Origin of the sequence: Pseudomonas brassicacearum (assembly GCF_003732175.1) — a bacterium.
Taxonomy (GTDB): Bacteria; Pseudomonadota; Gammaproteobacteria; order Pseudomonadales; family Pseudomonadaceae; genus Aquipseudomonas; species Aquipseudomonas brassicacearum_G.
In genome coordinates this window covers 285778-343084 of sequence record NZ_MOBI01000013.1, presented here as the reverse complement: position 1 = coordinate 343084, position 57307 = coordinate 285778, and the positions used below count along the sequence as shown (strand labels likewise).

Sequence of the window (57307 nt, the reverse complement as noted above, 5' to 3'; positions counted from 1 at the left end):
ATGCTCATCGGTTTGGGCCTGACAGTCGGCAACATCATCGGCGGCAAGCTGGCTGACAAAGGCATGGCGGCGACGCTGATTGGCGTGTTCATCAGCATGGCGGTGGTCTCCACCGTACTGACCTGGACCAGCGTCGCATTGATCCCGACCGAAATCACTCTGTTCCTCTGGGCCACCGCGTGCTTTGCCGCCGTCCCTGCCCTGCAAGTGAATGTAGTGACCTTCGGCAACGCGGCACCGAACCTGGTATCGACCCTGAACATCGGCGCTTTCAATGTCGGCAACGCACTCGGAGCCTGGGTTGGCGGCAGCGTCATCGCCCACGGTTTCGGCCTGACCAGCGTGCCCCTCGCGGCCGCTGCGCTGGCGATCCTCGCGCTACTGGTGACCCTGATTACTTTCCGTCAGAGCGGTAATCCCGAACTGGCTCCTGCTACCAACTGATACCTCACGAGGGTTGTATTAAATGACGACTATTTTCGATCCGATCAAGCTTGGCGACCTGCAACTGGCAAACCGCATCATCATGGCGCCACTGACCCGCTGCCGCGCCGACGAAGGCCGTGTACCCAACGCGCTGATGGCTGAATACTACGTGCAGCGCGCGTCCGCCGGCCTGATCCTCAGCGAGGCCACGTCGGTCACGCCGATGGGCGTCGGCTACCCGGACACCCCGGGCATCTGGTCCAACGACCAGGTGCGTGGCTGGAGCAACGTGACCAAAGCGGTCCACGGCGCCGGCGGCAAGATATTCCTGCAATTGTGGCATGTGGGCCGGGTTTCCCACCCGTCCTACCTGAACGGCGAAGCACCGGTTGCACCGAGCGCCATCCAGCCAAAAGGTCATGTCAGCCTGGTTCGCCCATTGGCCGACTACCCAACGCCACGCGCACTGGAAACGGCTGAAATCGCCGACATCATCGACGCTTACCGCGTCGGTGCGGAAAACGCCAAAGCTGCCGGTTTCGACGGCGTGGAAATCCACGGCGCCAACGGCTACCTGCTCGACCAATTCCTGCAAAGCAGCACCAACCAGCGCACCGACAATTACGGGGGCTCCCTGGAGAACCGTGCTCGCCTGTTGCTGGAAGTGACCGACGCCGCCATCGAAGTCTGGGGCGCAGGTCGCGTCGGTGTGCACCTGGCACCCCGCGCCGACTCCCACGACATGGGCGACGACAACCTGTCCGAAACCTTCACCTACGTCGCTCGCGAACTGGGTAAACGCGGCATCGCGTTTATTTGCTCCCGCGAGAAAGAAGCCGGCGACAGCCTCGGCCCACAACTGAAAGAAGCCTTCGGCGGCCCATACATTGCCAACGAACGTTTCACCAAGGACAGCGCCAACGCCTGGCTCTCCAGCGGCAAGGCCGATGCGGTCGCCTTCGGCGTGCCGTTCATTGCCAACCCCGACCTGCCAGCACGCCTGAAAGCCGATGCGCCATTGAACGAACCGCGTCCAGAACTGTTCTACGGCAAGGGTCCGGTCGGTTATATCGACTATCCAACGTTGTAAGTTCCATCCATAAAAAGCCCGGGTAGAAGTACCCGGGCTTTATGGGTAGACGTTCAACTAATGAAACAACATCTGCATTGCACCAACACTTACAGCGGGGTTACGTTGAACCACCAACAAAACCAACAAGTGACCCAGCATGGACGCACCACCACACAACAACCTCACGTTCACACTGACACTCAGCAACCTCACAGATTCGATATTCTGGCGGGACGACGTCGTCCTGATTGATACTCCGCCAGAATTCCCCTCCAAAATCATGCCACTCAGCACTCAACTAATTACTTTGAAAGGCAATCCACAGCTGCCGCAAAGCATTAATATCGACTACAACATTAGAAAAACCATTTTTAGCACTCAAGCCATTTACACCAATTACCGTCAAACCGTGCATATCAAAACAGCCTTTGAATACACTTATCGAAAACGCCTGAATCATCGGCCACCGAAAGTTGAGTTCTTTTGGGAACACCACGCGCTGTCCGTTGGGGAGGTACCGATCTACAGTCAGTCCTTTCTTGAAGCTAAAAGCGACAGCTTCCCCTACAACTACAATGTGCTCGCCGTCATCATGGAGCGCTGAACCGTGGTCCGACAAGACCCTGAAACCACTTACTTAATCGAAAGGAATCGACATGAACGACATCAAAGACACCAGCAACAACTACGAAGACCTGCTCTCGTTTTTCAACTACACCTCCATTGGAATGCTTTACAAGCTAACGCCGTTTCTATTCAGCGAGGAAAATCAGCAAGCACTGGATAAGTTGATTGGGATCGCCAAGATTGAATTAATCAGCCTGTTAGATCAAATTAATTCGGAGCACGCCCTGAACAAAAAAATCGAACAGTGGCAAAATCAAAACAAAAGTTCGAAAACCACTCGTGTGATAGTCAAACTCATCAACCACTCCCCTCACACGTTTAACATTGCACAGACCAGCTTGCCACTGGGCAAATCAGAGCGTGAGTCATTCCTGCTCCCCGCATACGGCAAGACAGCATTCAAATCCGATTTCGCCTATACATACGCCTATCCTTGGCCAAAAAATAAAATCATGTTCAATCAGTTCGTGGATTTTATCGATCAGAACGTCGGGGTACGTTTTGATCTCGGCATGATAATGAATACGTCCTTCGGCGTTCTGTCGCCAACACACACGGCAAGGGTAAAAAACACCGTCACCTCCATTGGCTCATCCAACATCAATTGCTCAACCCAAATCACGAGCATGGGAGAGAGTGAGCCTTTCAATTTCGAGGTGGAAATCAGGCTGGGCTGAAGCAATGCCCCTTCCGGATTGCTCTCACTTTTTCACATCTACGACACAAAATTCCTACAAAATACGTAGCTTGCTACCTGTCATCCCGAAGCGCGTCCGTATATAAAAGCACCCATTACGACAACGCGGGCGAAGAGTTGATCTTCGCCCGCGTCTATTGACAGAATCGGATCCAATTACGCATCTTGTTTCATTTGCGCAGGCTGGGGCTCAAGCGCAGCATGTCCAGACCCGTGTCGACCCAGCGCGCGGCTTCAGCGTGCAGCTGAAAGCTGTCGGGAGCGAGCAGCCACCCATACAGGATGCCGTCAACATAGGCATGAATGCTGATCGCTGCGCGGGCCGTGTCGAGATTTTCCGGCAACTGGCCTCGTTTCACCGCATTACGCAATGCCAGTTCGATACGCACATTGCACTCCAGACTGACGGTGCGGCGCTGCTGGCGCAGATCACACATTTCATCAGTGAATTCGCACTTGTGAAACAGAATCTCATTGATGCGTCGAGTCTTCGGGTCCAGGGCAACTTGATGAAACAAATGAATCAGCAGTTTGCGCATGCATCCCAGCGGATCCTCTTCTTCTTCACTTTCGCTCGCCCTGGCCATTTCATCCAGCGGTTCATGCAAGCTGTCGAGCATCGCCTGAACCAGATCTGCCTTGTTGCTGAAATGCCAGTAGATGGCTCCACGCGTAACACCGGCCAGGGTAGCGATGTCCGCCAGTGTCGTGCGCGCCACGCCCCTTTCGTAAAAGGCTTTTTCTGCCGCTTCGAGTATCTGGCTGCGGGTTTCTTGAGCTTCCTCTTTGGTGCGACGGACCATGGCAGTAAAACCTCAATCAGGAATGCTTCAGCGATGTCTGTACACCGTCTGAACAAATGTGGGGCGAGCGCTCTGAAGTCTCATCCCCAGCCTACAATTCTCACCTTGCATCGACTTTTGTAACCGGACGGGTACTGAGCCAGGCTATTTACAAACAACCATGAACGTAAGTATATTCCTTAGCAAGCTACTTATCCACCCAGCACAATTTTTTTACCTTTCCACATTTCTTGTGCGCATGTTGCGCGCCTGACCGAGGATCTTCATGCAATTCAAGCCAGCTGTTACCGCTCTGGTTACTGCCGTCGCCCTGGCATCGCTGCTCAGCGGATGTAAAAAGGAAGAGGCGGCCCCTGCCGCTCCAACCCCTCAGGTCGGCGTCGTAACCCTTCAACCTCAAGCCTTTACCCTGACATCCGAGCTGCCGGGCCGCACAACGGCCTACCGCATCGCGGAAGTTCGCCCACAGGTCAATGGCATCATTCTCAAGCGCCTGTTCAAGGAAGGCGGTGAAGTGAAGGAAGGCCAGCAGCTTTACCAGATCGATCCTTCGGTCTATCAGGCCACCCTGAACAGCGCACAAGCCAACCTGCAATCGACCAAGTCGATTTCCGATCGCTACAAGCAACTGGTCAACGAGCAAGCCGTAAGCCGTCAGGAATACGACACCGCGGTGGCCAACCGCTTGCAATCGGAAGCCGCCCTGAAAAGCGCAGAGATCAACGTGCGCTACACCAAGGTTTACGCACCGATTTCCGGTCGCATCGGCCGCTCTTCGGTCACCGAAGGCGCGCTGGTCAGCAGCGGTCAGGCCGATGCCATGGCCGTGATCCAGCAACTGGACCCGATCTACGTCGACGTTACCCAGTCCTCGGTCGAGCTGCTGGAACTGCGCCGCGAACTGGAAAGCGGTCGCCTGCAAAAGGCTGGCGAGAATGCCGCCATGGTCAAGCTGACCCTCGAAGACGGCAGCCAGTACAAGCAACAGGGCAAGCTCGAGTTCTCCGAAGTGTCGGTTGACCAGACCACCGGTTCCGTGACCTTGCGCGCAGTGTTCCCGAACCCTGATCACACCTTGTTGCCTGGCATGTTCGTTCACGCCCAACTGCAAGCCGGTGTGAATGCTGCCGCGATTCTCGCGCCGCAACAGGGCGTAACCCGCGACCTCAAGGGGACGCCAACCGCTCTGGTGGTCGGTCCGGATAACAAGGTCGAGCTGCGTCAGCTCAAGGCCAGCCGCACGGTCGGCAGCCAATGGCTGATTGAAGATGGCCTCAAGGCCGGCGATCGCCTGATCACCGAAGGACTGCAATTCGTCAGACCTGGTGTCGAAGTCAAGGCCACTGAAGCAACTAACGTTGGCGCAAAGAACCCAGCCCCCGCACAGGCAGCTAACACTGCCGCTGGCGGTAAAGGGGAGTAAACCATGTCGAAATTTTTTATCGACCGTCCGATTTTCGCCTGGGTAATTGCCCTGGTGATCATGTTGGTCGGGGCTTTATCGATCCTCAAGTTGCCGATCAACCAGTACCCGAGCATCGCCCCGCCGGCGATCGCCATCTCCGTCACCTACCCGGGTGCTTCTGCACAAACCGTGCAGGACACCGTGGTGCAGGTGATCGAGCAGCAGCTCAACGGTATCGATAACCTGCGTTATGTGTCCTCGGAAAGTAACTCCGACGGCAGCATGACCATTACCGCGACCTTCGAGCAGGGCACCAACTCCGATACCGCGCAGGTTCAGGTCCAGAACAAACTGAACCTGGCCACCCCGCTGCTGCCGCAAGAAGTGCAGCAACAGGGTATCCGCGTGACCAAGGCAGTGAAAAACTTCCTGATGGTCATCGGCGTGGTCTCGCGCGACGGCAGCATGACCAAGGACGACCTGTCCAACTACATCGTTTCCAACATGCAGGACCCGATCTCGCGGACTGCGGGTGTCGGTGACTTCCAGGTGTTTGGTGCCCAGTACGCCATGCGTATCTGGCTCGACCCGGCCAAGTTGAACAACTTCAACCTGACCCCGGTCGATGTCAAAACCGCCATCGCCGCGCAGAACGTCCAGGTTTCCTCCGGTCAACTCGGCGGCCTGCCCGCCCTGCCCGGCCAACAACTGAACGCCACAATCATCGGCAAGACCCGCTTGCAGACAGCCGAGCAGTTCAAGGAAATCCTGCTCCGGGTCAACAAGGACGGCTCGCAGGTTCGCCTGTCTGACGTTGCCGATGTCGGCCTCGGTGGCGAGAACTACAGCATCAGCGCCCAGTTCAACGGCAGCCCGGCTTCCGGTCTGGCAGTGAAACTGGCCAACGGCGCCAACGCCCTCGACACCGCCAAGGCCCTGCGCAAGACCATCGACAACCTCAAGCCGTTCTTCCCGGAAGGGATGGAAGTGGTGTTCCCGTACGACACCACTCCGGTGGTGACCGAGTCGATCAAGGGTGTAGTTGAAACCCTGGTCGAAGCGATCGTGCTGGTGTTCCTGGTGATGTTCCTGTTCCTGCAAAACTTCCGCGCCACGGTCATCACCACCATGACCGTACCGGTGGTTCTGCTCGGTACCTTCGGGATCCTCGCGGCGTTCGGCTTCAGCATCAACACCCTGACCATGTTCGGTATGGTGCTCGCCATCGGCTTGCTGGTGGACGATGCCATCGTCGTGGTGGAAAACGTCGAACGGGTGATGAGCGAAGAAGGACTCTCACCCAAGGAAGCCACCAAGAAATCCATGGGCCAGATCCAGGGTGCACTGGTCGGTATCGCACTGGTTCTGTCGGCGGTACTGCTGCCGATGGCGTTCTTCAGCGGTTCTACCGGGGTGATCTACAAACAGTTCTCGATCACTATCGTCTCGGCCATGGCCCTGTCGGTATTGGTTGCCCTGATCTTCACCCCGGCGCTCTGCGCCACCATGCTCAAGGCGATTCCGAAAGGCGAGCACGGCGTTCCGAAACGCGGCTTCTTCGGCTGGTTCAACCGTAACTTCGACCGTAGCGTAAGAAGCTACGAACGCGGCGTCGGCAACATGCTCAAGCACAAGGCGCCGTACCTGCTGGCCTACGTCATCATCGTGGTCGGCATGATCTGGCTGTTCACCCGCATTCCAACGGCGTTCCTGCCGGAAGAAGACCAGGGTGTACTCTTTGCCCAGGTCCAGACCCCGGCCGGCTCTACCTCCCAGCGCACCCAAGTGGTCGTGGACGAGATGCGTGAATTCCTGCTGCGTCCTGGCAAGGACGGCGGTGAAGGCGATGCAGTGAACTCGGTGTTTACCGTGACCGGCTTCAACTTCGCCGGCCGTGGCCAGAGTTCGGGCATGGCGTTCATCATGCTCCGGCCATGGGCCGAGCGGAACGCCGACAACAGCGTGTTCAAGGTTGCGGCCCGTGCCCAACAGCACTTCTTCACCTTCCGTGACGCGATGGTGTTCGCATTCGCGCCACCGGCGGTACTGGAGTTGGGTAACGCCACCGGTTTCGACGTGTTCCTGCAGGATCGCGCCGGCATCGGTCACGACAAGTTGATGGCTGCCCGTAACCAGTTCCTCGGTATGGCGGCGCAGAGCAAGGTGCTGTCGCAGGTCCGTCCGAACGGTCTGAACGACGAACCGCAATACCAGCTGGAAATCGACGATGAAAAGGCCAGTGCCTTGGGCATCACGATGACCGACATCAACAACACGCTGTCGATCGCGCTGGGCAGTAGCTACGTCAACGACTTCATCGACCGTGGTCGAGTGAAAAAGGTTTACGTACAAGGCCAGCCGGGTGCTCGCATGAGCCCTGAAGACCTGAAGAAATGGTACGTACGCAACAGCCAGGGCGCCATGGTTCCGTTTTCCGCGTTCGCCAAGGGCGAGTGGATCTACGGCTCGCCGAAGCTGGCGCGTTACAACGGCGTAGAAGCGATGGAAATCCTCGGGGCTCCAGCGCCTGGTTACAGTACCGGTGAAGCCATGGCCGAAGTCGAAGCCCTGGCCCAGAAACTGCCGGCAGGCGTGGGTATTTCCTGGACCGGTCTGTCGTATGAAGAACGTCTGTCCGGCTCGCAAGCTCCAGCGCTGTACGCTTTGTCGTTGCTGATGGTCTTCCTCTGTCTGGCGGCGCTGTACGAAAGCTGGTCGATTCCGATTGCGGTGATGTTGGTTGTACCGCTGGGGATCATCGGTGCCCTGCTTGCCACGAGCCTGCGCGGCCTGTCCAATGACGTGTATTTCCAGGTGGGTCTGTTGACAACCATCGGTCTGGCGGCGAAAAACGCCATTCTGATTGTCGAATTTGCCAAGGAACTGCATGAACAAGGGCGCAGCCTGACTGACGCAGCCATCGAAGCGTGCCGGATGCGTTTGCGACCGATCATCATGACCTCGCTGGCTTTCGTCCTCGGCGTGGTACCGCTGGCCATTTCCACCGGCGCAGGTTCGGGTAGCCAGCATGCGATCGGTACCGGGGTTATCGGCGGTATGCTGACGGCCACCGTACTGGCGATCTTCTGGGTCCCACTGTTCTTTGTCACTGTGTCGTCGATGGGTCAACGCAAGACCGCAGACCAGGACGACGCTATTGAAACTCCTAAAGAGGCTGGCCAATGAGCAAGTCGCTACTCTCCCTAGCCATCGCCGCGTTCGTGCTCGGTGGCTGCTCGCTGATACCGGATTATCAGCAGCCTGCCGCACCGATTGCATCGCAATACCCGCAGGGTCCGGCGTACTCGCCGGCCCAGGCCGCGAGCCAGGCTGCCGCCGAACAAGGCTGGAAGCAGTTTTTCCGTGACCCGGCGCTGCAACAGTTGATCCAGACCGCTCTGGAAAACAACCGCGACCTGCGTGTCGCGGCGCTGAACATCGACGCCTTTGCGGCCCAATACCGCATTTCGCGCGCCGACCTGTTCCCGGCCGTCTCGGCAACCGGCACCGGCAGCCGTCAACGAGTGCCGGCGCGAGCGTCGCAGACCGGTAAAGAGGGCATCAGCAGCAGCTACTCGGCCACCGTGGGCGTCAGCGCCTATGAGCTCGACCTGTTCGGTCGGGTTCGCAGCCTGAACGAACAAGCGCTGCAATCGTACTTCGCCACTGAAGAGGCACGCCGCAGCACCCAGATCAGCCTGGTGGCCAGCGTGGCCAACGCCTACCTGACCTGGCAGGCCGACAAGGAACAGCTGAAGCTGTCCCAGGACACCCTCAGGACCTTCGAAGAAAGCTACCGGCTCACCTCCCGTAGCAACGAAGTCGGCGTCGCTTCGGCGTTGGACCTGAGCCAGTCGCGTACGGCCGTGGAGACCGCCCGGGTCCAACAGGCGAAATTCACTCGCCTGGTCGCCCAGGACGAAAACAGCCTGACACTGCTGTTGGGTACCGGTGTACCGGCCAACCTGGCAACGGGCCAGCCGTTGTCCGATGACCTGCTCAGCGAAGTGCCGGCCGGTCTGCCGTCTGACCTGCTGCAACGTCGCCCGGACATCCTTGAAGCCGAACACAAGCTCAAGGCCGCCAACGCCAACATCGGCGCGGCACGGGCAGCGTTCTTCCCGAGCATCAGCCTGACCGCCAATGCCGGCACCCTGAGCCCGGATCTATCGGGTCTGTTCAAGGGTGGTTCGGGGACCTGGCTGTTCCAGCCCCAAATCAACCTGCCGATCTTCAATGCCGGTAGCCTGAGCGCCAGCCTGGATTACTCGAAAATCCAGAAGGACATCACGATCGCGCAGTACGAAAAGTCGATCCAGACCGCCTTCCAGGAAGTCTCCGACGGCCTCGCTGCACGCCTGACCTTCAACGAACAGTTGCAGGCCCAGCGTGATCTGGTGGCCGCCAACCAGAATTACTACCGCCTGGCCGAGCGTCGCTACCGCATTGGTATCGACAGCAACCTGACCTTCCTCGACGCCCAGCGTCAGTTGTTCACTGCGCAGCAATCGTTGATCACCGACCGCCTGTCGCAACTGATCAGCGAAGTGAATCTGTACAAGGCACTGGGTGGTGGCTGGAACGCGCAAACCGCGAAGAACGAGCCGGTGAAAGAAGAAGCACCGAAGCTGAAGATGTTCTGATAGCACCCGCAAAAACGAAGCCCACCATTTGGTGGGCTTTTTTTTGGGCTGTGTCCCGCGTAGGAGCCTGCGCTCGATTCACCGCCAGCACGGCCAGAGAAATCATCTGTTGAATCGCCAGCACGGTCTTTCGTTGATCGTTCCCATGCTCTGCGTGGGAATGCCTCTAGGGACGCTCCGCGTCCAGTGACGCGGAGCGTCACGAGCTGCATTCCCACGCGGGAGCGTGGGAACGATCAGCGTGTTGGCGTGCTACTGCGGTGAGTCCGGTGGGTCGAGGTGATCCAGCGCCCGATTCACCGCCAACTCGGCCAGGGAAATCATCTGCTGAATCGCCAGCGCGGTATTTCGTTGATCGTTCCCATGCTCCGCGTGGGAATGCCTCTGGGGGCGCTCCGCGTCCAGTGACGCGGAGCGTCACGAGCTGCATTCCCACGCGGGAGCGTGGGAACGATCAGCGTGTTGGCGTGCTACTGCGGTGAGTCCGGTGGGTCGAGGTGATCCAGCGCCCGATTCACCGCCAACTCGGCCAGGGAAATCATCTGCTGAATCGCCAGCGCGGTATTTCGTTGATCGTTCCCATGCTCCGCGTGGGAATGCCTCTGGGGACGCTCCGCGTCCAGTGACGCGGAGCGTCACGGGCTGCATTCCCACGCGGGAGCGTGGGAACGATCAGCGTGTTGGCGTGCTACTGCGGTGAGTCCGGTGGGTCGAGGTGGTCCAGCGCCCGATTCACCGCCAACTCGGCCAGGGAAATCATTTGCTGAATCGCCAGTGCGGTATTTCGTTGATCGTTCCCATGCTCCGCGTGGGAATGCCTCTGGGGACGCTCCGCGTCCAGTGACGCGGAGCGTCACGGGCTGCATTCCCACGCGGGAGCGTGGGAACGATCAGTGTGTTGGCGTGCTACTGCGGTGAGTCCGGTGGGTCGAGGTGATCCAGCGCCCGATTCACCGCCAACTCGGCCAGGGAAATCATCTGCTGAATCGCCAGCGCGGTATTTCGTTGATCGTTCCCATGCTCCGCGTGGGAATGCCTCTGGGGACGCTCCGCGTCCAGTGACGCGGAGCGTCACGGGCTGCATTCCCACGCGGGAGCGTGGGAACGATCAGCGTGTTGGCGTGCTACTGCGGTGAGTCCGGTGGGTCGAGGTGGTCCAGCGCCCGATTCACCGCCAACTCGGCCAGGGAAATCATTTGCTGAATCGCCAGTGCGGTATTGCGTTTGGGGCCTTCGAGGTCGAACGCCAGATCGCTGGCCATGACATTGGCCGAGGCGAGGGTCTCGCAGGTGTGGGCCAGCAGGGTTTCGCTGTCGACGTCGGGAGCGATCACGAAAATGCAGCCCGGGCGTCGGTCGGCTAACAATTGCTTGGTCTCGGGCAGCACCAGGTAATGGTCGAGCGCACGGTGCGCGGCGGCGTGGAGTTCTTTTGAGTCGAGGGAGGCGTAGGGGGAAACCGGATCGGTTTCGGGGGGATTCGGTGTGGCCTTGAACATGATGAAACTCCAAATGTAAGTAGAGGAGCCATCACCCTCGCTACCAAACGAAGGGTGGTGGCCATACGCGGGTTGGTAGACCGGACACTTGGAAACCGGCGCGCCCGAGGGCGCCCTGCGCATGGCCACCATAAAAGCAAATGCCGACAAAAAGCACCTGCATAAGGTGACGCTGTGCGCCGTGTGTCCAGGCTACCAAACCCGATCGCTGATAATCAGCGACACGGAAACAATAGAGGCGACGACCAAGGCGCACAAGCCGGCGGATTCTGGCGCAGGTGTAGGCCGTGACGCAAGGCGCTGTAGCCTCTGATGGGCACAGCGTGGGCAAGCTTAAACACCCGTCGTAGCAGCTGCCGAGCCCGCGAGGCGGCGTTCGGCCGCAGAGCGGTCGTAAAATCAGGCAACACGTTTTTTCAGACGTACCGCGTATGCAGGGTTTGCGAGGACTGCGTCCGAACGCGGCCCGCCTCTAACGCAGCCTCGCGGGCTCGGCAGCTGCTACGGATGCATTAGCCTTCATCAACGGTTTTTATGGGGGCCAATTTCAAATGACAGAACGCCTCAACCCCCAACCCCGTTGACCAGAAACACCGGCTCCTCCAGATAGTTGAGTCCCAGCCGGTTTTCGAACAGTTCATCGCGTAATGCCGCGGTGGTGAAACAGCCCAGCCCAAGGGCGGTGGCCACCAGTGAAAAGGTCTGACTCAAATGCCCGGCATCCATCAGTGCCACCCTCAGTGCCCGGCTGAACTCGTATTTCCAGGCCATCCGCTCGACCCGCGCCGTGGACACAAACACCGCCGCTGCGTCCTTGATCCACGGCTGTTCGCCACAGGCTTCGCTGATCCAGACTCGCGGGTCTTCCCGGGAAAGCAGCTCAAGCCCGTGGCGGCGTACCGAGTAGTGGTAAAGACCACGTTCGAAACCTTGCACATTCATCAGCACCGCATAAACCTCGGTGCCCTGCAGCGAACCGCCGGCCGGTGAGGTTTTCTTCAGGAAATAATCCCCCATGCGGTTCTGCTCCATGACCGTCGCGCCCCACGTGTAGTAGAGCAACAGGGACAATTGCTGCGCGCTCAGCGGCTGGTCGCTGAAGGTTCGCGAAGTGCGGCGCTCGCACAGTGAGTCGAGCAATGTCGATTGGGCGATTGTGCAGGAAGGCACCAGCAACGGGTTTTCCAGGGCAACGAAAGGATGGGAGAAATAATCCTTGAACGCCGATGGCTGACGTCGCGTCGAGGCCTTTTGCTCAAGCTGCGTTTCCAGATCGCTGACGCTGATGTAGGGCGTGTGCGACCCGGTCCGGGTGCTCAGGTAAAACTCCAGCGCCGCGTCCCAATGGGCCCAAAGGCTGGCCGGGTGGCTACGCTCAACGGAAGGGTCAGATGGCGTCTCGACCTGCTGCAAGACACCCAGACTGATCAGTTCCCGTAGGAACGCCAGATTGTCGTCCTGCTCGGGACTCTGCAAAACGCCCGGCAGCAACAAGGCACTGCCCAGTGTCTGGGGAGTCAGGAAGTGGTGCAGCAACGGCAGAAACATCACACCGAATTCCAGACTCAGGTCCCACTGCCGATCGCGGATAAAAAACGACGCCGAGCCGACGCTGAGCCAGGTGCTTTCCCTGAGTTTGAGCAGGGTTTGTGCACCCTCCGACTGTGTTTCTTGCACGCCCGGCTGATCGCGTCCCTGCCAGAACAACGCCTTGGGTCTCAAGGACTTGATGGCCGTGATCAACGTCAACAGTTCTGCATCATCGGTTTTGCGGGAAATATCCCACTCAAGGGTGATCGCTTTCACCGGCGATGAATCAAACAAGTGACGCAAGATGTCCCAATCCCGCCGTGGATGGCCGGTATGTATTTCAATCAGCCGGTCCAGCGGCAACGAACGCAAGTAGTTGTTCAGGTCGTAACCCAGGGTCCTGGCGGTCGCGATTGCGCTGTCGAGGTCCAGCAGAAAGCCAGAGCCACTGCGCTCCACCACCCTGGAGATGAACGCGCCTTCAGATTGTTCTTGTGTATCGTGCAACGAAAACAACCGCGGCGCGTTTTCCAATACCAGCAGCGTTGCCGTGAGGTCACGCAGTTCAATGGCGTTGGCCACCACCGTGTCAGCCACTTCTTGGGCCAGGGTCGGCAAAATGAAGTGCTGAGTGTCGCCACCGTGGAACCGCGACCAGGAAATATGCTCGGCCAGCCAGGGCGAGCGGGTTTTCTCGCACAGCCGCCGAGTCATTTGCAGAAACTCGCGGTCCATCGCGATACCCACGCTCCCCAGGGACAAACTGGAAGAATGCAGCAAGCTCGGTACTTGCGCACCGAGCTCAAGCAGACGCGGTTCCAGAATGCAGTGCGTCGGTTGAAACTCGACGTAATCGAAGTGCGGCAACCCCTCCGCGAGAATCCGTTCGACGGTCGGGTCGAGCCCCTCCTCCGATAACTCATCCTGAGGAGCGTGCCGTGGCAAATGGTATTCCAGCCCGACGCCGGCCTCGGGAAATTGCGAAGCATCAAACATCGCCATGTCCGCCTCCCTGGCGTCAACCGGTCAGGCCCAGCATGCGTTTAGCCCCCGCTGCAGCGCCCGATATCGCCAACAACGCGGCGTGTTGAGTTTCCAGCGCGCTGACTTCTTTGATCAGGTTCTCCAGCAGTTGGCGCCCTTGAGGGGTGAAATCCGTGCAAGCTTCGAAATCCGGTAACGCCTTGATCAAGCCTTGCAGGATGAACACCAGGCGTTTTTGTGCCCGTTGCAGTTCATGGGACGAGCGCGAACGAACCCGCTCCAGGTATTTGACCAACGCGACGTACACGAAAAACGCATGGAAATAGCCATAGAGGTCACGCTTCTGCCCCGACCACGGCAAGGTGAACAATGCCTCCCGCGAGGTCTCATCCTTGACCACCGGGCACACTTCGACAATGTTGTAGAGCAACTGATGAGTGGCCTCATGCACCAGCGACTCTTCGAGGTCGAGTATCGAATCATCCCGGTTCGATATGAGGATGATCCCGGTGAAGCGCGAAGCCGAGCAGCTTCGAAATGAACCATCGGGCAAATAACATATGGACTTGACCAGTTTTCTAAACTGTTCGCGACAGGCGGGCCACGTGTGTTCTATTCGCAACAGCGCAATATTCACCACATCACAAAAAAAACTCACGGAATGACCATGACGTTCCAATTGTTTGCGGGTCGCTTCATCTTCCGGAAATTCATAACTAGGCGGTCCCACTCTCATCACCAACGGATCAACATTAAAACGATACACCGGTGGGCAATAATCATTCATGTGAACACTGTCGTTTCTTTTCACCCGCGCCAGCATCAGTGGGAACTCGATCAACATGTGTTCTAACGCATCGGTATTCGCCGCCTTTTTCGTGATGACCAGGTTGGCATAATGAGCAGTCAATACACTCCACACCTGAAACACCGGATCATTAATAATCACGCGCTGCTCGCGGGTCGGCGGCACGATAAGATTAAATGCCTGCTCGAAAAATTCCGCCAACTGCGGAGCATTGGGAAACAGTTGAAAAAGTTCGGTGTACAGCGCAACAAAACTTGTGTAGCGATTTCGACTGACACGTTCCAGCAATACGTCAAATCGTGAAGGCTCCGTGTCCGGCAGAAATGTCGTACCCTGAAACAACTCGTCATCGGATAGCTCACGCAGACCACTGTTCCCGATTTCCATTTTTCAACCTTCCCTTAGGTAGGCGGCAACGGCTTCGCCATCGTCAGACTGGCGATGCCATACCCTGATTGTTCATAAAGACGACGCGCCGCATCGTTGCGACCAAAGACATGCAGTCGCACTTCTTTGCATCCCGCCTGGCGTGCCCATGACTCGAGGGCCAACAGTGATTGTTTTGCATAGCCCTGGCGGCGCTCTCCAGAGTCAATGTAAATATCCAGGATGAAGGCACTCTTGCCGACACCAGTGTGTCGCTCGGCGACCCACAACTCGCCGATACGACGTTCTTGATCCTTGATCACCCAGAATTGGTTTTTTTCAGTCAGTCGCCCTTGCGGCAACAATTGCTCGAAGACACTGCGTGCCCTTTGCGAGGCCTCCTCATGGGCCCACTCACCCGCGACGACCATCCCCTCGCCATACTCAGCAACGGCTCTGTCGGCGAAAACAACAAAGTCCGCGTTATCCATTGGAGTCAAGGTGACAGACATGAGTCATTCACTCCGCGCCCGACCGCTGTGCCTCATGACATTTCATAAAGCCATTCGGCGTACCGGCGTGAAAGACCCACCTTTCGGGGTACGCCAAATGGCATCACCGGCCGTTAATCCATGCGCGCTTGCTGTTGCTGGGTATCAAATATGGCACGCGTCCCCAGATTGCTTCGAATACTGGCAGAGGCGGCCGACAGTTTTGCAGCATCAATGCCTTTAACCGCCGCAATTTCATCAGCACTTAGATGCACACCGACATTTTTAGCTGCCGTGGCAGGATCATTGTGAAGTGCATCGGCAAACCCCGGATCCAGCACGGCACGTCCGACAACCGCGGCCAAGGTCTGCTGATTGACTTTATTGCTCATGGTACTTCTCCTTGTTATTACGGTATGACGAAAAATGCACCCCCCTGACGAAGCATGAAACTTTCCCTTGCCCGCCATGAGGACTTTGAATATAGCAAGGCCACTGTTCTTTTCCAGCCACACCCACGGTTCCCTTTAAACCGTTTCACGATAATCGATAACACCGTTTCTTAAGGTTAACTGGCGATTATCAATAGTCGTTTAATGACAACAAGAACTGTGGGAAAGCGCTTACAACCAAAGTAATAAATACTTCTATTTAATTTCAACCCCGCACAGGCGCGCCATTAATAGATCACACAATTCAGCAACCATTATTGCCCCGGATAACCTGGGGATTTAATTAACAATGTTCCCTTCATCAGCCCCTCGACAGGCATCGATTAGTGTTCGATTATCGCCCAAAACCCGGTACGCCCGATTGAATCCCTCCATTGATCCCCCGCACCATTCCCCCACCTACAAGAACCAATAACAACAGGCCCGGCACCATGACTGCGCACCCTACCCGCTCCGGCTGATCCCGCCCGTTCGCTTACCCGAATTCGAACTTTTGTCTGCAACCCCAGGTTGCGACTGCGTCCTGCTTCATCCCTAACAATTAGAGAGACCGACTTCATGAAGCCTTCCACCTGTGCAAAACAGCTTTTGCCGACTCTATTGACCACCGCACTGGTCAGCGCGGCCCTGCCGGCGCTGGCCGAGGAATCGGGTTTTCTAGAAGGCGCCCAAGCCAACCTCAACCTGCGCAACTTCTACTTCAACCGCAATTTCACCAACCCGACCCATGCGCAGGGCACGGCGGCAGAATGGACGCAAAGCTTCATCCTCGATGCCAAATCCGGGTTTACCCAGGGCACCGTCGGTTTCGGCATGGACGTATTGGGCCTGTACTCGGTGAAACTCGATGGCGGACGCGGCACCGGCGGGACGCAACTGTTGCCGCTGGACCACGATGGTCGCCCCGCTGATGACTTCGGACGTCTGGGCGTGGCGTTCAAGGCGAAGCTTTCCAAGACCGAGTTGAAAGTCGGTGAATGGATGCCGGTGTTGCCGATCCTGCGTTCGGACGATGGGCGTTCGTTGCCGCAAACGTTTCGTGGTGGCCAGGTCACCTCGAAGGAAATCGACGGCCTGACGCTCTACGGTGGTCAAATGCGCGGCAACAGCCCGCGTGACGACAGCAGCATGAGTGACATGTCGATGACCGGCAAACCCGCCGTCACGTCCGACCGTTTCAACTTTGAGGGCGCCGAATACAGCTTTAACGACAAGCGCACGCAAATCGGGGTGTGGAATGCCCAGCTGAAGGACATCTACAGCCAGCAATTTATCAACCTGGTCCACACCCAGCCACTGGGCGACTGGACGCTGGGCGCCAACCTTGGCTTCTTCTATGGTAAGGAAGATGGCAGCGCACGGGCCGGCGACCTCGATAACAAAACCTGGTCCGGGTTGTTCTCGGCCAAATATGGCGGCAACACCTTCTATGTCGGCTTGCAGAAACTCACCGGCGACAATGCCTGGATGCGGGTCAACGGCACCAGCGGCGGAACGTTGGCCAACGACAGTTACAACTCAAGCTACGACAACGCCCGGGAGAAATCCTGGCAACTGCGCCACGATTACAACTTCGCTGCCCTCGGCATTCCCGGCCTGACCCTGATGAACCGCTACATCAGCGGTTCTAATGTGCACACCGGGACCGTCACAGACGGCAAGGAATGGGGCCGCGAGAGCGAAGTCGGCTACACCGTGCAAAGCGGCAGCCTGAAAAACCTCAACGTCAGGTGGCGCAACTCGACCATGCGTCGGAACTACAGCAACAACGAGTTCGACGAAAACCGCCTGATCGTCAGCTATCCGATCAGCCTGCTCTGACTCGAAAAAAATACCGCGAGGACATGAACCGTTCAGCACCGTTATGCTCCTATGGAGACTTCCATAGGAGCGACGGTTCTGCGGCGTAGTGAATCACTGCGCGCCGACAGTCTGCATTCGTCCTGATCTGTCGTAGGCCAAAGCAAAAACATGAAACTGATCGCTGCTGTCTTATCAGTCCTTGCCGTTACGGTCGGCCTCAGTGGCTGTATCGGCCCGCCGATCGAACTGACCCCGAAGACCGAGCAGATTCTGCGCTCGACCCCGCCGATCCGCTTTCTGCTGACCTTCGACGATGGTCCAAGCGCGTCCAGTTTTTTCAATCCGACCAGTGCCGTTCTCGATGTACTCGCCAACAACCCGATTGAACCGGGTATCAAGGCCGTGTTCTTCGTGCAGACACAAGCCCCCCGGGCCGGTGGCAGCGAACTGGGCAAAAAAATCATGCAGCGTGAACACGCCGAGGGCCAGACCCTGGGCTTCCACACCGCCACGCAGTGGCATACCAATCACCGCTCGCTCTCCCCGGAAGAACTCGAACAGTCGCTCACCCAAGGCTCTGCGGACATTGCGGCGATCACAGGCAGCACGCCGGTACTGTTGCGGCCGCCGTTCTGGAATTACGACAAACGCACGTTCGCCGCGTATCAACAGCATGGATTGCATGTGTTGCTGACCGACCTGAGCGCCAATGACGGCAAGATATGGGGCTTCAATGGCAGCCCGCGCCGGCGTTCCAACATGCTCAGGCAAATGTCCGAGGTGCGCGAACGGATTGCGGCCGGCGAACTGCCGACGGTCGACGGGGTTATTCCAGTGGTGGTGACGTTTCACGACCTCAATCGCTACACGTCCTGGCATATGGAGGAATATCTACAGATTCTGCTCGACAGCGCCCGCGAGACCGGCGTGACGACCGCAGCCAAACCGTTTTACGACGACCAGGCAGCCGTGCAACAGGCCGCCATGGCCCGCACGGTTCGCGATGCCAACCAACCGGTCCATTTACCTGGCGTGTGGAGCTGGTTCTGGGACAGCAACTCCCATTGAGACACACCATGTAAACGGGGAGTCCGCGCTGAAGCATTGCGGCCCTGACAGTCGTGTCAGGGCCTGAGGTCGTGACTACTCGCGCGATTCGACACCCAACTCGTCCCACACCGACTCGGCCAGGTGGAAGGTTGCATTGGCCGCCGGGATGCCGCAGTAGATCGCGCTCTGCATCAGCACTTCCTTGATCTCGGCGCGGGTGACGCCATTGTTCGCCGCGCAACGCAGGTGCAGTTTCAGCTCTTCGTTGCGGTTCATGCCGATCAGCATGGCGATGGTGATCAGGCTGCGGGTGTGGCGTGGCAAGCCAGGGCGGGTCCAGATGTCACCCCAGGCGTGGCGGGTGATCATGTCCTGAAACTCTGCATTGAACTCGGTCAGGGTCGCCAGGCTGCGATCGACATGGGCATCGCCGAGCACCGCGCGACGCACTTGCATGCCGTCGGCGTAACGTTGTTTTTCGTCCACAAATCGCTCCTCAGATAGACTTTTCAGCCAACAAAAAACTCAGCACCCGGTCACTGAACGCGCTGCCGGCCTGAACGTTGGACAAATGGGCGGCGTAGAACTCCGCGTACTCGGCGCCTCTCACCCGCTCTTGAATGAAGTGCCCGCCAGAAGGTGGCGTGACCGCGTCTTCGCTGCCGGCAATGACCAGTGTCGGCACGTTGATCAAGGACAGTTGCTCGCGGAAATCGGCATCGCGTACCGCCGCGCAATTGGCTGCATAACCTTGCGGTGAAGTGGCGGCGAGCATGTCGGTGATCTGCTTCGCTACCGCCGGATTGGCTTGGGCAAAGTCCGGGGTAAACCAACGGGCAATCGACGCATCGCGCAGTGCGACCATCGCCGCCGGACCGTCGCGCAGTACGGTTTCAATACGCAGGTTCCATACAGAAGGATCACCGATCTTTGCCGCGGTATTGCACACCACCAGTTTGTGCACACGCTCGCCAGCGTTGATCCCCAACCACTGACCGATCAGCCCACCCATGGACAGGCCGCAAAAATGGGCGCGCTCGATGTTCAGGGCATCCAGCAGCGCCAGCACGTCACGGCCCAACTGCTCGATGCTGTAAGGCCCCGGCGTCACCAGCGAACGACCATGACCGCGAGTGTCGAAACGCAGCACCCGAAAGTGTTGGGTGAACGCCGGAATCTGCGCATCCCACATGTGCAGGTCGGTGCCCAGCGAGTTGGACAGCACCAGCACCGGAGCGTGTTCCGGACCGTCGAGTTGGTAGTTCAGTTCGCCGTCGGCGAGTTGTACGAATCCCACAGAAATTCTCCTTCAGGCAGTCAGGGCAACATGTTCGGCCAGCGCACGCTCAACCCAGGTTTGAGCCTGACCAAGGTAGTGCGCAGGGTTCATCAATTGATCGAGTTCAGCGCTCGATAGCTCGGCAGTCACCCGTGGCTCATCACCGAGCACCGCACGTAAATGTCGCTGCTCGGCCACCGCGCGTTTGCAGCACAGCTCCAGCAGATGGTGGGCTTTGTCGCGACCGATCCGTTGGGCGAGTACGATACTCACGGCTTCGGCCAGCACCAGGCCCTGGGTCAAATCGAGGTTCTGCGCCATGCGCTCGGCGTCGACCTCCAGCCCTTCTGTAATTAACAGCGCTTGCTGCAAGGCACCGGACACCAAGCAGCAGATTTCCGGCAAGGTTTCCCACTCGGCATGCCACAACCCCAGGCTGCGTTCGTGCTCTTGCGGCATGGCGCTGAACAGTGTCGACAGCAATCCGGGAACACGCGTCGCAGCACCGATCAGCACCGCAGCGCCCACCGGGTTGCGTTTGTGCGGCATGGTCGAGGAGCCGCCCTTGCCCGGCGCCGAGGGTTCGAAGACTTCCGCCGCCTCGGTCTGCATCAGCAGGCTGATGTCGCGGCCCAGTTTGCCGAGGCTGCCGGCGATCAGGCCAAGCGCTGCACCAAACTCCACCAGCCGGTCACGCTGGGTGTGCCAGGGTTGCTCCGGCAACGTGAGTTGCAGCTCCTGCGCCAGCGCTTCGGCAATCGGCATGGCCTGCTCGCCGAGAGCTGCGAGGGTTCCGCTGGCGCCACCAAATTGCAGCACCAGCAGGCGCGGCTTGAGTGCGTGCAGACGTTGCCGACTGCGCGTCACCGCCCCCAGCCAACCGGCGACTTTCATCCCCAGCGTGACCGGCGTCGCATGTTGCAGCCAGGTACGTCCGGCCAGTGGCATGAGCACATGGCGCCGGGCCTGGATCGCCAATGCTTCGCCGAGTCGCGCCAGATCGCTGTCGATCAATTGCAGTGCCTGGCGCAGTTGCAGCACCAGCCCCGTGTCCATCACATCCTGACTGGTCGCGCCCAGATGCACGTAACGTTCGGCGTCCTGATCATATGCAGCGATCTGCTTGCCCAGCGCCTTCACCAGCGGAATCGCCGAGTTACCGGCAATTGCAATCGCCTCGCCAAGGGCAGCAAAGTCGTAGTGCTCGGCCCGACAGGCCGCCTCGATCGGTGCAACGGCAGATGCCGGAATCAGCCCGACCCGCGCCTCGGCCCGGGCCAATGCGGCTTCAAAATCGAGCATTGCCTGAACCCGGCCCTGATCACTGAACACCTCACGCATATTTCGAGCCGTGAAATAGGCATCGAACAATTGATTGCCCGGTCGTTGCATAGGGGATTCCTTACGCGGCGCGCGCCCGATTCAGGCGCGCGCCGACAAGTCAAAGATCGTTTTCCAGATACGCTGCCTGTTTAGGCAAACGCAGGCTGAAGAGGAAGGCGACCGCCATCATCGCCGTCACGTACCAGTAGAAGGAGTTTTCCATGCCGAACGATTTCAGGCTCAAGGCCACGTACTCGGCCGAACCGCCGAAGATCGCATTGGCCACCGCGTAGGCCAGGCCCACCCCCAGCGCACGGACTTGCGGCGGGAACATTTCGGCTTTCACCAGACCGCTGATCGAGGTGTAGAAACTCACGATGGCCAATGCCACGGTGATCAGCCCAAACGCCAGGAACGGGTTGGTCACCGACTTCAAGGTCAGCAGGATCGGCACGGTGAACAGTGTTCCCAAGGCACCGAACCAAAGCATCGAGTTACGCCGGCCGATCTTGTCGGCGAGCGTGCCGAACAACGGCTGCATGCACATATAAAGGAACAGTGCGCCGGTCATGATGTAACTGGCGGTCTTGGCGGGCATCCCGGCGGTGTTTACCAGGTACTTCTGCATGTAGGTGGTGAAGGTGTAGAAAATCAGCGAACCACCGGCGGTGAAACCGAGCACGGTAATAAAGGCGGCGGTGTTGTGCTTGAACAACGCGGCCATGCTGCCGGCGTCCTTGTTTTCGCGCATTTCCTTGCTGGTGGTTTCTTTCAGCGAACGGCGTAGGAACAGCGAAATCAATGCGGCAAGCGCACCGACCACGAACGGAATCCGCCAGCCCCAGGCACGCAGGTCGTCTTCAGTCAGGAACTGTTGCAGGATCACCACCAACGACACTGCCAGCAGTTGGCCACCGATCAAGGTCACGTACTGGAACGAGGCGAAGAAACCGCGCTGGCCCTTGAGCGCGACTTCACTCATGTAGGTCGCGGTGGTGCCGTATTCACCGCCCACCGACACGCCCTGGATCAAGCGGGCCACCAGCAGCAGGAGCGGTGCCCAGACGCCGATGTCCTTGTAGGTCGGCAGGCAGGCGATCAGCAATGAGCCGGCGCACATCATCAGTACCGAAATCATCATGGAATTCTTGCGCCCGTGCTTGTCGGCCACCCGGCCAAACAGCCAGCCGCCGATGGGACGCATCAAAAACCCTGCGGCGAACACGCCGGCGGTGTTAACCAGTTGCACCGTGGGGTTGTCAGAGGGGAAAAACGCCGGGGCAAAATAGATCGCGCAGAAGGCGTAAACATAGAAATCGAACCACTCGACCAGGTTGCCGGAAGACGCCCCGACAATTGCAAAGATTCTTTTGCCACGCTCTTCAGCGGTGTAGTGACTGGTTATTGTTGTCATGGTTTTTCACTCAATGGGGACAGAGAGAGTCTAGACATACTTTGCAACAGCCCCGCTCCACAGAACAAACCCAGTAGGATCAACAATCACCGTGGCGAGGGGGCTTGTCGGAACGCCGCACCGCCCCGTTGGCTTGCGAAGCGAGCCCAAATCCTGCGAACGAGATCTGTCAGATAGAGCGCGCTCGCGGGTTTCACGACTGCTTCGCAGCCGAACGGGGCGGTGCGGCGTTCCGACAAGCCCCCTCGCCACAGCAAGCTCCCTCGCCACAGAAGTGCGGTGAACTCAATAATCGAAAAACACCGTCTCGGCCTCGGTGCCCTGCAAGATCACGTTCCACTGCAACGTGCCCGTCCCGTTGGCTTTCGCCATCAAGGTCGTGCGGCGCTCTTCAGGCACACAGGCCAGCAGCGGGTCACCGGTGTTGGTCGGCTCATCCTCGAAGTAGATTCGCGTCAGCAAGTGCTTGACCAGGCCACGGGCAAACACCAGCACCACCAAGTGCGGCGCCTGGGTACTGCCCTTGAGCCCCGGCACTGTCCCCGGTTTGATGGTGGTAAAACGGAATCGCCCTTCTGCGTCCACCGGTACTCGGCCAAACCCTTCGAAATTCGGGTCCAGCGGTTTGTCCTGCTGATCTTCTGGATGATCATATTTGCCAGCGGCATTGGCCTGCCAGACTTCCAGCATCGCGTCGTTGACGAAATCGCCGTTGCCATCGACCACTTGCCCGGTGATCGTCACACGCTCGCCGAGGGTTTGTTCAACGGTCAGGTTTTCACGGTTCAACCAAGTCAGACCGATGTGGTAATACGGCCCGACTGTGTGGGACGTCGTCGCGTTCAGCGTCATCTTATTTCTCCATCGGCGTGGCATCGCGGCCGCGCAAAACGATGTCCCAACAATAACCGAGGGCGTAGGACGGGATAGTTTTTTCCAGGTCGAAACTGGCGATCAAGCGCTCTTTGGCGCTGGGATCGGGTACGCAGTTGTAAATCGGGTCGTAGGCCAGCAACGGATCACCCGGAAAGTACATCTGCGTGACCAGGCGCGTCAGAATGCTCGGCCCGAACAGCGAGAAATGGATATGCGCCGGGCGCCAGGCGTTGTGGTGGTTACCCCACGGGTAAGCGCCAGGCTTGATGGTCTGGAACTGATACCAGCCATCGGCGTCGGTCACGGTGCGGCCGGTGCCGGTAAAGTTCGGGTCCAGCGGCGCATCATGCAGGTCGCGGTCATGGTTATAGCGGCCAGCGGCGTTGGCCTGCCAGATCTCCACCAGAATCCCCGGCACCGGCAAGCCGTTCTCATCCAGCACACGGCCGTGAATGATGATCCGCTCACCCAAGGGCGCGCCCTGATGTTGGGCGGTCAGGTCGTTGTCCCGTTCTTGCAGAGACTCGGCGCCAATGGTCGGACCGGTAATTTCCGACAATGAGTGAGGCAAAAACACCAACGGCTTGGAAGGCGAACGGCGGTTGGTCGATTGATAGGCCGGGTGCAAATATTCCGGCTGGGTGCCCGCTTGCGGGCGACGGTAACCAGGCTTGTCAGTCATGAAACGTCCTCTTTTCTTGTTCGATAGCGCGGCAGCGCATCAGACCCGTTCGATGGCCAGTGCCAGACCCTGGCCAACGCCAACGCACATGGTCGCCAGCGCTTTCTTGCCGCCGGTTTTTTCCAACTGATGCAGCGCCGTCAGTACCAGCCGCGCACCACTCATGCCCAGCGGATGGCCCAAAGCGATAGCGCCACCGTTCGGGTTGACCTGCGCTGCGTCGTCGGCCAGACCGAGTTCACGCAACACCGCCAGGCCCTGGCTGGCAAAAGCTTCATTGAGTTCGATCACATCGAAATCGCTGACTGCCACGCCCAGGCGCTCGGTCAACTTGCGCACCGCCGGCACCGGGCCGATGCCCATCACCCGTGGCGCGACGCCGGCGCTGGCCATGCCCAATACCCGAGCACGGGCCGTCAGACCGTGTTTTTTCACGGCTTCGGCAGACGCGAGAATCAGCGCCGCAGCACCGTCGTTCACGCCTGAGGCGTTGCCAGCGGTGACGGTTTTGTCCGGACCATTGACCGGTTTGAGCTTGCTCAGGGTTTCCAGAGTGGTGTCAGCGCGCGGATGCTCGTCCTGCTCGACCACGCTTTCGCCTTTCTTGTGGGCAATGCGCACCGGAACGATTTCTTCGGCGAAATAGCCGGCAGCTTGCGCGGCCGCCGTCCGTTGCTGACTGCGCAGTGCGAAAGCATCCTGATCAGCGCGGGAAACCGCGTAATCGTCGGCCACGTTGTCGGCCGTCTGCGGCATCGCATCGACGCCGTACTGAGCCTTCATCACCGGGTTGATAAAGCGCCAGCCGATGGTGGTGTCTTCCAGTTTCATGTTGCGCGAGAACGCCGCATCGGCCTTGCCCATCACAAACGGTGCGCGGGACATCGACTCGACACCGCCGGCAATCGCCAGCTCCATCTCACCGCTGGCAATTGCCCGGAACGCGGTGCCGATGGCATCCATGCCCGAGGCGCACAGGCGATTGAGGGTCACGCCGGGAATGCTGTCCGGCAACCCGGCCAGCAGCAATGCCATGCGCGCCACGTTGCGGTTGTCTTCGCCGGCCTGGTTGGCGCAACCGAGGAACACTTCGTCCACAGCGCTCCAATCGACGCTCGGGTTACGCTCCATCAGTGCCTTGATCGGCACGGCAGCCAGATCGTCAGCGCGAACCGTCGACAAACCACCGCCAAAACGACCGATCGGTGTGCGAATCGCATCGCAGATATAAACCTCGCGCATCAGGCTTCTCCCGGTGCTTGGCCGTGGGCAGCAGCAGTACGCGCTTCAAGATCGCGCAGTGCAGCCAACTCGATGGCGGTCGGTTCGGCGGTGTGCTCCACCTGATCGGCAAAGCGGACAGCCCAACCGGTGGCGGCGATCACTTGCTCGCGGGTCACGCCTGGGTGCAGCGCGGTGACCACGAACTCGTTGGTGCCGGCTTCCGGTTCCATGATGCACAGGTCAGTAATGATCCCCACGGGACCGGCGCCCGGCAGGCCGAGACGCTTGCGCGAGTCGCCGCCTTCGCCATGGCCGACGGAGGTAATAAAGTCGAGTTTGTCGACAAACGAACGAGCCGACTGTTTAAGGATGATCAACACGCTTTTCGCCGAGCCAGCAATCTCCGGCGCACCGCCGGCACCTGGCAGGCGGACTTTCGGCTGATGGTAATCGCCGACCACGGTGGTGTTGATGTTGCCAAAACGGTCGACCTGAGCGGCACCGAGAAAGCCGACGTCAATGCGCCCGCCTTGCAACCAGTAGCGAAAAATCTCACCGGTCGGGACGACGGTGTCGGCGGTTTCCGCCAGCTCGCCGTCACCAATCGACAGCGGCAATACGGTCGGCTTGGCACCGATCGGACCCGATTCATAAATCAGGACTACGTCTGGAGAGGAAGTCAGACGCGCCAGGTTGGCCGCTTTCGACGGCAGGCCGATACCAACGAAGCACACCGAGCCATTCTTCAGGCGGCGAGCGGCGGCGACGGTCATCATTTCATTGGTGGAGTAAGCCATTATTGAGCCTCCATTGCAGCGGCCAGCTTGGCCTGGAATTCACTGAAGTCAGCACTGCCGTGGATGTATTCGTTGATCCACGCGGTGAAGGTTTCACGGTCGCGGGCAATCGGGTCCCAGGCCTGATAGAAGCGGTTGTCGCGTTCGGTGTAACCGTGGGCGTAGGACGGATGCGCGCCGCCGGGCACATGGCAAACCGCGCTCAAGGCCCAGGTCGGCAAGACGCAGGCGTTCATCGGCGCCTTCAGATCGTCGACGATTTCTTCAACGGTGACGATGCAGCGCTTGGCCGCCAATGCGGCTTCCTTCTGCACCCCGAGAATGCCCCAGAGCAAGACGTTGCCCTTGCGATCGGCCTTCTGCGCGTGGATCACCGTGACGTCCGGGCGCACCGATGGCACCGCCGCCAGCACTTCACCGGTGAACGGGCAGGTCACGCTTTTGATCAACGGGTTGACCTTCGGCAAGTCGGAACCGGCGTAGGCCCGCAACACTGCGAACGGCAGGCCGGAGGCGCCCGCAACATAGGCATTGGCCAGGTCGGCGTGGCTGTGCTCTTCGATTTCCAGCGCATGCGGCCACTGTTTCTCGACGGCATCGCGCAGACGGTGCAGGGAGCCCACACCCGGGTTACCGCCCCAGGAGAAAATCAGCTTGCGAGCGCAACCGGCACCGATCAATTGGTCGTAGACCAGATCAGGGGTCATGCGCACCAGCGTCAAGTCTTTCTTGCCCTGACGAATGATTTCATGACCCGCTGCGGTCGGAATCAAGTGCGTGAAGCCTTCAAGCGCGACGGTATCGCCGTCGTTGACGAATTGCTTCACCGCGTCGTGCAGCGAAAGGATTTCAGCCATGGGGTTGGACTCCCGATTCTCAGTAAACCGATGTGGAGGACAAGGCACGATAAGCAGCGCCGGAATGACTGAAGATTAAGCTGCCGAAAAACCCCAAACAATCCGATAATCGACTAAGTGTTCGTTTATCGAACAGATTGTTGTCTTCCTATCGTTCGCTGGATCATCGCGGGTAAACCTTGCCCAGATCGTTCCCACGCTCAGCGTGGGAATGCAGCCCGGGACGCTCCGCGTCCCAAAAGCGGACGCAGAGCGTCCATTGAGGCATTCCCACGCGGAGCGTGGGAACGATCATCTGAATCCTGCCTTCAGGTCGCATCCGCATGGCTGACCATGCCTTTGATCACCACCGCCGTGGTGGCCAGCGCGGCCGGAATCACCAATGCCGTCAGCACCTGTTCGAAATTCCAGCCCAGGCCCAACAGCGTCGCCCCCATCCAGGCGCCGAGAATCGCCCCGAAACGGCCAATCCCGAGCATCCACGACACGCCCGTGGCCCGGCCTTGAGTCGGATAGAAGCGCGCCGCCAGCGACGGCATCGCCGATTGCGCGCCGTTGACGCACATACCGGCGACCAGCACCAACGTTGCGAGCAGTGTGATGTTGCCCAGGCTTTGCCCTACCGCGTAGGCAAACACCCCGGCCAACAAGTAGAAAGTACCGATCACCTTGTGCGGATTGAACCGGTCCATCGCCCACCCCACCGCCACTGCACTCAGCACACCGCCAAACTGGAACAGCGCACCAATGAAGGCTGCCTGCTCCATGCTCGCGCCGCTGTCACGCATCAGGGTCGGCAGCCAACTGGTCAACAGGTAGACGATGACCAACCCCATGAAATAGGTCAGCCACAGCAACAACGTACCGGTGCTGTAAGTGCCGGAGAAAATCACCGCGAATACGTTGCGGGCCTTTACGGTTTTCTGTTCGGGTACGCTGAAACTCGATGCCTGGGCAATAGTCGCCGGATCAATCGGCGCGAGTGCCTTGCGCACCTTGTCGGTGCCGCGATTGCGCACTACCAGGTAACGCGCCGACTCCGGCAACCACAACAACAGCACCACCCCGAGAATCAGCGGCAGAACCCCACCAATCAGCAACAGGCTGTGCCAGCCAAACGCCGGGATCAGCTTGGCGGAGATGAAACCGCCACCGGCCATGCCCAGGTTGAAACCGCAGAACATGCTGGTCACCAGCAGGGATTTTTTGCGCTCCGGGGTGTACTCCGACAGCAGCGTGGTGGCGTTCGGCATGCCGGCGCCCAGGCCAAGCCCGGTCAGGAAACGCAGCACCAGCAGTTGCTCGACATTCGTGCTGTAGGCCGACGCCAGACTGAAGGCGCCGAACAACAGCACCGCGCCGACCAGTACGATTTTTCGTCCAAAACGGTCAGCCAGCGGTCCTGAGCCCAGCGCGCCGAAGACCATGCCGATCAGCGCGGCACTCATCACCGGGCCGAGACTGGCGCGGTCGATCCCCCAATCCTGAGACAGCGCAGGTGCGATAAAACCCATGGCAGCGGTGTCCAGGCCATCTAGAAACACAATCAGGAAACACAGGATCACCACCCGCCATTGATAGCGCGACAGCGGTTGGGCATTGATGAAGGACTGCACATCGAGGCAGTTCCCGACAGCGGATTGAGGCTGGTTCATTATTTTTATTCCAGGCAAGAAACGCAGGCGAATACGTGCGGGCAATCGCCTCTTCATTATTATTCGGTCGTCTTCCGGCGCCAGGAGCAGTGGCCAACAGCAGCGGATGACGCTGCCGCGACATTAATGAGGCAAGGGAAACAGCGTCAATTCACCAAACGCGACTCCGTGCGTTTATCGAACAGCTTACGCAAACAGCTGGGCACTCAACTCACGGCTGGCACTCAACAACCCGGGCAAAAAGCGCTGCTCCAGTTCGTTGCGGCTGACCCGTCCGGCGTGGGTGCTGACATTCAGCGCAGCCAGCACCTGACCGGATGCGTCGTACACCGGAACGGCAATCGAGCGCAGGCCTTGCTCGAGCTCCTGGTCGACAATGCACCAGCCTTGCTGCCGAACTTCCTGGAGACACTCAAGCAACGACTCGCGCGTATGCAGGGTGCGGCTGGTCTTGGCCTGCAATTCGGCATGTTCGAGGTAGTCGTACAGCGATGCATCGTCCAGCGCGGCCAGAAGAATCCGCCCCATGGAGGTGCAGTAAGCCGGCAACCGCCCGCCCACTGACAGATCGACGGATATCAGACGCTGGGTGGTTGCCGAACGGGCGATGTACAAGATGTCATCACCTTCCAGCGTGGCCATGTTGCACGCCTCGTGCAGTTGTTCGCTCATGCGGTCCAGATAAGGCTGGGCCGAAACCGCCAGCGGCGTCGAGGACAGATAGGCATGGCCAAGGGTCAGGACTTTGGGTAGCAGCGAATAGGTTCGACCATCGGTGGTCGCGTAGCCGAGCTTGATCAGCGTATGCAGACAACGGCGTACGGCGGCGCGGGGAATTTCCGTACGGTGGCTGATTTGCGCGATGGTCAGATGCCGCTTGCGCTCCTGGAACGCTTGGACCACCGCCAGGCCACGGGCCAGGGAGGTCATGAAGTCCGGATCGCCAGTGAATGCCTGAATCCGCTTGGCCGGCGAAGCAACGATCGGCGGCGCCACTGAAGCAAAGGAATTGCGCAATTGATCGTTCATTTCAGGTCATTCCCCAGAGTTTGATAGCTATTACAAGCTGCTCCGGAGCTTGCGTACAAGCATCGGCAGCCAAGGTTGGGCGATTATCGAACCATTAATCGATAATCGCAATCAACTGACGGCACGGCCAAATGGCGTTAGGATTGCGAGTACATTTTCCGATAAGACCTGGAACCGCTCATTACAGATTTTGACACTTTAGCTGACACTGAATAACAACCACGTTCTAATCCACTCAACTTGTACGACTTAATGGCGCCAGGAAATGGGTTTGTTAAAGACGTTGCCCAAAAGTGCACCGCACACACGACTTGCGGGTAACAAAACAAATTCACAGAACGAAGCACTTTTAAGTTATTCGAGATAGTGTTCTGCCAATCGGCCGCTATAATGCAACTCAGTGATGACCGTGCTTGTTGGAAACTACGGGATCCAATCACTCAGGCAGCGCGAGGTTTCAACCCTGCTTCCTGCTGGCAAACGCCTGACGCTCATTTCGAATGCCCGATCCATGCGTTTGCAAAAAACAAAGAAACTGATGCTACGTCAGTGGTTCTGCTCTGGTGCCGTGGCCGCCTGCACGAAGGAAGCTGTCAAGCACAACGCTGTCGCAATGGGTGTCTTCCCGGACACTCTGCTCGATAGGCGTGTGACCGACACAACGAATGCAGTGCGTATCACCAGAATTTATCTCAACTCAATTAGGTAACACTGTGACGAAAGAAGAACTGCGCGCGGAACTTGAGCGCCAGGAACAACGTTACAAGGAAGTTTACGGCGGGGAAGTCACCACCTACGCCGCTCAGCCCGACCCGGAACGCAAACCTTGGCGTAAACGCGCCAGCATCCTCGATCAGGCCTTTACCCAGGAACTGCAGAAGATGGAAAAGGAACTCAAAGCCGAAGAGCCATAATCGGAAAGGTTTGAGTTTTCAGGGCCTGCGTCGCCTTCAGCTACACGCTGAATGAATTGGCGTCCCATATCGCGCCTGCTAAAAGCCGGCGATTGCCACCTCACTCCTACCGGATGAGGTTATTGGCGCTTGGCTGGCCCTCCTTACAGATATTTCACACACACCGTTCGGCCTCCCATCGAAGTCGCTGAAATGCCGGCGTGCGCCGCGACACCCAATGAAATCAAAGGCTTGAAAAACCTACGACAACGCTGGGACTTAGGGCCTTGTTACACACTAAATCGTTGAAGAATGTAACCGATGAGCAGCAAGTGCATTGATTAGCAGGGTTTTCTGGCATAATCGCGCCCCCTTATGACCGGGTCAGAAAACCTTCATGATCGATTTATTCAGCGGACTGGATGCTTGGGTGCTTGTGAGCCTCTTGCTCGCCCTGGCCTTTGTCCTCGCCTTCGAGTTCATCAACGGCTTTCATGACACCGCTAACGCGGTTGCCACTGTTATCTACACCAAAGCCATGCCGCCTCATCTGGCCGTGTTCTTTTCCGGTGTGTTCAATTTCCTCGGCGTGTTGCTGGGCGGCGTTGGCGTGGCATATGCCATCGTCCACCTGCTGCCGGTAGAGCTGCTGATCAATGTGAATACCGGACACGGGCTGGCGATGGTGTTCTCGTTGCTCGCTGCGGCCATCACCTGGAACCTGGGGACCTGGTACTTCGGTATCCCGGCCTCCAGCTCTCACACTCTGATCGGTTCGATTCTCGGTGTGGGTCTGGCGAACGCCCTGATCAACGACATTCCATTGGCTGACGGTGTCAACTGGCAGAAAGCGATTGATATCGGCTCCTCGCTGGTGTTCTCCCCAATAGCCGGCTTCCTGGTAGCCGCGCTGGTGCTGGTTGGCTTGAAATGGTGGCGTCCCCTGTCCAAGATGCACAAGACACCGGACCAACGCCGCAAGCTTGACGACAAGAAACACCCGCCGTTCTGGAACCGCCTGGTTCTGGTGATCTCGGCAATGGCGGTCAGCTTTGTTCACGGCTCCAACGATGGCCAGAAAGGCATCGGCCTGATCATGCTGGTATTGATCGGTATCGTGCCGGCACAGTTCGTACTCGACCTGAGCAGCACCACCTACCAGATCGAACGGACTCGCGATGCGACCCTGCACCTGAGCCAGTTCTATAAGCGCAATGCCGATACCCTGGGTGAGTTCCTGGCCTTGGGCAAAAGCCTGGATGGCGATTTGCCGGAGAAATTCCGCTGCAACCCGCAACAGACCGAACCGACCATTACCGCCCTGCTCGGCACCCTCAAGGGTGTAGCGGACTACCACTCGCTGTCGCAGGAAAGCCGCATTGAAGTGCGTCGCTACCTGCTCTGCCTGGACGATACGGCGAAAAAGGTCGGCAAGTTGCCTGGCCTTGATGCCCGCGAAAAGGCTGACCTGGACAAACTGCGCAAAGACCTGACCACCACCACCGAATATGCCCCGTTCTGGGTGATTCTGGCGGTCGCCCTGGCACTCGGCCTGGGCACCATGGTTGGCTGGAAACGCGTGGTACTGACCATCGGCGAGAAAATCGGCAAGCAAGGCATGACTTACGCTCAGGGCATGTCGGCACAAATCACCACTGCGGGCATGATCGGTCTGGCGAACATCTTCAGCCTGCCGGTATCGACCACCCACGTGCTGTCTTCGGGTGTGGCCGGGACCATGATCGCCAACAAAAGTGGCCTGCAAGGCGGCACCGTGAAAACCATCCTGCTGGCCTGGGTCCTGACCCTGCCAGCAACGGTGGCCCTGTCGGCCGGTCTGTTCTGGCTGGCATCGAAGGCACTCGGCAGCTGATTCATAGCCGAACCCAAAAGGCGCGCCCTCCCGGAGGTCGCGCTTTTTTTATGCCCGCGAGTCCCAAAAGATCGCAGCCTGCGGCAGCTCAGAATCCCCCCACCCACAACAAAGTGACACGCCCCTACCACTCAGGCCAGCTGTCAGGCCGCCGTGCTTTGCTGTTGATCTTGATCCACCCGCCCCTTCGGAAGGCCGAGCGCAGGTGTTCATCAGGGGGTGGGCGCGCAGCGCCGTACGGCGCAGCCGGACACATCGAGAGGAGGTCGTCGCGAAGCAGACCGTAGGCGATGCCCCCTGATGGACACCGGAGCGAGGGGACGCCGAGCCTAGGCGAGGTGCCGTACGCTTGGGGCGAAGACCTTTGCTTCCTTTGGGGCGTCTGCCAAAGGGAGTCGCTGTAAAAGCGAAACCGTAAGCGGCCATCACCGCAGAAATGGATATGTACACCTGCAAGAGATTGGTCGGATGTCAGGCCGCCATCGCAGGCAAGCCAGCTCCCACAGTTTTGATTGATGTACATCTGCGGGAGATGGGTCGGCTGTCAGGCCGCCATCGCAGGCAAGCCAGCTCCCACAATTTTGATTGGTGTACACCTGCGGGAGATGGGTCGGCTATCAGGCCGCCATCGCGAGCAGGCTCGGCTCCCACAGTTTTGATTGGTGTACATCCGCAAGAAATAGGCCGGCTGTCAGGCCGCCTTCGCAGGCAAGCCAGCTCCCACATTTGAATCGAGCGCACCTGCAAACGCCGGCTCGGCAAGAAACCACAGGCAAAAAAAGGGCGACCGAAGTCGCCCAAAATGCCTTGCGTGCTCGTGCTTCCAGAAAGACCTAAGGCTTTTTGCGCTTATGTGCGTCTTTCCAGATAAAAAATCCAAATCCGGCAAAAAACAGAACCATGAGGCCGACTGTCAGCACTCCGGCAATCACCACATTATCGAAAAACATGACTGGCCTCCTGCACTTGCCCTGTTGCGATGGGGCTAAGTTACCCAATCGGGCGCAGAAGAAAATTGACCGGGATCAATGCCGCCCAAGGCCGGGCGTAAAAGGAAGGGAAATAACTGACCTGCATCAATGGAAACAGGGAGGATCAACGCTTTTTCGGTTTGTTTTTCGGCTTTTTCTTCGCTTTACCCAAAGGCATGGCCTGCTCGAAAGCCTGGCGCACTTCGTTCAGGCGCTTTTCATTAAGGTCATGCACGCGCTTGGCACGCTCGGTGTTGAGGTCGATCAGCTTGTCGTCTTGGCTCATGGCGTGGCTTACATCTTCAAGGTCAATACAGGCGCAACAAAGTGACTACTGTCACCCTGCCCGCTCAAGGTTTGCCAATAATGCGACCAATAGCCGGCGCTGACCAGTCGCCAGCAGCATCACAGCGCAACAAAAAGTGTGTAAGCATCAGACCTCGATATCGACCCACAACCCCTGGCGCGGCTGATCGTCTATCAGCGGGACAACGGGCACCGTGTTGTCGGCGTTCAACTCGTCACCCGGCACGGCCAAGTGCTCTTCAGGATCCTCTTCGGCTTCGCGGCGACGCTTGTCGCGCGCTTGCTGACGCCGCTGCTCTTCGCGCAACAACAGCGCCGACTCTTCGGCATGGCGCTTGTGCAGGTCGATCGTACTTTCGCTGGAGCTCGCCTCCACCGGCACCACCGGCGGAATATCCGGCCGCTGGCGAATCGGATCCTGCTGGGAAGTAATCGGCACGGCACTCAAGGGGAGCATCGGTGGCAGCATAGTTATTAGTCTCCTGACAACAGGCTGTCGGCTGCTGAGGTGGCGACTTGAGCCATCGGTCGCAAACTTGCGAGCCAACGCGGCCCAAACCTTCGGCAGCGCCTACGCGAGTAACCCTTTGGCCTCGGGACCTGCATCCGTTAATATAGTCGGCTTTTTCAAGGCGGGAGTCAGGCAGCATGGCGCAGCAGTATCAACCGGGGCAACGCTGGATTAGTGACAGCGAAGCCGAGCTAGGTTTAGGCACCGTTCTGGCACAGGACGGTCGCTTGCTGACCGTGCTCTATCCGGCCACTGGCGACACTCGCCAGTACGCGCTACGGAATGCGCCCCTCACTCGCGTGAGGTTTTCGCCGGGTGACATGATCACTCACTTCGAAGGCTGGAAAATGACCGTGCGCGAAGTCGACGACGTCGACGGCCTGCTGGTCTACCACGGGCTCAACGCTCAGAACGAAGTGGTGACCCTGCCCGAGACCCAGCTGTCGAACTTCATCCAGTTCCGTCTGGCCAGCGACCGGTTGTTCGCCGGGCAGATCGACCCACTGGCCTGGTTCTCGCTGCGCTATCACACCCTGGAACACACCAGCCGCCAGTTGCAATCTTCGCTCTGGGGCCTGGGTGGCGTGCGTGCGCAGCCGATCGCTCACCAATTGCACATCGCCCGTGAAGTCGCTGACCGTATCGCACCGCGGGTTCTGCTGGCGGACGAAGTAGGTCTGGGTAAAACCATTGAAGCCGGTCTGGTGATCCATCGCCAACTGCTCTCGGGCCGCGCCAACCGCGTATTGATCCTGGTGCCGGAAAACCTCCAGCACCAGTGGCTGGTGGAGATGCGCCGTCGTTTCAACCTGCAAGTCGCGCTGTTCGACGAAGAACGTTTCATCGAAAGCGATGCCGGCAACCCGTTCGAAGACACCCAGCTCGCACTGGTCGCTCTGGAATGGCTGGTGGACGACGAAAAGGCCCAGGACGCGCTGTTCGCTGCGGGCTGGGACCTGCTGGTGGTCGACGAAGCGCACCACCTGGTGTGGCACGAAGATCAGGTCAGCCCTGAGTATTCGCTGGTCGAGCAACTCGCGGAAACCATTCCCGGTGTGCTGCTGCTGACCGCGACCCCAGAGCAATTGGGTCAGGACAGCCACTTTGCGCGCCTGCGCCTGCTCGATCCAAACCGTTTCCATGACCTGAAGGCCTTCCGCGCCGAGAGCGAAAACTATCGCCCGGTGGCCGAAGCCGTTCAGGAGCTGATGGACCAGGGGCGCTTGTCCCCGGCCGCACACAAAACCATCCAGGGTTTCCTCGGTGATGAAGGCGAAGCGCTGCTGACTGCCGTCAACGCTGGCGACGCCGAGGCCAGCGCCCGTCTGGTCCGCGAATTGCTGGACCGCCACGGCACTGGCCGCGTGCTGTTCCGTAACACCCGCGCCGCGGTGCAAGGCTTCCCGGAACGCAAACTGCACCCGTACCCGCTGCCGTGCCCGGACGAATACCTCGAACTGCCGCTGGGCGAACACGCCGAGCTGTATCCGGAAGTCAGCTTCCAGGCTCAGCCGGATATAGATGAAGAACAACGCTGGTGGCGCTTCGACCCTCGTGTCGAATGGCTGATCGACCAGCTGAAAATGCTCAAGCGCACCAAAGTGCTGGTGATCTGTGCCCACGCCGAAACCGCGATGGACCTGGAAGACGCTCTGCGCGTACGCTCCGGCATCCCGGCCACGGTGTTCCACGAAGGCATGAACATCCTCGAACGTGACCGCGCGGCAGCTTACTTCGCTGACGAGGAATTCGGTGCCCAAGTACTGATCTGCTCGGAAATCGGCAGTGAAGGTCGCAACTTCCAGTTCTCCCACCACTTGGTGCTGTTCGATCTGCCATCGCACCCGGACCTGCTGGAGCAGCGGATCGGGCGTCTCGACCGGATCGGTCAGAAGCACGTCATCGAACTGCACGTGCCATACCTGGAAACCAGCCCGCAAGAGCGCCTGTTCCAGTGGTATCACGAAGCGCTGAACGCGTTCCTCAACACTTGCCCGACCGGCAACGCCTTGCAGCATCAGTTCGGCCCACGTCTGCTGCCGTTGCTGGAAAACGCCGATGACGGCGAGTGGCAAGCGCTGATCGACGAAGCCCGTACCACCCGTGAAAACCTCGAAGCCGAGTTGCACAGCGGCCGTGACCGCCTGCTGGAACTCAACTCCGGCGGCGCGGGCGAAGGTGACGCGCTGGTTGAAGCGATCCTTGAGCAAGACGATCAGTTCGCCCTGCCGATCTACATGGAAACCCTGTTCGACGCGTTCGGCATCGACAGCGAAGACCATTCGGAAAACGCGCTGATCCTCAAGCCGAGCGAAAAAATGCTCGATGCCAGCTTCCCGCTGGGCGACGACGAAGGCGTGACCATCACCTACGACCGCAACCAGGCGCTGTCTCGCGAAGACATGCAATTCATCACCTGGGAGCACCCGATGGTTCAGGGCGGTATGGACCTGGTGCTGTCCGGTTCGATGGGCAACACCGCCGTGGCGCTGATCAAGAACAAGGCGCTCAAGCCTGGCACCGTGTTGCTGGAACTGCTCTACGTCAGTGAAGTGGTTGCCCCGCGCTCGCTGCAACTGGGCCGTTACCTGCCGCCGGCAGCGTTGCGCTGCCTGCTCGATGCCAACGGCAACGACCTGTCGGGCCGCGTCTCGTTCGAAACCCTCAACGACCAGCTCGAAAGCGTGCCACGCGCCAGCGCCAACAAGTTTGTCCAGGCTCAGCGTGATCAACTGACACCGCGCATCAATGCCGGTGAAGAGAAGATCACTCCGCGCCACGCCGAACGTGTAGCCGAAGCGCAACGCCGCCTCGCCGCCGACACCGATGAAGAACTGGCGCGCCTGACCGCCCTGCAAGCGGTCAACCCGACCGTGCGCGACAGCGAACTGGTTGCCCTGCGCCAGCAGCGCGAGCAAGGCCTGGCCATGCTCGATAAAGCGGCACTGCGACTGGAAGCGATCCGGGTGCTGGTGGCGGGTTAAGCCCTGCCCTTTATCCCGTTAAAACAAAGAAGGCCCGCAGCGATGCGGGCCTTTTTTTGTCTGTTTGATTGTTGTGGTGTTGCTGATGGCCTCATCGCGAGCAGGCTCGCTCCCACATTTGATCTTCAATGACGCAACATTTGTGCTCGACGATAATCCCCTGTGGGAGCGAGCCTGCTCGCGATGGCTATCAAGCAGTCGCCACCGCAATCCCGGGCTCAACCACCGCCACCAACCCTTCCTTCATCCGCTTGGCATCCCGTACAAAACACCGCGAAGCCAGGAACAGAAACACCATGGTCGAAAACAACGCCACCGGAATCAGGTACATCGCGTCATGCAGCCCTGCCGCCTTGAAGGCCTCGCTCATTTGCTCGGCACCGGCCGCCAGCATTGCGCTCTGGGCAAAGTGATCGGACAAAGCACCGACCACCACCGGCCCCAAGCCACCGCCCAACAGGTAGAGCCCCGCAAAAAACAACGCCATCGCCGTGGCGCGCAAACGCGGCTCGACCACATCCTGAATGGCCGTGTAAACACAGGTATAGAAGTTGTAGGCAAACAACCAGCCGACGCTGAACACGGCGACGAACATACCGATTTCAATCCGTCCCGCATGCAGTGCCCACGCTGTGCACAGGGTCGAGATGATCAGGCTGAATGCGGCAAACAGCAGCCGACCATTGGCCACCCGCTGATGAATCTTGTCAGCCACCCAACCGCCCAGCGTCAGGCCGAACAAGCCGGTCACACCGACGATGACCCCGGTCGCCACCGCCGCTTGCTGCAATGGCATCTGAAAGTAGCGCTGCAGCATCGGCACCAGAAACGAGTTACAGGCATAGGTGGCGAAGTTGAAACACAGCCCCGCCATCACCAGCCAGAGGAAGGTTGGAATCGCCAGCACCCGGCGAATCGGCCGATCCACGCGTTCCTGGGAGACTTGCACGGTTTCCGCCGCGCCGCGCTGGGGCTCTTTGATGAAGAACATGAAGATCGCCAGGATCAAACCCGGGATCGCCGCGATAAAAAAAGGTGCACGCCAGCTGTCGAACGCCTTGACCATCGCGCCGATGGTGAAGAACGCCAGCAACAGGCCCAACGGCAAACCGAGCATGAAGATCCCCATGGCCCGCGCCCGACGGTGTGCCGGGAACAAATCACCGATCAGCGAATTGGCGGCCGGCGCATAGCTGGCCTCACCGATGCCGATCCCCATGCGCACGATCAGGAAACTCCAGAAACTCCCCACCAGGCCGTTGACTGCGGTCAACCCGCTCCAGACCGCCAAGCCCCAGCCCATCAGTTTGCTGCGCGAACCGGTGTCCGCCATTCGCCCTAACGGCAGACCGGCAATGGCATAAACGATCGTGAATGCAGTACCGATGATCCCCAATTGAAAGTCGCTGAGGTGCCACTCCATGCGGATTGGCTCGATGATGATCGCCGGGATCGTACGATCGAAGAAGTTGAACAGATTGGCCAGAAACAGCAGGAACAGAATGCGCCAGGCATTCGCCGCTTGGGTGGAGTTCTGCATGGGTCCGTCTCTTTTATTGTTATGAGGGCTTCACTGCCGACAACACTCCAGCCCGGTACCCGCAATCTAGTCAGCACCATAACTGCTGTCTGTCATTATTCGTCAGGCTGATACCCGCTCATGACGGTCAAAGCCGCGCGCGTGACAATTTATGTCTAAGTGTTTCTCGGCTTATTGCAAAATCGTTAGTGCCAATGTGCCACTATTTCTTGCGCTCTGTGCACGGCCTCTATACTCCAGACATTCGCCAGCGTTCATGGCGCAGGCAGAGAATGACTCAGAGACGGGGCATGCTATGGAGTGGCTTGGTTTGCATTTCATTACCGAGCTGCCAGAGAGCAGCGGGCAAGTCGTACTCAATTGCACTCATAACCCCTTTCTGGTACTGCTGGCCTACCTGGTTGCCTGCGCGGCCAGCTTCGCCACGCTGGACATGGCCGAACGTGTCGGTCACGCCGAGAATCCTGCCTCTCAACGGCTCTGGCGCTGGGTCGGTGCCTGCTGCCTGTCGGGCGGTATCTGGGCCATGCACTTCATCAGTATGCTGGCGTTCCAGGCCCCCATCGACATCCATTACGACTTGCCAGCCACCCTGCTTTCCCTGTTGATCGCCTTTATTGCAGCCTTTGTAGCGATGAACACCCTGAGCAATGCTCAACTGAACGTGCGGCAATATGTGCAAACCTCGATCTGCATCGGACTGGGCATCGCCACCATGCATTACGTGGGTATGACGGCCATGCGTTCGAACGCCGTGGCCCACTACCAGCCAATCGTGTTCGGCCTGTCGATCCTGATTGCCATCGGTGCCAGCGCCATTGCCTTGCTGCTGTCGCATGGTCTGCGCAACGGCGGCGGCATCGCTCATCAGGTACTCAAATACACCGCCAGCCTGGTACTCGGCGCCGGCATCGTGAGCATGCACTTCACCGGCATGCAGTCCATGAGCCTGGTGTTGCCGACCGGAGTCCCCATGCAACTGTCGGTCGACAACGACCACCTGCAACTGGCGCTGACGATTGCGCTGATCGCGCTGCTGGTCATCGGCAGCAGCATCAGCGCCGCGCTGGCCGACAAAAAACTGCAGCACAAGGACCATGACCTGCGCCGGGTCAACGCGCTACTCAGTCAACTGGATCAGGCACGGATGTCGCTGCAACAAGTAGCGCACTACGACGCCCTGACCAATCTGATCAACCGCCGCGGCTTCAACCAGATCTTCGCCGAAAAGCTCATCGAGAAAAGCACCCATGGCGGCATGCTGGCGGTGATGTTTCTGGACATCGATCACTTCAAACGGATCAACGACAGCCTGGGTCATGACGCCGGTGACGAGCTGTTGAAAGTGCTCGCCAACCACATCAAAAGCTCGACCCGCAGCCACGATGACGTGGTCGCGCGGTTTGGCGGCGACGAGTTCTGCATTCTGATCAACCTGCATGAGCGCGACGAAGCACGACACATGGCCCAGCGCATCATGCAAAAGATGAAGGAGCCGATCGAGTTGGCCGGCAGGCGCATGGTCATGACCACCAGCATCGGTATCAGCGTGTTCCCTGACGACGGCAAGAGCTGCGAAGAACTGCTGAAAAACGCCGACCTGGCGCTGTACCAATCCAAGGGCAACGGCCGAAACGGCCTGCACTTCTTCAGCCCCAACCTGAAAACCAAAGCGACGATGGCGCTGCAGCTTGAGGAAGAACTGCGTAATGCCTTACGCGACGAAGCCGGATTGATGCTCTATTACCAACCGATCTATGACCTCAAAAGCGGCCAGGTCACCAAACTGGAAGCGCTGATTCGCTGGCAGCACCCGGTACACGGCTTGCTCGCACCTGACCGTTTCATCCCGATTGCCGAAGCCAATGGCTTGATCGCCGAACTCGACAACTGGGTGCTGCGCAAAGCCTGCGAAGACTTGAGCGAGCTGTCCAGGCACGGTTGCGAGTCGTTGAAAATCGCCGTGAACTGCTCTCCCCTCAATCTCGCTCGCGAAGAGCTCGCCGAAGAAATCGAAAGTGCGCTGCGAGCCGCCGGCGTCTCACCGCGGCGGCTGGAGCTGGAGGTCACGGAAAACGCACTGATGGGCAATATCGCCAATACGCTGGTGTTACTGCGCAAGATTCGGGCGCTCGGTGTTTCGTTGTCGATCGACGACTTCGGCACCGGTTATTCGTCACTGGCCTACCTCAAGCGTCTGCCTCTGAACACCCTGAAAATCGACCGTTCGTTTATCCAGGACATCCCCAAGGCCACTCAGGACATGGAGATCGTCCAGGCCATTATCGTCATGGCCCACACCCTGCATTTGCAAGTGGTCACCGAAGGGGTCGAAACCCTGGAGCAGTACCAGTTTCTCGAACGCTTCGGATGCGACTTTGTTCAGGGTTATCTGTTGAGCCGCCCGGTGCCGCTGGCTGAATTACGTTCGGTACTGAACGAAATCAACCAGCGCAAGCACGCACACGCCATCAATCCTTTGAGTCTGGCTCGCGGTATAGATGGATTAGTGTCGCGGGATCTTTTTCCAGATAGCCCTGACCACCATGCAGACGCATCAACTGCGCGGCCAGTCCACTGATCGGCGTCGCCGAGCCTTGCTCCCGGGAAAACTTCACGGCGCCATCCAGGTCCTTGAGCAGCGTTCGAACATGCCACTTTATGGGTTCGAAACGGCTCTCGGCCATTTGCGGGGCAAGTATCTGCAAGGGTTTCGAGTCGGCAAACCCGCCGCTCAATGCTTCGGCCAGCAGGCTCGCATCCACGCCTGAACGTTCGGCCAATGCCACCACTTCAGCGATCACCAAGGCATTGCAGGCAACGATCATCTGATTGCAGGCCTTGGTCACTTGCCCTGCGCCGACCGCGCCCATGTGCGTGACCCGCTGCCCGAGACTCAACAACACCGGACGCACCCGTTCGACATCGGCTGACTCACCACCAACCATGATCGCCAAGCTTGCGGCCTCGGCCCCCGCCACACCACCGGACACCGGCGCATCCAGCCAGCCCATGCCGGTGCAGCTGGCCAGTTCGGCAGCCATTTCCCGCGTCGCCGTGGGTTCCAGACTGGAAAAATCTACCAGCAACTGGCCGGTTTTCGCACCGGATGCCACGCCCGCAGCACCGAACACGACCTCGCGTACCACCTCGGTATTGGCCAGGCACAACATCACCAGATCGGCGTGCTGACACAGCTCGGCAGGTGTGGCCACTTGTCGCGCTCCGGCCTCGACCAAGGGTGCGCACTTGTCGGGGTTGCGGTTCCAGACGGTCAGTGGATAACCCGCAGCCAACAAGCGCCGGCACATCGGTAAACCCATCAAGCCAATACCGGCAAACGCCAAAGAAGGTAACGCTGCCATCAAATTGCCTCCGCTCGATTAAAGATCGCCAAATATTGGCCGATTCATCATGACTCAGGAAAGGATTCCCCCTAGCGATGCTCAGGTAAAGCCCTATCGCTGGGGACAATATCGCGCTGTAAAGTCGCGAGCTCCCTATTCGTGATGGCTTGATGACATCTCGCCGCCGAACCAACCAGTCCAGGCACATGGCGCACAATGACTTCTAAAAATAATCCTGCCCCAGCGGTATCCGAACTGACGCTCACCGCCGCCACGGATAAACCCTCAGTCCCGAAGCCATTGACCAGCTCGCGCCCGCTTGCGACCCAGCAGTACCTGTACTTTACCGAGACCAACACCGATCGCATCCTCGACAACCTCGATGGCCTGCGCGATCTGGTGTTCCCCAAGCCGCCGCATCTGGAAGACGCCCACGAACTGCATCAGCAGGAATTCCCTTCGGTGTGCCTGATCGGTCTGGGTCGTTGTGGTTCGAACATTGCGCTGGACGTCGCGGAGCTGGTGTACAACGCCCGCAAGTTCTACCTCAACGAATTCAATAACGAAGACAAGCCCTATGCTGAAAAGGGCTACAGCCCTGCGCAATGGATTCGTAACAACCTGAAACTGGGTGTCGGCAAGGCCACCAAACCGGTGTTCCTGGTCGAGCCGCTGGTGATGCTCGGCGACCTCGACAAAGACATCGCCGGACGTATCCGCTTCTCGCGCAAGGGCGAAAAAAGCGGCTTCCTGCGTGACTACAGCAAAATGAAGATCATGGACCTCTCGGAAGTCCACGCCGGTGGCGCCGGTAACGCGCCGATCCTCGGCCAGTACCTGGCGAAGATCATCCTGAACAAGGACACCCAGCGTTTCTCCAGCCCCGACTGGAAGATGATCCACTCGTACCTGATCGACAGCTGCGGCATCAAGGCCAACCAGTCGCGCCTGTACTTCTCGATCTTCAGCGCCGGCGGCGGTACCGGTTCGGGCATGGCCTCGGAGTTCGGGCTGGCCCAGCAATACTCGTACATGAACAAGACGTTCGACACAAAACCGGTGGACGAGCACGACAGCAAGAGCGGCCACTCCTTCGTTTTCGAGCCGATCTTCACCAGCGGCATTTGCGTACTGCCGAACATTTCCGATCACCGCAGCGAAATGTCTGAAGCACTGCACATCAACGCCGGTCGCCTGTTGTGCAAGTACCTGTCGGAAGAATGGGATTTCTCGTACAACTTCGCCAACGAAGACAGCAGTGAAGCCAGTGTCATGGGCCGCATCCGTCCATGGAACGCGATGATGCTGATCTCCAACGACATCATGCGTTACGCCGAAGAGAACGATGACGGCAATATCCAGAACATTGATGTCAATGCAATGGAAAAGCACGCCAACCAGTACATCTCGCAGCAGATCTTCAACATTCTGACAGCCCAGGCAGTCACCACCGACTACGACCAGAACTATTTCCGCCGCGCAGGCATCGACATCGGAGAAACCATTCGCCTGGATGCCAACGACCTGTTCATGAGTCTGGCCGGGCCAGTGGCGATTGCCTACGCCGAATCGGTGGTGCCGGAACAACCGGCACCGAGCAGCGACAAGTTCAAGGTGTTCGACAAAGAGCCACAGCGCCTGAACATCGACGACCTGTTCTTCCGCTCCATCGACCTGCCGCACTTCAACAAAGTAACCCAGGCCATCGAAGGCATCAGCCTGTTGCCGATCGAGTCCAAGCGTTATCGCGCGTCGCTTGAGCAATACAAGAACTCGGGTTACGACGCTGCCGCGCTGCATGACCTGCACTTCTTCAAGAACTGCTCGTCGGTGGTGTCGATCGTGTCGCTACCCAAGGATTACAAACTGTCCTACATGGACCTGAACCGGTTGAAGACTCACCTCAACAGCCTGTTCCCCAACACCACCCTCAAGCGTTATGCACTGGTGATCGGTGCTTCGGCCAACCTTTCGCTGACCACCCTGATCGCCAAGAGCCCGTGCCTGTCAGACGATTTCCTGACCTTGATCGTGGCGTTCATCAAGCGCTGCTTTGCCCGCAATCCGTACCGTTTCGACGAAACCCTGGACAACTCGATCCTCGACTTCATCATTCATGAAGACTTCGACGAGGCCAAAATTGACGAGTTGCTCAACGAGTTCGAAAACCCGGCGAAGATCCTCGACACCAACTGGTACGCGATCAAACCGATGTACGAAAAGAAGTACCGCGAGCTGATCAACGACAAAGACAAATTCGTCTCGATCAACGACATCCGCCTGTCGCGCGATTGCGTGAAAAAGGCCATCAAGTACCTGCGAGAGATCTACCGTCACCGCATCGGCAAGACCAAGATCATTTCGCTGAATAACCATACGGGTAAAACCGCGTAATTCGCGGCGCCTCCTTCGCGAGCAAGCTCGCTCCCACAGTGATCGGTGTCGAACACAAACTTTGTGAACGCCACTAAACCCTGTGGGAGCGAGCTTGCTCGCGAAAGCGGCCTGACATTCACCGCATAAGCTTCAGACCTGCCAACATCCAGAAACAATTAAGCAGCCATTCGGCTGCTTATTAAACTGTTCCCGTTACGTTTACGTAACCTTCCCCTCCGCCTGCCTGTGGTATTTCTCTACGGCAACCTGCCATCACGCTACTCGGCTACACACTTTTACCCGAACGCCATCAGCACCAAATAGATGCATCGCTTCAGGCCTGCGCCCTTTCCTGGATCAGAATCCACGGCGAAACGACCACTGCCCACAACTCCGGATCACGCTCGAAAAGATCCAGCGCCCGCGTTTCAGAGAGCTTGGCGACTTTGTCGGCGGCCAGCCAGGCAGCCACTTTCTCGCCTTCATCCTGGGCAACCGCCTCGGCGGCAGCGATCAAATCCAGGTCGGGATCGACCCACAATAGGGCACCCTTGGCGAAGAACGGTTCGAGTTCCTTCCAGGTAATAGATGCGGTTTCACCAAGCAGCTTGGCATAGAGGGTGCTAGGTTCTTGAGTCATGGGCCCTGTCCGGAATTGAAATCGGCGCAATCATAACGTCGGCGCTCTGGCAGAAAAACCCGGATGCAATAGAGTCATTGATCGAGAACTGCAGGAAAGCAAGGATAGCCGCTGAATCAGGTCGCTACGCAGCCAAAATCCCGCCGCAATTCTGTCTTTTTCGTTCAAAAATGCGACACCCCCAGGTTTTGCCCCTGAGCGCCAGCTTTCCAAGCGAACAACCGGCGCTCTACACTGTACCGGTACAGTTGCCGGGGGCATTTCCGGGGGATATCCAAGATATCGATCCGGTTCTGTAGCTCAGGCTGCCAGGACTATAAAAACTACAACAGTAAGAGTGGAGCACTATGAATAAGGCTACTAAGCAGATTTCCAAACTGTTTGCCGCTATGGTTCTGGCCGGGGTTGCCAGCCATTCGTTCGCAGCTGACACCATCAAGATCGGCATCGCCGGCCCTAAAACCGGTCCAGTGACCCAGTACGGTGACATGCAGTTCATCGGCGCCAAAATGGCCATCGAGCAGATCAACGCCAAGGGCGGTGTCAACGGCAAAATGCTCGAAGCCAAAGAATACGATGACGCCTGCGACCCTAAACAGGCCGTTGCCGTTGCCAACAAAGTGGTCAACGACGGCGTCAAGTTCGTGGTCGGTCACCTCTGCTCCAGCTCCACTCAACCGGCTTCGGACATCTACGAAGACGAAGGCGTGATCATGATCACCCCGGCCGCCACCAGCCCGGACATCACTAACCGTGGCTACAAAATGGTGTTCCGCACCATCGGCCTGGACAGCGCCCAGGGTCCTGCCGCCGGTAACTACATTGCCGATCACGTAAAGCCGAAAATCGTTGCCGTTCTGCACGACAAACAGCAATACGGTGAAGGCATCGCCACCGCCGTGAAGAAAACCCTCGAAGGCAAAGGCGTCAAGGTTGCCGTGTTCGAAGGCCTGAACGCTGGCGACAAGGACTTCTCCTCGATCATCCAGAAACTCAAGCAAGCCAATGTCGACTTCGTCTACTACGGCGGCTACCACCCGGAACTGGGCCTGATCCTGCGTCAGGCCAAGGAAAAAGGCCTGAACGCCAAGTTCATGGGGCCAGAAGGCGTCGGCAACGAATCCATCTCGCAGATCGCTCAGGACGCTTCCGAAGGCCTGTTGGTGACCCTGCCGAAGTCTTTCGACCAGGACCCGGCCAACAAGGCACTGGTTGACGCGTTCGCTGCCAAGAAGCAAGACCCTACCGGTCCGTTCGTGTTCCCGGCCTACTCGGCTGTTGAAGTCATCGCCGGCGGCATCACTGCTGCCAAAAGCGAAGACCCTGCCAAAGTGGCTGCAGCCATCCACGCAGGTACTTTCAAAACCCCTACTGGCGACCTGAGCTACGACGCCAAGGGCGACCTGAAAGACTTCAAGTTCGTGGTTTACCAGTGGCACTTTGGCAAACCTAAAACCGAAGTTTCGCCTCAGTAAGGCGCTGCCTGACTGACTGCCAATAAAGCCCACGGCGTGCCGTGGGCTTTGTTTTACGAGGTAATGGGCCGTGCCTCCGTGATCCGGAAGCCTCCCCACCTGAAAATCTCAAAACCGTCATCAGCGGTTCGCTGGCAAACCTCACGTTCGAAGTGGATGCAGATCCACGGGGCCTGAGCGGGAAAATGACTCCACCAGTGAAATGCGTATCAGGTTTTTAGGAGCGCAGTAATGCCTGAGATCTATCACTTTTTCCAACAGCTGGTTAATGGTCTGACCATTGGCAGCACATATGCCCTGATCGCCATCGGCTATACGATGGTTTACGGCATCATTGGAATGATTAACTTCGCCCACGGCGAGGTCTACATGATCGGTTCCTACGTGGCCTTCATCGTCCTTGCCGGACTGGCCATGCTGGGTATCCATTCCCTACCGTTGTTGATGACCGCCGCATTCCTGGCGACCATCGTTGTCACCAGTGCCTACGGCTACAGCATTGAACGGATCGCCTACCGCCCTCTGCGGGGCAGTAACCGCCTGATCCCGCTGATCTCGGCCATCGGCATGTCGATCTTTCTGCAAAACACCGTACTGCTCTCGCAGGACTCCAAGGACAAATCGATCCCCAACCTGATTCCGGGCAGCTTCAGCTTCGGCCCAGGCGGGGCACAGGAAGTGCTGATCTCCTACATGCAGATCCTGGTATTCGTAGTGACCCTGGTGGTGATGCTCTGCCTGACCACGTTCATTTCGCGTTCACGTCTGGGACGTGCCTGCCGGGCCTGTGCCGAAGACATCAGGATGGCCAACCTGCTGGGCATCAACACCAACAACATCATCGCCCTGACCTTCGTCATCGGTGCCGCCCTGGCGGCCGTGGCGGCTGTACTGCTGAGCATGCAGTACGGCGTGATCAACCCGAACGCCGGATTCCTGGTGGGCCTCAAGGCCTTTACCGCGGCGGTTCTGGGCGGCATCGGGAGCATTCCGGGCGCCATGCTCGGTGGTCTGGTGCTGGGGGTAGCCGAAGCATTCGGCGCCGATATATTCGGTGACCAGTACAAGGACGTGGTGGCTTTCGGCCTTCTGGTTCTGGTGTTGTTATTCCGGCCAACCGGCCTGTTGGGCCGTCCGGAGGTTGAGAAAGTATGATCAGGAATCTTAAACAGGCGCTTTTCAGCGCGCTATTGGTTTGGGCTGTGGCGTACCCGGTACTCGGTCTGAAACTGTCCATCGCCGGCATCAACCTCGAAGTACAGGGTGCCACGACCTCCACGCTGCTGATCATCGCCGCCTGCTCGGTGCTGATGTTCCTGCGCGTGCTGTTCGACCGCGAATACACGGCCGCCATGCGCTCCGTGCCCAAAGGTAAATTGATCCCGGCCAGTGCGAGCAATTTCCTGACCCTGCCCACCACCCAGCGTTGGGTCATCATGGGATTGATCGTCATCGCTCTGGTCTGGCCGTTCTTCGGTTCGCGCGGTGCGGTGGATATCGCCACGCTGATTCTGATCTATGTGTTGCTCGGCCTGGGCCTGAACATCGTGGTCGGCCTGGCAGGTCTGCTCGACCTGGGCTACGTCGGTTTCTACGCCGTGGGCGCCTACAGCTATGCGCTGCTGTCGCACTACTACGGCCTGAGCTTCTGGATCTGCCTGCCCATCGCCGGCTTGATGGCGGCAACCTTCGGTTTCTTGCTGGGCTTCCCGGTGCTGCGTCTGCGCGGTGACTATCTGGCGATCGTGACCCTGGGCTTTGGTGAAATCATTCGTCTGTTTCTGCGTAACCTGACAGGCCTCACCGGTGGACCGAACGGTATCAGCAACATTCCCAAACCGTCGCTGTTCGGCCTGAGTTTCGAGAGAACGGCCGCTGAAGGCGTGCAGACCTTCCACGAGTTCTTCGGCCTGACGTACAACCCGGTCAGCAAGGTGGTTTTCCTCTACCTGGTCGCGCTATTGCTGGCGCTGTTCGCGCTGTTCGTGATCAACCGTCTGCTGCGCATGCCGATCGGCCGTGCCTGGGAAGCGTTGCGTGAAGACGAAATCGCCTGCCGTGCGCTGGGCCTGAACCCAACCGTGATCAAGCTGTCGGCCTTCACCCTGGGTGCCTGCTTCGCCGGTTTTGCCGGTAGCTTCTTCGCCGCGCGCCAGGGTCTGGTCACGCCGGAGTCGTTCACCTTCATCGAGTCGGCCACCATCCTCGCCATCGTGGTGCTGGGCGGCATGGGCTCGCAATTGGGCGTGGTCCTCGCGGCCGTCGTGATGATCCTGTTGCCCGAGCTGATGCGTGACTTCAGCGAATACCGCATGTTGATGTTCGGCGCCTTGATGGTGCTGATGATGATCTGGCGTCCTCAAGGTCTGCTGCCTATGCAACGTCCTCACATGGAGCTGCGTAAATGAGCAGAGAGATCCTGAAAGTAGATGGCCTGAGCATGCGTTTTGGCGGCTTGCTGGCGGTCAATAGCGTTGCCCTGAGCGTGAAAGAGAAACAGGTGGTGTCGATGATCGGCCCTAACGGCGCCGGCAAGACCACCGTGTTCAACTGCCTGACCGGTTTCTACAAGCCCACCGCTGGCACTATCCAGCTCAACGGTGAAGCGATCGAAGGCCTGCCCGGCCACAAGATCGCCGGTAAAGGCGTGGTGCGGACGTTCCAGAACGTGCGGTTGTTCAAGGAAATGACCGCCGTGGAAAACCTGCTGATTGCTCAGCACCGGCACCTGAATACCAACTTCCTGGCTGGTCTGTTCAAGACGCCGGCGTTTCGCCGCAGCGAACGCGAGGCCATGGAATACGCCGAGTTCTGGCTCGACAAGGTCAACCTCAAGGAGTTTGCCAACCGTCCGGCCGGTACCCTGGCCTACGGTCAGCAGCGCCGCCTGGAAATCGCCCGTTGCATGATGACCCGTCCAAGCATCCTGATGCTCGACGAACCGGCCGCCGGCCTCAACCCGCGGGAAACCGACGACCTCAAGGCGCTGATCGGAACCCTGCGTGAAGAGCATAACGTCACCGTGCTATTGATCGAACACGACATGAAACTGGTCATGAGCATCTCCGACCACATTTTCGTGATCAACCAGGGCACGCCTCTGGCCAACGGCACGCCGGAACAGATCCGCGACAATCCTGAAGTGATCAAAGCCTACCTGGGGGAAGCGTAAATGCTGCAGTTCGAAAACGTTTCCACCTTCTACGGCAAGATCCAGGCCCTTCACAGCGTCAACGTCGAAGTCCGTCAGGGCGAGATCGTCACGCTGATCGGGGCCAACGGCGCCGGCAAATCCACCCTGCTGATGACCCTGTGCGGTTCGCCGCAAGCCCATAGCGGCAGCATTCGCTACATGGGCGAAGAACTGGTCGGCCAGGACTCCGCGCAAATCATGCGTAAAAGCATCGCCGTGGTCCCGGAAGGTCGTCGGGTGTTTGCCCGTCTGACCGTGGAAGAAAACCTCGCCATGGGCGGTTTCTTCACCGACAAGGGCGATTATCAGGAGCAAATGGACAAGGTCCTGGGGTTGTTCCCGCGGCTCAAGGAACGCTTCAACCAGCGCGGCGGCACCATGTCGGGTGGCGAGCAGCAGATGCTTGCCATCGGCCGGGCGCTGATGAGCAAACCCAAGCTGCTGCTGCTCGACGAGCCGTCGCTGGGTCTGGCGCCGATCATCATCCAGCAGATCTTCGACATCATCGAACAGCTGCGCAGGGATGGTGTGACGGTGTTCCTGGTTGAACAGAATGCTAACCAGGCGTTGAAAGTTGCCGACCGTGCCTATGTGCTGGAAAACGGCCGGGTGGTGATGCAAGGCACCGGTGAAGCCCTGCTGAGCGACCCTAAAGTCCGCGACGCGTACCTGGGCGGCTAAGCACTGCTGCAACAAAAAACGGTCTGTGTGGGAGCGAGCTTGCTCGCGATGAGGGGCTGGCAGTCAACAGTGATGTTGTCTGACAGTCCGCTATCGCGAGCAGGCTCGCTCCCACATTTTTTTGTGTGAACCGATTATTTTTTTGTCGTGCTGTAACGAACCGGAATGACCTTTCTCTAGAGGGGTAAGCAAGCACCAATGCTTACTTGAACCCACCCTTGTTTGGAGAAACATCATGACCGCTACCACTCGCACCCTGTCCGCTGCCGCCCTCGCCCTGGCCTTGGGTTCCGCCTTGAGCATCGCAGCTCTGCCGACCACCGCCCATGCCGCAGCCACTGACATGGAAAAATGCTTTGGCGTCGCCATGAAAGGCAAGAACGATTGCGCCGCAGGTGCAGGCACTACCTGCGCGGGCACCTCGAAAGTCGACTACGAGAGCAACCACTTCAAACTGGTGCCAAAAGGCACCTGCGAGAAGACTGCCAGCCCGACCTCACCGACCGGCTTCGGTCAAATGGCCGCCTACAAAGCCAAGTCGTAACCCTTCCTCTGCCTGAGTGTTGATGATGACCACTTCAGCGCTGCACAACGTACATCCTCACACTCAGGCATTGGCGCCCAAGCTCCCGCCCCGCGCGGGGCTGGGGCTCAAGACCGAGCATTTTGGCGCGGTACTCGATACTCGCCCGGACATCGGCTTCTTCGAAGTCCACGCCGAAAACTACATGGTGGCCGGCGGCCCGTTTCATCATTACCTGAGGTTGATCCGCGAGCAGTATCCGCTGTCGCTGCATGGCGTCGGTCTGTCGATCGGCGGCGAAGGACCGCTGAACACCGAGCACCTTGTCCGGCTCGCCCATCTGATCGAACGCTATCAACCCCAATCCTTTTCCGAACACCTGGCTTGGTCGAGCCACGGCCCGGTGTTTCTCAATGACCTGCTTCCATTGGCCTATAACGAGTCGACACTGCAGCGTGTCTGCGAGCATATCGACCAGGTCCAGCAGCATCTGAAACGCCCCATGCTGCTGGAAAACCCGGCGACTTACTTGCAGTTTCAGCACTCCGGCATGGAAGAAGCCTGCTTCATCACTGACGTCATTCGCCGCACCGGCTGCGGCTTGCTGCTGGATGTGAACAACGTCTACGTCTCTTGCATCAATCATCAGCGCGATCCCTTGGCCTACATCGACGCACTGCCGTTGCATGCCGTGGGCGAGATCCATCTGGCCGGATTTGCCGAAGACACCGACAGCCTCGGCGATCGCCTGCTGATCGACGATCACGGCGCCGCCATCGATAACACCGTGTGGGCGCTGTATATGCAAGTTCTTGAACGCGTCGGGCCGGTGGCCACGCTGATTGAGCGCGACAATCAGGTACCGGCGTTTTCCGTACTGCACGCCGAAGCCCGTCAGGCCGATGAACTGCTGGGTTATACCGAGGCTCGTCGATGAACACTCAAGCCGATTTCGCCACTGCCCTGCTTGATCCTCGACAGCCCTGCCCTGACGGTTTGTTCAGCGCTAACGGCGCTGACCCGGATAGCCGCTTCGCGGTGTACCGCAACAACGTGCAGAGCTCATTGATCAACGCCTTGGCCGACAGCTATCCGGTGGTTTCGCAGTTGGTCGGTGATGAGTTCTTCCGGGCCATGGCCCGGTTTTATGTGCGGGACTTCCCACCGACCAGTGCGCTGATCAACGACTACGGCAGTGATTTCGCCAGTTTCATCGAGCACTTTGCACCGGCCGCTTCAGTGCCGTATCTCGCAGACGTTGCGCGCCTGGAACGCTTGCGGGTGATGGCCTATCACGCGGCAGATGCCAATGCCGTCGAGCCTGCGCAGATTGCTGCTGCGCTGGCTGCTCCCGAAGCGCTCGCACAGCTACACATTCATCTGCATCCCTCAACGTTCACGCTGAGTTCGCCGTACGCCACCGTTGCGCTATGGACCGCCCACCAGACTGACACACCACCCCGGAACCTTGAGCCGTATCACCCGCAAAGCGCATTGGTGCTGCGCAACAATCTGGAGGTCGAGGTCTTTGCGATCGATGTCGGTACTGCGACCTTCATCCACAGCCTGCAAAACAACCACCCTCTGGCGCAAGCGGTAGCCGATGCCCTGACCGCCGCACCGGCGTTCGACCCGAGTCAGTGCCTGGCGCTGCTGATCGGCCACAACGCCATCATCCACTTGCAACACGACAAGGTATCGCCATGAACACCCGCACCGAACACCCGAACGTCATCACCCACTTGATCGAACGGATCATCGAACTGTTCGAGAAAATCCCCCACAGCCTGATCGCCTTCGTTGCACGTTTCTCCATTGCCGCGGTGTTCTGGAAGTCCGGGCAAACCAAGGTCGAGGGCCTGGCCATTGACCTGCTCGGCGGGACCTTCCAGCTCGGTATTCCGCGCCTCGCGGACTCGACCATTCCGTTGTTCCAAAGCGAATACCATGTGCCGCTACTGTCCCCGGAACTGGCAGCGCACATGGCGGCCTTCGCCGAGCATTTCTTCCCGATGCTGATCCTCGTCGGCTTCGCCACACGCTTTTCGGCCCTGGCGCTACTGGGGATGACACTGACCATTCAGACCTTTGTCTACCCGGACGCCTACCCGACTCACGGCACCTGGGCAGCCATTCTGTTGTACCTGATGGCCAGAGGTCCGGGCGTGCTGTCGATCGATCACCTGATCGCCAAACGTTACGCTGCCAAACGCTAAGCCCTTGTAACCGCTGCTACAGCCGATCCAGCGCTTCGCCGCTGCGCTTGAACCATCTCATCAGGTAATCGGCCAATACCTGCGTACGCTTGGGCAAGCCGCCCTGATACGGGTGCACCAGATACATCGGCATGCTGCGGGTCTGATAGTCGCGCAGCAGCCAGCGCAAACGGCCATCGGCCAGTTCAGCCTGGAGCAAGTAAGAAGGCAAGCGCGCGATCCCCGCATGGGCAAGCGCAGCCTTCTTCAACAGGTTGTAGTGGTTGCTGGCGAACGGCCCCGAGACCCGCACCCGCAACAGTTCATGTTGCTGGTGATACAACCACTCTTCCCGGCCACTGTAATGGCTGTTGAGCAGGCAACGATGATCGGCCAGGTCCGCCGGCGTCTGCGGCTCACCAAACTGCTCAAGATAAGCCGGGCTGGCGCAGGTCATCTCGTGCCAGGCCAACAGTGGCTTGGCTACCATTCGTTCGTCGTTGGCCACCTCTGAACGAATCGCCAGATCGAAGCCATCCCGCGACAAGTCGCGGTAACTGTTGTTCAACTCAAGCTCGATCTGCACATCGGGGTACTCTCGGGAAAACTCCAGCAGCAACCCGTCGAAAAAAGTCTCCCCCAACGACACCGGGACCGTCATCCGAATGGGCCCCGCCATATCGTCCTTCAACCGTGCCAGGGCCTGTCGCGCCCGCTCTACCTGAATTACCAGCGCCTGCGCTTGCGGCAACAACGCCGCACCGGCGGCTGTCAGGCTCAAACGCCGTGTTGTTCGCTGCAGCAGCACCACGCTGAAACGTGCTTCCAGTTGACTGATGCGCTTGGACAACTGCCCCTTGCTACACCCCAGTTGCTGCGCTGCCAGCGTAAAACTGCCGGCCTCGATCAACACTGCAAACGCCGCCAGATCATCCATTTCGCTCATGGATTGTTTCCATTTGAAAACCAAAGGTTGCCCATTAGCACGCTTATCAATAAAAAAAACCACACTAAACTGAAACCACATTCACCCACTTGAGGATTAGCGCGATGAAAATTCTTTTGATTGGAGCCTCCGGCACTGTCGGCTCGGCCATTGACCGAGAACTGTCCCAGCGCCATAAAATCACCCGTATCGGCCGCAAGAGCGGTGATTTCCAGGTCGACATAAGTGACAGCGCCTCGATCCGCAAGCTGTTCGAACAGACCGGTAACTTCGATGCGCTGATCTGCGCCGCCGGCAGCGTCAACTTCGTGCCATTGGCCAATATGACCGAAAAAGACTTCGAGCTGGGCTTGCGAGACAAGCTGATGGGCCAGGTCAATCTGCTGTTGATCGGCCGTGAATTCGCCAATGACGGTGCATCGTTCACCTTCACCACCGGTATTCTCAGCCACGATCCGATTCGTACCGGCAGCTCGGCGTCCATGGTCAACGGCGCCCTGGACAGTTTCGTTAAAGCGGCGGCTATCGAATTACCACGCGGTCTGCGGATAAACGCGGTCAGCCCGAACGTACTGGTTGAAGCCATGGGCAGCTACGCACCGTACTTCCGCGGATTCAAACCGGTTCCAGCCGCCGATGTGGCGCTGGCCTACGCGAAAAGCGTGGAAGGCTCGCAGACTGGCCAGATCTACAACGTCGGCTGATCGCCTTGGCGCTGAAATACCCTAACGGGCTATTTCGGCGCCCACCTGACGCTCGCGCCCCTGCGCACGCAGCCATTGCTGCATTGGTCGTTCGAACCAGCGATGGCATATCAGGCTGGTAGCAATCAACAGCACAAAAAACAGCAGCAAGGTCCACGACTGATAGAACACGTCGCGACCCGGGAAAAATTTGTCCGCCAACAATGCCGCGCAGATCTGTAAAGGAAAGTGCAGCAAGTACGAGGCGTAGCTGATGTCGCCCAACCAGGCCAGACGCCGCGCCAAGGGTTCCAGTACCTGATGGCATGCAGCCACGGCCATGATCGTCAAAGGAAACAGCACGGCGAACCTGATTAATAACGAATGAGCTGCGCCCGGATCGCAAGCCCACCAAGCCGCTGCGCAGCCGCTCACCAGCAACGCCCCCACCGCCCCCACCGCCCGGCCCGAGCATTTTTCGAGCAGCCAGATCAATGCCCGATACGCCAGTCCACCGCAAAAAAAGCTCAACACGCCCAAGGTGATTTTGTACTGATCGGGAAACACGTATCCGGCAATCACGATCAGAGCAGCACTCACTATCAAGGGGTATCGCGAGTATCGGAACAATAAAAAAAACACCGCATAGAGCAGCACTTCAACTGAAATCGACCAGGCCGGACCATTGAATGACCACCCCTTCTCAAATCCCCAGGCCGGCGCCAGAAAGAGATTCAGCAGTGCGTGATAGGCATCGTTGAAGGGGTAAACGAAGGCGTTCCCGTTGTAACGCGTGTATACCCACTGAAGCACCGCCACCAACCCGAAGGTCGCCAGGTGCAAGGGGTAGAGTCGGCTGAAACGCTCCCGTAGAAACTGCCTGCCACCAAGCTCCCGACTCGCCACGGCGCGACTGAATAGCCAGAAAAAAATGAAACCGGACAAGCTGAAGAACAACGCGACCGCGTCACCGCCGTGTCGGTAGAACAGCGCAAACAGGTTGTAGAAAGGCTGCTGCTCGACCTGCAAAGGCCCAGGCACAGCACCTTGGAAAAAGAAGTGCTGCCAATGCCAGAACACCACCGCCAACGCCGCCACACCTCGCAGCGCATCCAATGCATAGAGCCGTTCAGGCAGGCGCGACAATCGAGTGTTCATGGCAAAGGTCAGGGATCGCAGAATGGGTCGTCACTATGCGGTGACCTGCTCTGCGACTCAATCCCCTACACGACTCCTTCTGCACACAAGCCTTGTGGTCACCGGCGCGGCTGAGTAACGTGGCGGCACTTGTCTGGAGACCCAACGATGCGTGCTGCCCGTTCCCTGATGTTTGTCGCCCTGCTTACTGTATTCGCCGGTTGCCAGTTGCTGCAGAGCCAGCCTGAGAAACCGTCCATGGCGGGCCTGACCCGCATGCAGGGCGAACTCAGCATGGCCAACGGCAAGCTGATGTTTCAGCCGTGCCAGGAAAACAAGCTGTATGTCGTCAATGACGCCGGCAGCACCAGTATCCTGCAGGAAGCCGCAACGCTGGCGGGCGCGCAGCACAAGATTTTCGCTGACGTGCGCGGCCGGGTTGCCACTGGCAAATCAGCTGATGCGGGGGCCCAGTTCGACGTGCAGCAGCTATACCGCGTCGAACGCTCGAGCGCAGCCTGTGAAGACCCCAACTTCCAGCGGCTGATCCTGCGTGCCAGTGGCAACACGCCCGACTGGAACGTCAAGGTCAACACCAAGGGCATGGTGATCAAGCGCGCCGGCCAGCCAGCGCTGGCGTTGCCGTTTCTGGAAGAACAACTCGGTGACGGGCGTTTCAGCCTTAGTAGCGAAGCCAATGACCAACACGTTGAACTCTGGATTGCCCCACAACGCTGTGTCGACAGCGCCCACGGCAGCGTTCAATTCATGAGCGCCGAGTTGCGGGTCAACGGCCAGGTACAACGTGGCTGCGCGTATTTCGGCGGCTCGCGTAACGACTGATTCGACAGGATGCTGTTTTAGCCTCACCGGAACGGGCGGTTGAGGCTTATAATCACCGGTTTGTGAAACGCCTTTGGCGCAGTTGTGCGCCCCCGCGAACCGGACCCCGTCATGTTACGAATCACCGAACTCAAGTTGCCGATCGACCATCCCGAAGAAGACCTGCGGCCAGCCATCGTGCAACGCCTGGGCATCGCCAGTGATGATCTGCTCGATTTCACCTTGTTCAAGCGCAGCTACGATGCGCGCAAAAAATCTTCCGAACTGTGCTTTATCTATACCATCGACCTTAGCGTGCGCGATGAGGCGAAGTTGCTGCACACGTTCGCCGATGACCGTAACGTCAATGCGGCGCCGGATGTCAGCTACAAGGTCGTTGGCCAGGCTCCGCAGGATCT

At 58.7% G+C, this 57307-nt stretch carries 53 protein-coding genes and 3 pseudogenes (2 of these 56 running past the window's edge); 27 read left to right on the top strand and 29 right to left on the bottom strand.

The window, feature by feature from the left end; genetic code table 11:
- The 4 genes from BK658_RS12445 to BK658_RS12430 all read left to right on the top strand — a co-directional run.
- On the top strand, window positions 1-444 hold the 3' portion of the coding sequence (locus BK658_RS12445; protein ID WP_123582533.1) for an MFS transporter. Its footprint begins 723 nt before the window's first position; the window shows 444 of its 1167 coding nt (coding positions 724-1167); the start codon falls outside the window, past its left edge; the stop codon is at window positions 442-444.
- A gap of 22 nt (window positions 445-466) precedes the next feature.
- Window positions 467-1516, top strand: coding sequence for an alkene reductase (locus tag BK658_RS12440; protein WP_103318771.1), 1050 nt, complete (start codon window positions 467-469; stop codon window positions 1514-1516).
- Window positions 1517-1655: 139 nt separating this feature from the next.
- Window positions 1656-2102, top strand: a complete 447-nt coding sequence (locus BK658_RS12435) for a hypothetical protein (RefSeq protein WP_123582532.1) — start codon at window positions 1656-1658, stop codon at window positions 2100-2102.
- 52 nt (window positions 2103-2154) lie between these two features.
- On the top strand, window positions 2155-2802 hold the full coding sequence (locus BK658_RS12430; RefSeq protein ID WP_123582531.1) for a hypothetical protein: 648 nt from the start codon (window positions 2155-2157) through the stop codon (window positions 2800-2802).
- A 190-nt stretch (window positions 2803-2992) separates the two neighbouring features.
- Here the strand turns inward: BK658_RS12430 and emhR are convergent, their stop codons facing one another.
- Window positions 2993-3625 carry an efflux system transcriptional repressor EmhR gene (emhR, locus tag BK658_RS12425; protein ID WP_123582530.1) on the bottom strand — a complete coding sequence of 211 codons (633 nt, stop codon included), beginning with the start codon at window positions 3623-3625 and terminating at the stop codon, window positions 2993-2995.
- 265 nt (window positions 3626-3890) lie between these two features.
- Between emhR and emhA the strand changes: the two genes are divergently transcribed.
- Genes emhA through adeC form a run of 3 tightly spaced genes read left to right on the top strand, consistent with a single transcriptional unit; the run spans window position 3891 to window position 9673 of the window.
- Complete coding sequence (gene emhA / locus BK658_RS12420) at window positions 3891-5048, top strand: efflux RND transporter periplasmic adaptor subunit EmhA (RefSeq protein ID WP_123582529.1); 1158 nt, start codon at window positions 3891-3893, stop codon at window positions 5046-5048.
- 3 nt (window positions 5049-5051) lie between these two features.
- Complete coding sequence (gene emhB, locus BK658_RS12415) at window positions 5052-8216, top strand: efflux RND transporter permease subunit EmhB (protein WP_123582528.1); 3165 nt, start codon at window positions 5052-5054, stop codon at window positions 8214-8216.
- Window positions 8213-9673 carry an AdeC/AdeK/OprM family multidrug efflux complex outer membrane factor gene (adeC, locus tag BK658_RS12410; RefSeq protein WP_123582527.1) on the top strand — a complete coding sequence of 487 codons (1461 nt, stop codon included), beginning with the start codon at window positions 8213-8215 and terminating at the stop codon, window positions 9671-9673. The genes emhB and adeC overlap by 4 nt, the downstream gene beginning before the upstream one ends.
- Before the next feature lie 252 nt (window positions 9674-9925).
- Here adeC and BK658_RS30750 read toward each other — a convergent pair.
- The 9 genes and pseudogenes from BK658_RS30750 to BK658_RS12380 form a co-directional block, all read right to left on the bottom strand.
- Window positions 9926-10027, bottom strand: a pseudogene (locus tag BK658_RS30750) (DUF6124 family protein); the annotation flags it as partial.
- Window positions 10028-10143: 116 nt separating this feature from the next.
- A pseudogene (locus tag BK658_RS30745) lies at window positions 10144-10245 on the bottom strand (DUF6124 family protein); the annotation flags it as partial.
- Between the two features lie 116 nt (window positions 10246-10361).
- Window positions 10362-10463, bottom strand: a pseudogene (locus tag BK658_RS30740) (DUF6124 family protein); the annotation flags it as partial.
- Between the two features lie 116 nt (window positions 10464-10579).
- The gene (locus BK658_RS30735; RefSeq protein ID WP_404943178.1) at window positions 10580-10651 is read right to left on the bottom strand and encodes a hypothetical protein; all 72 of its coding nucleotides are present in this window, start codon (window positions 10649-10651) and stop codon (window positions 10580-10582) included.
- Between the two features lie 146 nt (window positions 10652-10797).
- Window positions 10798-11172 (bottom strand): DUF6124 family protein, encoded by a 375-nt coding sequence (locus BK658_RS12400; protein ID WP_123582526.1) that lies wholly within the window; start codon window positions 11170-11172, stop codon window positions 10798-10800.
- Between the two features lie 564 nt (window positions 11173-11736).
- Complete coding sequence (locus BK658_RS12395) at window positions 11737-13704, bottom strand: multinuclear nonheme iron-dependent oxidase (RefSeq protein WP_123582525.1); 1968 nt, start codon at window positions 13702-13704, stop codon at window positions 11737-11739.
- A gap of 16 nt (window positions 13705-13720) precedes the next feature.
- On the bottom strand, window positions 13721-14881 hold the full coding sequence (locus tag BK658_RS12390; protein ID WP_123582524.1) for an aKG-HExxH-type peptide beta-hydroxylase: 1161 nt from the start codon (window positions 14879-14881) through the stop codon (window positions 13721-13723).
- A gap of 14 nt (window positions 14882-14895) precedes the next feature.
- Window positions 14896-15372: a GNAT family N-acetyltransferase gene (locus BK658_RS12385; RefSeq protein ID WP_123582523.1), complete on the bottom strand. Its 477-nt coding sequence runs from the start codon at window positions 15370-15372 to the stop codon at window positions 14896-14898.
- A 113-nt stretch (window positions 15373-15485) separates the two neighbouring features.
- A complete protein-coding gene (locus BK658_RS12380) occupies window positions 15486-15743 on the bottom strand; it encodes an Os1348 family RiPP precursor (RefSeq protein ID WP_123582522.1) in 258 nt (85 codons plus the stop codon).
- A 618-nt stretch (window positions 15744-16361) separates the two neighbouring features.
- Between BK658_RS12380 and BK658_RS12375 the strand changes: the two genes are divergently transcribed.
- A complete protein-coding gene (locus BK658_RS12375; RefSeq protein WP_123582521.1) occupies window positions 16362-17624 on the top strand; it encodes an OprD family porin in 1263 nt (420 codons plus the stop codon).
- A gap of 150 nt (window positions 17625-17774) precedes the next feature.
- A complete protein-coding gene (locus tag BK658_RS12370; RefSeq protein WP_123582520.1) occupies window positions 17775-18674 on the top strand; it encodes a polysaccharide deacetylase family protein in 900 nt (299 codons plus the stop codon).
- A gap of 75 nt (window positions 18675-18749) precedes the next feature.
- On the opposite strand, the gene pcaC is transcribed toward BK658_RS12370, so the two are convergent.
- The 11 genes from pcaC to pcaR all read right to left on the bottom strand — a co-directional run bounded on the left by pcaC (window position 18750) and on the right by pcaR (window position 29792).
- Window positions 18750-19142: a 4-carboxymuconolactone decarboxylase gene (gene pcaC, locus BK658_RS12365; RefSeq protein ID WP_019692205.1), complete on the bottom strand. Its 393-nt coding sequence runs from the start codon at window positions 19140-19142 to the stop codon at window positions 18750-18752.
- A 10-nt stretch (window positions 19143-19152) separates the two neighbouring features.
- The gene (pcaD, locus tag BK658_RS12360) at window positions 19153-19953 is read right to left on the bottom strand and encodes a 3-oxoadipate enol-lactonase (protein WP_123582519.1); all 801 of its coding nucleotides are present in this window, start codon (window positions 19951-19953) and stop codon (window positions 19153-19155) included.
- A 12-nt stretch (window positions 19954-19965) separates the two neighbouring features.
- A complete protein-coding gene (locus tag BK658_RS12355) occupies window positions 19966-21327 on the bottom strand; it encodes a 3-carboxy-cis,cis-muconate cycloisomerase (RefSeq protein WP_123582518.1) in 1362 nt (453 codons plus the stop codon).
- Window positions 21328-21376: 49 nt separating this feature from the next.
- Entirely contained in the window at window positions 21377-22672 is a 1296-nt protein-coding gene (locus tag BK658_RS12350; protein ID WP_123582517.1) for an MFS family transporter, read from the bottom strand.
- 285 nt (window positions 22673-22957) lie between these two features.
- Entirely contained in the window at window positions 22958-23524 is a 567-nt protein-coding gene (gene pcaG / locus BK658_RS12345) for a protocatechuate 3,4-dioxygenase subunit alpha (RefSeq protein ID WP_123582516.1), read from the bottom strand.
- 1 nt (window position 23525) lies between these two features.
- The gene (gene pcaH / locus BK658_RS12340; RefSeq protein WP_123582515.1) at window positions 23526-24230 is read right to left on the bottom strand and encodes a protocatechuate 3,4-dioxygenase subunit beta; all 705 of its coding nucleotides are present in this window, start codon (window positions 24228-24230) and stop codon (window positions 23526-23528) included.
- Window positions 24231-24269: 39 nt separating this feature from the next.
- On the bottom strand, window positions 24270-25475 hold the full coding sequence (gene pcaF, locus BK658_RS12335; RefSeq protein ID WP_185019817.1) for a 3-oxoadipyl-CoA thiolase: 1206 nt from the start codon (window positions 25473-25475) through the stop codon (window positions 24270-24272).
- Window positions 25472-26254, bottom strand: coding sequence for a CoA-transferase subunit beta (locus BK658_RS12330; protein ID WP_185019816.1), 783 nt, complete (start codon window positions 26252-26254; stop codon window positions 25472-25474). Before BK658_RS12330 ends, pcaF begins: the two co-directional genes overlap by 4 nt.
- The gene (locus BK658_RS12325; protein ID WP_019692197.1) at window positions 26251-27108 is read right to left on the bottom strand and encodes a CoA transferase subunit A; all 858 of its coding nucleotides are present in this window, start codon (window positions 27106-27108) and stop codon (window positions 26251-26253) included. The genes BK658_RS12330 and BK658_RS12325 overlap by 4 nt, the downstream gene beginning before the upstream one ends.
- Window positions 27109-27416: 308 nt before the next feature.
- Window positions 27417-28763: a 4-hydroxybenzoate transporter PcaK gene (gene pcaK, locus BK658_RS12320; RefSeq protein WP_103315439.1), complete on the bottom strand. Its 1347-nt coding sequence runs from the start codon at window positions 28761-28763 to the stop codon at window positions 27417-27419.
- A 186-nt stretch (window positions 28764-28949) separates the two neighbouring features.
- Entirely contained in the window at window positions 28950-29792 is an 843-nt protein-coding gene (gene pcaR, locus BK658_RS12315) for a pca regulon transcriptional regulator PcaR (protein ID WP_123582512.1), read from the bottom strand.
- A 403-nt stretch (window positions 29793-30195) separates the two neighbouring features.
- Here pcaR and BK658_RS12310 point away from each other — a divergent pair, with 403 nt between their 5' ends.
- From BK658_RS12310 to BK658_RS12300, 3 genes are all read left to right on the top strand, one after another.
- The gene (locus BK658_RS12310) at window positions 30196-30501 is read left to right on the top strand and encodes a hypothetical protein (protein WP_123582511.1); all 306 of its coding nucleotides are present in this window, start codon (window positions 30196-30198) and stop codon (window positions 30499-30501) included.
- A gap of 4 nt (window positions 30502-30505) precedes the next feature.
- Window positions 30506-30706: a hypothetical protein gene (locus tag BK658_RS12305; RefSeq protein WP_019692194.1), complete on the top strand. Its 201-nt coding sequence runs from the start codon at window positions 30506-30508 to the stop codon at window positions 30704-30706.
- Between the two features lie 376 nt (window positions 30707-31082).
- Entirely contained in the window at window positions 31083-32558 is a 1476-nt protein-coding gene (locus BK658_RS12300; RefSeq protein ID WP_123582510.1) for an inorganic phosphate transporter, read from the top strand.
- A gap of 833 nt (window positions 32559-33391) precedes the next feature.
- Here BK658_RS12300 and ccoM read toward each other — a convergent pair.
- The 3 genes from ccoM to BK658_RS12290 all read right to left on the bottom strand — a co-directional run bounded on the left by ccoM (window position 33392) and on the right by BK658_RS12290 (window position 34304).
- Complete coding sequence (gene ccoM, locus BK658_RS30585) at window positions 33392-33508, bottom strand: cytochrome c oxidase subunit CcoM (protein ID WP_007926603.1); 117 nt, start codon at window positions 33506-33508, stop codon at window positions 33392-33394.
- A 145-nt stretch (window positions 33509-33653) separates the two neighbouring features.
- Window positions 33654-33815 (bottom strand): hypothetical protein, encoded by a 162-nt coding sequence (locus BK658_RS29975; RefSeq protein WP_007906621.1) that lies wholly within the window; start codon window positions 33813-33815, stop codon window positions 33654-33656.
- Between the two features lie 147 nt (window positions 33816-33962).
- On the bottom strand, window positions 33963-34304 hold the full coding sequence (locus BK658_RS12290) for an aspartate-semialdehyde dehydrogenase (protein ID WP_123582508.1): 342 nt from the start codon (window positions 34302-34304) through the stop codon (window positions 33963-33965).
- A 179-nt stretch (window positions 34305-34483) separates the two neighbouring features.
- On the opposite strand from BK658_RS12290, the gene rapA reads away from it, so the two are divergent.
- The gene (rapA, locus tag BK658_RS12285; RefSeq protein ID WP_123582507.1) at window positions 34484-37330 is read left to right on the top strand and encodes an RNA polymerase-associated protein RapA; all 2847 of its coding nucleotides are present in this window, start codon (window positions 34484-34486) and stop codon (window positions 37328-37330) included.
- A 190-nt stretch (window positions 37331-37520) separates the two neighbouring features.
- Here the strand turns inward: rapA and BK658_RS12280 are convergent, their stop codons facing one another.
- Window positions 37521-38870: a spinster family MFS transporter gene (locus tag BK658_RS12280; RefSeq protein ID WP_123582506.1), complete on the bottom strand. Its 1350-nt coding sequence runs from the start codon at window positions 38868-38870 to the stop codon at window positions 37521-37523.
- Window positions 38871-39165: 295 nt separating this feature from the next.
- Between BK658_RS12280 and BK658_RS12275 the strand changes: the two genes are divergently transcribed.
- On the top strand, window positions 39166-41451 hold the full coding sequence (locus BK658_RS12275; protein ID WP_123582505.1) for a putative bifunctional diguanylate cyclase/phosphodiesterase: 2286 nt from the start codon (window positions 39166-39168) through the stop codon (window positions 41449-41451).
- On the opposite strand, the gene BK658_RS12270 is transcribed toward BK658_RS12275, so the two are convergent.
- The gene (locus tag BK658_RS12270) at window positions 41342-42238 is read right to left on the bottom strand and encodes an NAD(P)-dependent oxidoreductase (protein WP_123582504.1); all 897 of its coding nucleotides are present in this window, start codon (window positions 42236-42238) and stop codon (window positions 41342-41344) included. The two genes, BK658_RS12275 and BK658_RS12270, sit on opposite strands and share 110 nt — an antisense overlap.
- Before the next feature lie 195 nt (window positions 42239-42433).
- Here BK658_RS12270 and BK658_RS12265 point away from each other — a divergent pair, with 195 nt between their 5' ends.
- Window positions 42434-44611, top strand: a complete 2178-nt coding sequence (locus BK658_RS12265) for a hypothetical protein (protein ID WP_123582503.1) — start codon at window positions 42434-42436, stop codon at window positions 44609-44611.
- Window positions 44612-44927: 316 nt separating this feature from the next.
- Here BK658_RS12265 and BK658_RS12260 read toward each other — a convergent pair whose 3' ends face one another.
- The gene (locus BK658_RS12260) at window positions 44928-45233 is read right to left on the bottom strand and encodes a DUF2288 domain-containing protein (protein WP_123582502.1); all 306 of its coding nucleotides are present in this window, start codon (window positions 45231-45233) and stop codon (window positions 44928-44930) included.
- 347 nt (window positions 45234-45580) lie between these two features.
- Here BK658_RS12260 and BK658_RS12255 point away from each other — a divergent pair, with 347 nt between their 5' ends.
- The 9 genes from BK658_RS12255 (at window position 45581) to BK658_RS12210 (ending at window position 53321) form a co-directional block, all read left to right on the top strand.
- Entirely contained in the window at window positions 45581-46708 is a 1128-nt protein-coding gene (locus BK658_RS12255; RefSeq protein WP_123582501.1) for a branched-chain amino acid ABC transporter substrate-binding protein, read from the top strand.
- Window positions 46709-46939: 231 nt separating this feature from the next.
- Window positions 46940-47863 carry a high-affinity branched-chain amino acid ABC transporter permease LivH gene (gene livH / locus BK658_RS12250; RefSeq protein ID WP_019692183.1) on the top strand — a complete coding sequence of 308 codons (924 nt, stop codon included), beginning with the start codon at window positions 46940-46942 and terminating at the stop codon, window positions 47861-47863.
- On the top strand, window positions 47860-49116 hold the full coding sequence (locus BK658_RS12245) for a high-affinity branched-chain amino acid ABC transporter permease LivM (RefSeq protein ID WP_123582500.1): 1257 nt from the start codon (window positions 47860-47862) through the stop codon (window positions 49114-49116). Before livH ends, BK658_RS12245 begins: the two co-directional genes overlap by 4 nt.
- Complete coding sequence (livG, locus tag BK658_RS12240; RefSeq protein ID WP_019692181.1) at window positions 49113-49880, top strand: high-affinity branched-chain amino acid ABC transporter ATP-binding protein LivG; 768 nt, start codon at window positions 49113-49115, stop codon at window positions 49878-49880. Before BK658_RS12245 ends, livG begins: the two co-directional genes overlap by 4 nt.
- The gene (locus tag BK658_RS12235) at window positions 49881-50582 is read left to right on the top strand and encodes an ABC transporter ATP-binding protein (RefSeq protein WP_123582499.1); all 702 of its coding nucleotides are present in this window, start codon (window positions 49881-49883) and stop codon (window positions 50580-50582) included.
- Window positions 50583-50817: 235 nt separating this feature from the next.
- Entirely contained in the window at window positions 50818-51126 is a 309-nt protein-coding gene (locus tag BK658_RS12225; protein WP_123582497.1) for a BufA1 family periplasmic bufferin-type metallophore, read from the top strand.
- A 22-nt stretch (window positions 51127-51148) separates the two neighbouring features.
- Entirely contained in the window at window positions 51149-52042 is an 894-nt protein-coding gene (gene bufB, locus BK658_RS12220; protein ID WP_123582496.1) for an MNIO family bufferin maturase, read from the top strand.
- Entirely contained in the window at window positions 52039-52812 is a 774-nt protein-coding gene (locus tag BK658_RS12215; protein ID WP_123582495.1) for an HvfC/BufC family peptide modification chaperone, read from the top strand. Before bufB ends, BK658_RS12215 begins: the two co-directional genes overlap by 4 nt.
- A complete protein-coding gene (locus BK658_RS12210; protein ID WP_123582494.1) occupies window positions 52809-53321 on the top strand; it encodes a DoxX family protein in 513 nt (170 codons plus the stop codon). The genes BK658_RS12215 and BK658_RS12210 overlap by 4 nt, the downstream gene beginning before the upstream one ends.
- 16 nt (window positions 53322-53337) lie before the next feature.
- Here BK658_RS12210 and BK658_RS12205 read toward each other — a convergent pair whose 3' ends face one another.
- Window positions 53338-54246, bottom strand: a complete 909-nt coding sequence (locus BK658_RS12205; protein WP_123582493.1) for a LysR family transcriptional regulator — start codon at window positions 54244-54246, stop codon at window positions 53338-53340.
- 104 nt (window positions 54247-54350) lie between these two features.
- Here BK658_RS12205 and BK658_RS12200 point away from each other — a divergent pair, with 104 nt between their 5' ends.
- Window positions 54351-54950: a short chain dehydrogenase gene (locus BK658_RS12200; protein WP_123582492.1), complete on the top strand. Its 600-nt coding sequence runs from the start codon at window positions 54351-54353 to the stop codon at window positions 54948-54950.
- Between the two features lie 21 nt (window positions 54951-54971).
- Here the strand turns inward: BK658_RS12200 and BK658_RS12195 are convergent, their stop codons facing one another.
- The gene (locus BK658_RS12195; protein ID WP_123582491.1) at window positions 54972-56087 is read right to left on the bottom strand and encodes an acyltransferase family protein; all 1116 of its coding nucleotides are present in this window, start codon (window positions 56085-56087) and stop codon (window positions 54972-54974) included.
- 147 nt (window positions 56088-56234) lie between these two features.
- Here BK658_RS12195 and BK658_RS12190 point away from each other — a divergent pair, with 147 nt between their 5' ends.
- On the top strand, window positions 56235-56909 hold the full coding sequence (locus tag BK658_RS12190; protein WP_123582490.1) for a COG3650 family protein: 675 nt from the start codon (window positions 56235-56237) through the stop codon (window positions 56907-56909).
- Between the two features lie 111 nt (window positions 56910-57020).
- On the top strand, window positions 57021-57307 hold the 5' end (the start) of the coding sequence (locus BK658_RS12185; protein WP_123582489.1) for an NAD(P)/FAD-dependent oxidoreductase. It continues 1327 nt past the right edge of the window; the window shows 287 of its 1614 coding nt (coding positions 1-287); its start codon is at window positions 57021-57023; its stop codon lies beyond the right edge, outside the window.

Excerpts from the sequence above, each read along its gene's own strand:
- BK658_RS12440 (WP_103318771.1), top strand. The coding sequence starts at position 467 with ATGACGACTATTTTCGATCCGATCAAGCTTGGCGACCTGCAACTGGCA.
- BK658_RS12435 (WP_123582532.1), top strand. The coding sequence starts at position 1,656 with ATGGACGCACCACCACACAACAACCTCACGTTCACACTGACACTCAGC.
- BK658_RS12430 (WP_123582531.1), top strand. The coding sequence starts at position 2,155 with ATGAACGACATCAAAGACACCAGCAACAACTACGAAGACCTGCTCTCG.
- emhR (WP_123582530.1), bottom strand. The coding sequence starts at position 3,625 with ATGGTCCGTCGCACCAAAGAGGAAGCTCAAGAAACCCGCAGCCAGATA.
- emhA (WP_123582529.1), top strand. The coding sequence starts at position 3,891 with ATGCAATTCAAGCCAGCTGTTACCGCTCTGGTTACTGCCGTCGCCCTG.
- emhB (WP_123582528.1), top strand. The coding sequence starts at position 5,052 with ATGTCGAAATTTTTTATCGACCGTCCGATTTTCGCCTGGGTAATTGCC.
- adeC (WP_123582527.1), top strand. The coding sequence starts at position 8,213 with ATGAGCAAGTCGCTACTCTCCCTAGCCATCGCCGCGTTCGTGCTCGGT.
- BK658_RS12400 (WP_123582526.1), bottom strand. The coding sequence starts at position 11,172 with ATGTTCAAGGCCACACCGAATCCCCCCGAAACCGATCCGGTTTCCCCC.
- BK658_RS12395 (WP_123582525.1), bottom strand. The coding sequence starts at position 13,704 with ATGGCGATGTTTGATGCTTCGCAATTTCCCGAGGCCGGCGTCGGGCTG.
- BK658_RS12390 (WP_123582524.1), bottom strand. The coding sequence starts at position 14,881 with ATGGAAATCGGGAACAGTGGTCTGCGTGAGCTATCCGATGACGAGTTG.
- BK658_RS12385 (WP_123582523.1), bottom strand. The coding sequence starts at position 15,372 with ATGTCTGTCACCTTGACTCCAATGGATAACGCGGACTTTGTTGTTTTC.
- BK658_RS12380 (WP_123582522.1), bottom strand. The coding sequence starts at position 15,743 with ATGAGCAATAAAGTCAATCAGCAGACCTTGGCCGCGGTTGTCGGACGT.
- BK658_RS12375 (WP_123582521.1), top strand. The coding sequence starts at position 16,362 with ATGAAGCCTTCCACCTGTGCAAAACAGCTTTTGCCGACTCTATTGACC.
- BK658_RS12370 (WP_123582520.1), top strand. The coding sequence starts at position 17,775 with ATGAAACTGATCGCTGCTGTCTTATCAGTCCTTGCCGTTACGGTCGGC.
- BK658_RS12355 (WP_123582518.1), bottom strand. The coding sequence starts at position 21,327 with ATGCAACGACCGGGCAATCAATTGTTCGATGCCTATTTCACGGCTCGA.
- BK658_RS12350 (WP_123582517.1), bottom strand. The coding sequence starts at position 22,672 with ATGACAACAATAACCAGTCACTACACCGCTGAAGAGCGTGGCAAAAGA.
- pcaG (WP_123582516.1), bottom strand. The coding sequence starts at position 23,524 with ATGACGCTGAACGCGACGACGTCCCACACAGTCGGGCCGTATTACCAC.
- pcaH (WP_123582515.1), bottom strand. The coding sequence starts at position 24,230 with ATGACTGACAAGCCTGGTTACCGTCGCCCGCAAGCGGGCACCCAGCCG.
- BK658_RS12325 (WP_019692197.1), bottom strand. The coding sequence starts at position 27,108 with ATGGCTGAAATCCTTTCGCTGCACGACGCGGTGAAGCAATTCGTCAAC.
- pcaK (WP_103315439.1), bottom strand. The coding sequence starts at position 28,763 with ATGAACCAGCCTCAATCCGCTGTCGGGAACTGCCTCGATGTGCAGTCC.
- pcaR (WP_123582512.1), bottom strand. The coding sequence starts at position 29,792 with ATGAACGATCAATTGCGCAATTCCTTTGCTTCAGTGGCGCCGCCGATC.
- BK658_RS12310 (WP_123582511.1), top strand. The coding sequence starts at position 30,196 with ATGACCGTGCTTGTTGGAAACTACGGGATCCAATCACTCAGGCAGCGC.
- BK658_RS12300 (WP_123582510.1), top strand. The coding sequence starts at position 31,083 with ATGATCGATTTATTCAGCGGACTGGATGCTTGGGTGCTTGTGAGCCTC.
- ccoM (WP_007926603.1), bottom strand. The coding sequence starts at position 33,508 with ATGTTTTTCGATAATGTGGTGATTGCCGGAGTGCTGACAGTCGGCCTC.
- BK658_RS29975 (WP_007906621.1), bottom strand. The coding sequence starts at position 33,815 with ATGAGCCAAGACGACAAGCTGATCGACCTCAACACCGAGCGTGCCAAG.
- BK658_RS12290 (WP_123582508.1), bottom strand. The coding sequence starts at position 34,304 with ATGCTGCCACCGATGCTCCCCTTGAGTGCCGTGCCGATTACTTCCCAG.
- rapA (WP_123582507.1), top strand. The coding sequence starts at position 34,484 with ATGGCGCAGCAGTATCAACCGGGGCAACGCTGGATTAGTGACAGCGAA.
- BK658_RS12280 (WP_123582506.1), bottom strand. The coding sequence starts at position 38,870 with ATGCAGAACTCCACCCAAGCGGCGAATGCCTGGCGCATTCTGTTCCTG.
- BK658_RS12275 (WP_123582505.1), top strand. The coding sequence starts at position 39,166 with ATGGAGTGGCTTGGTTTGCATTTCATTACCGAGCTGCCAGAGAGCAGC.
- BK658_RS12265 (WP_123582503.1), top strand. The coding sequence starts at position 42,434 with ATGACTTCTAAAAATAATCCTGCCCCAGCGGTATCCGAACTGACGCTC.
- BK658_RS12260 (WP_123582502.1), bottom strand. The coding sequence starts at position 45,233 with ATGACTCAAGAACCTAGCACCCTCTATGCCAAGCTGCTTGGTGAAACC.
- BK658_RS12255 (WP_123582501.1), top strand. The coding sequence starts at position 45,581 with ATGAATAAGGCTACTAAGCAGATTTCCAAACTGTTTGCCGCTATGGTT.
- livH (WP_019692183.1), top strand. The coding sequence starts at position 46,940 with ATGCCTGAGATCTATCACTTTTTCCAACAGCTGGTTAATGGTCTGACC.
- BK658_RS12245 (WP_123582500.1), top strand. The coding sequence starts at position 47,860 with ATGATCAGGAATCTTAAACAGGCGCTTTTCAGCGCGCTATTGGTTTGG.
- livG (WP_019692181.1), top strand. The coding sequence starts at position 49,113 with ATGAGCAGAGAGATCCTGAAAGTAGATGGCCTGAGCATGCGTTTTGGC.
- BK658_RS12235 (WP_123582499.1), top strand. The coding sequence starts at position 49,881 with ATGCTGCAGTTCGAAAACGTTTCCACCTTCTACGGCAAGATCCAGGCC.
- BK658_RS12225 (WP_123582497.1), top strand. The coding sequence starts at position 50,818 with ATGACCGCTACCACTCGCACCCTGTCCGCTGCCGCCCTCGCCCTGGCC.
- bufB (WP_123582496.1), top strand. The coding sequence starts at position 51,149 with ATGATGACCACTTCAGCGCTGCACAACGTACATCCTCACACTCAGGCA.
- BK658_RS12215 (WP_123582495.1), top strand. The coding sequence starts at position 52,039 with ATGAACACTCAAGCCGATTTCGCCACTGCCCTGCTTGATCCTCGACAG.
- BK658_RS12210 (WP_123582494.1), top strand. The coding sequence starts at position 52,809 with ATGAACACCCGCACCGAACACCCGAACGTCATCACCCACTTGATCGAA.
- BK658_RS12205 (WP_123582493.1), bottom strand. The coding sequence starts at position 54,246 with ATGAGCGAAATGGATGATCTGGCGGCGTTTGCAGTGTTGATCGAGGCC.
- BK658_RS12200 (WP_123582492.1), top strand. The coding sequence starts at position 54,351 with ATGAAAATTCTTTTGATTGGAGCCTCCGGCACTGTCGGCTCGGCCATT.
- BK658_RS12195 (WP_123582491.1), bottom strand. The coding sequence starts at position 56,087 with ATGAACACTCGATTGTCGCGCCTGCCTGAACGGCTCTATGCATTGGAT.
- BK658_RS12190 (WP_123582490.1), top strand. The coding sequence starts at position 56,235 with ATGCGTGCTGCCCGTTCCCTGATGTTTGTCGCCCTGCTTACTGTATTC.